48 protein-coding genes, 3 tRNA genes and 4 pseudogenes are annotated in these 57,671 nt (G+C 67.5%); 34 read left to right on the top strand and 21 right to left on the bottom strand.

Features of this window, described 5'->3' with window-relative positions; all coding sequences use genetic code 11:
• Positions 1-271: 271 nt before the first annotated feature.
• The 7 genes and pseudogenes from dcm to AB0M45_RS12045 all read left to right on the top strand — a co-directional run bounded on the left by dcm (position 272) and on the right by AB0M45_RS12045 (position 6,585).
• The gene (gene dcm, locus AB0M45_RS12075) at positions 272-1,405 is read left to right on the top strand and encodes a DNA (cytosine-5-)-methyltransferase (RefSeq protein WP_364326789.1); all 1,134 of its coding nucleotides are present in this window, start codon (positions 272-274) and stop codon (positions 1,403-1,405) included.
• Positions 1,402-1,833 (top strand): very short patch repair endonuclease, encoded by a 432-nt coding sequence (locus tag AB0M45_RS12070; protein ID WP_364326410.1) that lies wholly within the window; start codon positions 1,402-1,404, stop codon positions 1,831-1,833. Before dcm ends, AB0M45_RS12070 begins: the two co-directional genes overlap by 4 nt.
• A 46-nt stretch (positions 1,834-1,879) precedes the next feature.
• Positions 1,880-2,689, top strand: a pseudogene (locus AB0M45_RS12065) (DUF998 domain-containing protein); the annotation flags it as partial.
• A 93-nt stretch (positions 2,690-2,782) separates the two neighbouring features.
• Positions 2,783-3,175 (top strand): RidA family protein, encoded by a 393-nt coding sequence (locus AB0M45_RS12060; RefSeq protein WP_364326786.1) that lies wholly within the window; start codon positions 2,783-2,785, stop codon positions 3,173-3,175.
• Positions 3,176-3,357: 182 nt separating this feature from the next.
• Positions 3,358-4,083 carry a maleylpyruvate isomerase family mycothiol-dependent enzyme gene (locus AB0M45_RS12055; protein ID WP_364326407.1) on the top strand — a complete coding sequence of 242 codons (726 nt, stop codon included), beginning with the start codon at positions 3,358-3,360 and terminating at the stop codon, positions 4,081-4,083.
• Between the two features lie 279 nt (positions 4,084-4,362).
• Entirely contained in the window at positions 4,363-5,649 is a 1,287-nt protein-coding gene (locus tag AB0M45_RS12050) for a cytochrome P450 (RefSeq protein ID WP_364326404.1), read from the top strand.
• Between the two features lie 225 nt (positions 5,650-5,874).
• On the top strand, positions 5,875-6,585 hold the full coding sequence (locus AB0M45_RS12045; protein WP_364326401.1) for a hypothetical protein: 711 nt from the start codon (positions 5,875-5,877) through the stop codon (positions 6,583-6,585).
• A 317-nt stretch (positions 6,586-6,902) separates the two neighbouring features.
• Here AB0M45_RS12045 and AB0M45_RS12040 read toward each other — a convergent pair whose 3' ends face one another.
• Positions 6,903-7,442 carry a hypothetical protein gene (locus tag AB0M45_RS12040; protein WP_364326398.1) on the bottom strand — a complete coding sequence of 180 codons (540 nt, stop codon included), beginning with the start codon at positions 7,440-7,442 and terminating at the stop codon, positions 6,903-6,905.
• A 1,189-nt stretch (positions 7,443-8,631) separates the two neighbouring features.
• On the opposite strand from AB0M45_RS12040, the gene AB0M45_RS12035 reads away from it, so the two are divergent.
• Positions 8,632-9,849, top strand: coding sequence for a helix-turn-helix transcriptional regulator (locus tag AB0M45_RS12035; RefSeq protein WP_364326395.1), 1,218 nt, complete (start codon positions 8,632-8,634; stop codon positions 9,847-9,849).
• 7 nt (positions 9,850-9,856) lie between these two features.
• On the opposite strand, the gene AB0M45_RS12030 is transcribed toward AB0M45_RS12035, so the two are convergent.
• From AB0M45_RS12030 to AB0M45_RS12015, 4 genes are all read right to left on the bottom strand, one after another.
• Positions 9,857-10,171 (bottom strand): antibiotic biosynthesis monooxygenase, encoded by a 315-nt coding sequence (locus tag AB0M45_RS12030; protein ID WP_364326392.1) that lies wholly within the window; start codon positions 10,169-10,171, stop codon positions 9,857-9,859.
• A 121-nt stretch (positions 10,172-10,292) separates the two neighbouring features.
• Positions 10,293-10,365, bottom strand: a tRNA-Arg gene (locus AB0M45_RS12025).
• A 33-nt stretch (positions 10,366-10,398) separates the two neighbouring features.
• Positions 10,399-10,488 (bottom strand) — tRNA-Ser (locus AB0M45_RS12020).
• An 88-nt stretch (positions 10,489-10,576) separates the two neighbouring features.
• Positions 10,577-11,275, bottom strand: coding sequence for a dienelactone hydrolase family protein (locus AB0M45_RS12015; protein WP_364326390.1), 699 nt, complete (start codon positions 11,273-11,275; stop codon positions 10,577-10,579).
• 118 nt (positions 11,276-11,393) lie between these two features.
• Here AB0M45_RS12015 and hisC point away from each other — a divergent pair, with 118 nt between their 5' ends.
• On the top strand, positions 11,394-12,467 hold the full coding sequence (gene hisC, locus AB0M45_RS12010) for a histidinol-phosphate transaminase (protein WP_364326387.1): 1,074 nt from the start codon (positions 11,394-11,396) through the stop codon (positions 12,465-12,467).
• Here hisC and AB0M45_RS12005 read toward each other — a convergent pair.
• The 5 genes from AB0M45_RS12005 to AB0M45_RS11985 all read right to left on the bottom strand — a co-directional run bounded on the left by AB0M45_RS12005 (position 12,464) and on the right by AB0M45_RS11985 (position 16,589).
• The gene (locus AB0M45_RS12005; protein WP_364326384.1) at positions 12,464-13,537 is read right to left on the bottom strand and encodes an alpha/beta hydrolase family protein; all 1,074 of its coding nucleotides are present in this window, start codon (positions 13,535-13,537) and stop codon (positions 12,464-12,466) included. The genes hisC and AB0M45_RS12005 overlap by 4 nt on opposite strands.
• Positions 13,538-13,608: 71 nt before the next feature.
• Positions 13,609-14,640, bottom strand: a complete 1,032-nt coding sequence (locus AB0M45_RS12000) for a HoxN/HupN/NixA family nickel/cobalt transporter (RefSeq protein WP_364326381.1) — start codon at positions 14,638-14,640, stop codon at positions 13,609-13,611.
• Positions 14,641-14,759: 119 nt separating this feature from the next.
• A tRNA-Ser gene (locus AB0M45_RS11995) sits at positions 14,760-14,844 on the bottom strand.
• Between the two features lie 24 nt (positions 14,845-14,868).
• Complete coding sequence (locus tag AB0M45_RS11990; RefSeq protein WP_364326378.1) at positions 14,869-15,369, bottom strand: MarR family transcriptional regulator; 501 nt, start codon at positions 15,367-15,369, stop codon at positions 14,869-14,871.
• Between the two features lie 41 nt (positions 15,370-15,410).
• The gene (locus AB0M45_RS11985; RefSeq protein WP_364326376.1) at positions 15,411-16,589 is read right to left on the bottom strand and encodes a lactate 2-monooxygenase; all 1,179 of its coding nucleotides are present in this window, start codon (positions 16,587-16,589) and stop codon (positions 15,411-15,413) included.
• Positions 16,590-16,721: 132 nt separating this feature from the next.
• Here AB0M45_RS11985 and AB0M45_RS11980 point away from each other — a divergent pair, with 132 nt between their 5' ends.
• Positions 16,722-17,726, top strand: a complete 1,005-nt coding sequence (locus AB0M45_RS11980) for an NAD(P)H-quinone oxidoreductase (protein ID WP_364326373.1) — start codon at positions 16,722-16,724, stop codon at positions 17,724-17,726.
• A gap of 23 nt (positions 17,727-17,749) precedes the next feature.
• Here AB0M45_RS11980 and AB0M45_RS11975 read toward each other — a convergent pair whose 3' ends face one another.
• Positions 17,750-18,952, bottom strand: a complete 1,203-nt coding sequence (locus tag AB0M45_RS11975) for a cysteine desulfurase-like protein (RefSeq protein WP_364326371.1) — start codon at positions 18,950-18,952, stop codon at positions 17,750-17,752.
• Positions 18,953-19,205: 253 nt separating this feature from the next.
• On the opposite strand from AB0M45_RS11975, the gene AB0M45_RS11970 reads away from it, so the two are divergent.
• From AB0M45_RS11970 to AB0M45_RS11940, 7 genes are all read left to right on the top strand, one after another.
• Complete coding sequence (locus AB0M45_RS11970) at positions 19,206-19,811, top strand: bacterial proteasome activator family protein (RefSeq protein WP_364326368.1); 606 nt, start codon at positions 19,206-19,208, stop codon at positions 19,809-19,811.
• Positions 19,812-20,036: 225 nt separating this feature from the next.
• A complete protein-coding gene (locus AB0M45_RS11965; protein WP_364326365.1) occupies positions 20,037-20,918 on the top strand; it encodes an ABC transporter permease in 882 nt (293 codons plus the stop codon).
• A gap of 17 nt (positions 20,919-20,935) precedes the next feature.
• Positions 20,936-21,763 (top strand): ABC transporter ATP-binding protein, encoded by an 828-nt coding sequence (locus tag AB0M45_RS11960; protein ID WP_364326782.1) that lies wholly within the window; start codon positions 20,936-20,938, stop codon positions 21,761-21,763.
• Positions 21,760-22,770: a glycosyltransferase family 2 protein gene (locus tag AB0M45_RS11955; protein ID WP_364326363.1), complete on the top strand. Its 1,011-nt coding sequence runs from the start codon at positions 21,760-21,762 to the stop codon at positions 22,768-22,770. The genes AB0M45_RS11960 and AB0M45_RS11955 overlap by 4 nt, the downstream gene beginning before the upstream one ends.
• Before the next feature lie 220 nt (positions 22,771-22,990).
• Positions 22,991-24,037: a ribosome small subunit-dependent GTPase A gene (gene rsgA, locus AB0M45_RS11950; RefSeq protein WP_364326360.1), complete on the top strand. Its 1,047-nt coding sequence runs from the start codon at positions 22,991-22,993 to the stop codon at positions 24,035-24,037.
• Positions 24,038-24,093: 56 nt separating this feature from the next.
• Entirely contained in the window at positions 24,094-24,795 is a 702-nt protein-coding gene (locus AB0M45_RS11945) for a hypothetical protein (protein WP_364326357.1), read from the top strand.
• A 143-nt stretch (positions 24,796-24,938) separates the two neighbouring features.
• The gene (locus AB0M45_RS11940) at positions 24,939-25,790 is read left to right on the top strand and encodes an NAD(P)-dependent oxidoreductase (RefSeq protein WP_364326354.1); all 852 of its coding nucleotides are present in this window, start codon (positions 24,939-24,941) and stop codon (positions 25,788-25,790) included.
• Positions 25,791-25,852: 62 nt separating this feature from the next.
• On the opposite strand, the gene AB0M45_RS11935 is transcribed toward AB0M45_RS11940, so the two are convergent.
• Both AB0M45_RS11935 and AB0M45_RS11930 read right to left on the bottom strand, forming a co-directional pair.
• Complete coding sequence (locus AB0M45_RS11935; protein WP_364326351.1) at positions 25,853-27,766, bottom strand: glycosyltransferase; 1,914 nt, start codon at positions 27,764-27,766, stop codon at positions 25,853-25,855.
• A 128-nt stretch (positions 27,767-27,894) separates the two neighbouring features.
• The gene (locus tag AB0M45_RS11930; RefSeq protein ID WP_364326348.1) at positions 27,895-28,437 is read right to left on the bottom strand and encodes a GtrA family protein; all 543 of its coding nucleotides are present in this window, start codon (positions 28,435-28,437) and stop codon (positions 27,895-27,897) included.
• A gap of 147 nt (positions 28,438-28,584) precedes the next feature.
• On the opposite strand from AB0M45_RS11930, the gene AB0M45_RS11925 reads away from it, so the two are divergent.
• Together AB0M45_RS11925 and AB0M45_RS11920 are read left to right on the top strand one after the other, a co-directional pair.
• Entirely contained in the window at positions 28,585-29,577 is a 993-nt protein-coding gene (locus tag AB0M45_RS11925) for a glycosyltransferase (RefSeq protein WP_364326344.1), read from the top strand.
• Positions 29,574-31,157 (top strand): DUF2142 domain-containing protein, encoded by a 1,584-nt coding sequence (locus AB0M45_RS11920; protein ID WP_364326341.1) that lies wholly within the window; start codon positions 29,574-29,576, stop codon positions 31,155-31,157. The genes AB0M45_RS11925 and AB0M45_RS11920 overlap by 4 nt, the downstream gene beginning before the upstream one ends.
• Before the next feature lie 9 nt (positions 31,158-31,166).
• Here the strand turns inward: AB0M45_RS11920 and AB0M45_RS11915 are convergent.
• Positions 31,167-31,412, bottom strand: a pseudogene (locus tag AB0M45_RS11915) (dTDP-glucose 4,6-dehydratase); the annotation flags it as partial.
• Positions 31,413-31,785: 373 nt separating this feature from the next.
• Here AB0M45_RS11915 and AB0M45_RS11910 point away from each other — a divergent pair.
• Complete coding sequence (locus AB0M45_RS11910; RefSeq protein WP_364326338.1) at positions 31,786-32,499, top strand: hypothetical protein; 714 nt, start codon at positions 31,786-31,788, stop codon at positions 32,497-32,499.
• Positions 32,500-32,683: 184 nt separating this feature from the next.
• On the opposite strand, the gene rfbB is transcribed toward AB0M45_RS11910, so the two are convergent.
• On the bottom strand, positions 32,684-33,700 hold the full coding sequence (gene rfbB, locus AB0M45_RS11905) for a dTDP-glucose 4,6-dehydratase (protein WP_364326335.1): 1,017 nt from the start codon (positions 33,698-33,700) through the stop codon (positions 32,684-32,686).
• Positions 33,701-34,006: 306 nt separating this feature from the next.
• On the opposite strand from rfbB, the gene AB0M45_RS11900 reads away from it, so the two are divergent.
• Complete coding sequence (locus AB0M45_RS11900) at positions 34,007-34,708, top strand: hypothetical protein (protein ID WP_364326332.1); 702 nt, start codon at positions 34,007-34,009, stop codon at positions 34,706-34,708.
• A gap of 299 nt (positions 34,709-35,007) precedes the next feature.
• On the opposite strand, the gene AB0M45_RS11895 is transcribed toward AB0M45_RS11900, so the two are convergent.
• The gene (locus AB0M45_RS11895; protein ID WP_364326329.1) at positions 35,008-36,042 is read right to left on the bottom strand and encodes an alpha/beta hydrolase; all 1,035 of its coding nucleotides are present in this window, start codon (positions 36,040-36,042) and stop codon (positions 35,008-35,010) included.
• A gap of 225 nt (positions 36,043-36,267) precedes the next feature.
• On the opposite strand from AB0M45_RS11895, the gene rfbA reads away from it, so the two are divergent.
• Positions 36,268-37,140, top strand: a complete 873-nt coding sequence (rfbA, locus tag AB0M45_RS11890; protein ID WP_364326326.1) for a glucose-1-phosphate thymidylyltransferase RfbA — start codon at positions 36,268-36,270, stop codon at positions 37,138-37,140.
• 2 nt (positions 37,141-37,142) lie between these two features.
• Positions 37,143-37,691: a dTDP-4-dehydrorhamnose 3,5-epimerase gene (rfbC, locus tag AB0M45_RS11885; protein WP_364326779.1), complete on the top strand. Its 549-nt coding sequence runs from the start codon at positions 37,143-37,145 to the stop codon at positions 37,689-37,691.
• 192 nt (positions 37,692-37,883) lie between these two features.
• Here rfbC and AB0M45_RS11880 read toward each other — a convergent pair whose 3' ends face one another.
• Positions 37,884-39,347 carry an MFS transporter gene (locus tag AB0M45_RS11880; protein WP_364326323.1) on the bottom strand — a complete coding sequence of 488 codons (1,464 nt, stop codon included), beginning with the start codon at positions 39,345-39,347 and terminating at the stop codon, positions 37,884-37,886.
• Between the two features lie 85 nt (positions 39,348-39,432).
• On the opposite strand from AB0M45_RS11880, the gene AB0M45_RS11875 reads away from it, so the two are divergent.
• The gene (locus AB0M45_RS11875) at positions 39,433-39,852 is read left to right on the top strand and encodes a MarR family transcriptional regulator (protein WP_364326320.1); all 420 of its coding nucleotides are present in this window, start codon (positions 39,433-39,435) and stop codon (positions 39,850-39,852) included.
• A 10-nt stretch (positions 39,853-39,862) separates the two neighbouring features.
• Here the strand turns inward: AB0M45_RS11875 and AB0M45_RS11870 are convergent, their stop codons facing one another.
• Together AB0M45_RS11870 and AB0M45_RS11865 are read right to left on the bottom strand one after the other, a co-directional pair.
• Complete coding sequence (locus AB0M45_RS11870; RefSeq protein WP_364326317.1) at positions 39,863-40,741, bottom strand: helix-turn-helix transcriptional regulator; 879 nt, start codon at positions 40,739-40,741, stop codon at positions 39,863-39,865.
• 214 nt (positions 40,742-40,955) lie between these two features.
• Positions 40,956-41,534 carry a DUF4282 domain-containing protein gene (locus AB0M45_RS11865; protein WP_364326314.1) on the bottom strand — a complete coding sequence of 193 codons (579 nt, stop codon included), beginning with the start codon at positions 41,532-41,534 and terminating at the stop codon, positions 40,956-40,958.
• Between the two features lie 404 nt (positions 41,535-41,938).
• On the opposite strand from AB0M45_RS11865, the gene AB0M45_RS11860 reads away from it, so the two are divergent.
• The 3 genes from AB0M45_RS11860 to AB0M45_RS11850 all read left to right on the top strand — a co-directional run bounded on the left by AB0M45_RS11860 (position 41,939) and on the right by AB0M45_RS11850 (position 46,156).
• Entirely contained in the window at positions 41,939-42,457 is a 519-nt protein-coding gene (locus AB0M45_RS11860) for a hypothetical protein (protein WP_364326311.1), read from the top strand.
• Between the two features lie 189 nt (positions 42,458-42,646).
• Complete coding sequence (locus AB0M45_RS11855) at positions 42,647-44,833, top strand: molybdopterin-dependent oxidoreductase (protein WP_364326308.1); 2,187 nt, start codon at positions 42,647-42,649, stop codon at positions 44,831-44,833.
• 522 nt (positions 44,834-45,355) lie between these two features.
• Positions 45,356-46,156: a pyridoxamine 5'-phosphate oxidase family protein gene (locus tag AB0M45_RS11850; protein ID WP_364326305.1), complete on the top strand. Its 801-nt coding sequence runs from the start codon at positions 45,356-45,358 to the stop codon at positions 46,154-46,156.
• On the opposite strand, the pseudogene AB0M45_RS11845 reads toward AB0M45_RS11850, so the two are convergent.
• Positions 46,075-46,524 (bottom strand): annotated as a pseudogene (locus tag AB0M45_RS11845) (GtrA family protein); the annotation flags it as partial. The gene AB0M45_RS11850 and the pseudogene AB0M45_RS11845 sit on opposite strands and share 82 nt — an antisense overlap.
• Positions 46,525-46,641: 117 nt before the next feature.
• On the opposite strand from AB0M45_RS11845, the gene AB0M45_RS11840 reads away from it, so the two are divergent.
• From AB0M45_RS11840 to AB0M45_RS11820, 5 genes are all read left to right on the top strand, one after another.
• Entirely contained in the window at positions 46,642-48,129 is a 1,488-nt protein-coding gene (locus AB0M45_RS11840) for an FAD-binding oxidoreductase (protein WP_364326302.1), read from the top strand.
• Positions 48,126-48,887 carry a decaprenylphospho-beta-D-erythro-pentofuranosid-2-ulose 2-reductase gene (locus AB0M45_RS11835; RefSeq protein ID WP_364326300.1) on the top strand — a complete coding sequence of 254 codons (762 nt, stop codon included), beginning with the start codon at positions 48,126-48,128 and terminating at the stop codon, positions 48,885-48,887. The genes AB0M45_RS11840 and AB0M45_RS11835 overlap by 4 nt, the downstream gene beginning before the upstream one ends.
• A 215-nt stretch (positions 48,888-49,102) precedes the next feature.
• Positions 49,103-51,067, top strand: coding sequence for a galactan 5-O-arabinofuranosyltransferase (locus AB0M45_RS11830; RefSeq protein ID WP_364326776.1), 1,965 nt, complete (start codon positions 49,103-49,105; stop codon positions 51,065-51,067).
• Positions 51,068-51,208: 141 nt separating this feature from the next.
• Positions 51,209-53,062, top strand: coding sequence for a glycosyl transferase (locus AB0M45_RS11825; RefSeq protein WP_364326297.1), 1,854 nt, complete (start codon positions 51,209-51,211; stop codon positions 53,060-53,062).
• 37 nt (positions 53,063-53,099) lie between these two features.
• Positions 53,100-56,444: an arabinosyltransferase domain-containing protein gene (locus tag AB0M45_RS11820; protein WP_364326294.1), complete on the top strand. Its 3,345-nt coding sequence runs from the start codon at positions 53,100-53,102 to the stop codon at positions 56,442-56,444.
• Positions 56,445-56,525: 81 nt separating this feature from the next.
• Here the strand turns inward: AB0M45_RS11820 and AB0M45_RS11815 are convergent.
• Positions 56,526-56,855 (bottom strand): annotated as a pseudogene (locus tag AB0M45_RS11815) (zinc-binding dehydrogenase); the annotation flags it as partial.
• A 26-nt stretch (positions 56,856-56,881) separates the two neighbouring features.
• On the opposite strand from AB0M45_RS11815, the gene AB0M45_RS11810 reads away from it, so the two are divergent.
• Both AB0M45_RS11810 and AB0M45_RS11805 read left to right on the top strand, forming a co-directional pair.
• Entirely contained in the window at positions 56,882-57,301 is a 420-nt protein-coding gene (locus AB0M45_RS11810; protein ID WP_364326291.1) for a helix-turn-helix domain-containing protein, read from the top strand.
• Positions 57,302-57,369: 68 nt separating this feature from the next.
• Positions 57,370-57,528, top strand: coding sequence for a hypothetical protein (locus tag AB0M45_RS11805; RefSeq protein WP_169333839.1), 159 nt, complete (start codon positions 57,370-57,372; stop codon positions 57,526-57,528).
• Positions 57,529-57,671 lie beyond the last annotated feature (143 nt).

Genomic DNA, 57,671 nt, shown 5'->3' with positions numbered 1-57,671 from the left:
AGCCCACCACCAGGGCGGCCCGCACACATGGAACTGGAGCGCAGGCGGAACGACCGATCATCACGACATCGCGCGACCGGTCCTGTGATTATTGGAAAAAAGCGCACCAATAGCACTGTGTGACACGCGGACCGTACCAGGTGCCCTCGACGTTGGTCGCGTTGTTCGGCGATCGCCTCGGACGACTCGAGTAACCTGCTCCCGGGCACTGGACGCGCGGGCGGCGTCGGGTGTGGACGCGAGAAAGGGAAGGTCGTTGACGGGCGCGCGGATGGTCGGGCTGTTCGCCGGAATCGGCGGACTCGAGCTCGGTCTCGGCAGGCACGGCTGGCACACCGAACTGCTGTGCGAGATCGAGCCCGGCGCCCAGGGCGTGCTCGCGGCCCGCTTCCCCGATGTGCCGCTGCATTCCGACATCACCCGGCTGCGCGCCATTCCGGCGGGAACGGAGCTGGTCGCGGCGGGATTCCCGTGCCAGGACCTCTCCCAGGCCGGACGCACCGCAGGCATCACCGGCACCCGATCGGGTCTGGTCGACGAGGTGTTCCGGCTGGTGCGCCGCAAACGCGGCCCGCGCTGGCTGCTGATCGAGAACGTACCGTTCATGCTGCAACTCGGCCGAGGCGCCGCGATGCGGCACATCACCGGCGCGCTCGACGAGCTCGGTTACACCTGGGCGTACCGGGTGGTGGACGCGCGGGCGTTCGGATTGCCGCAACGGCGGCAACGAGTGCTGATGCTGGCCTCGCGCACCGAAGACCCGCGCCGGGTGCTGTTCGGCGAGGACGCCGGTCCGCGCACGGTCGGCGATCCCGCGCTCGATCCGTGCGGCTTCTACTGGACCGAAGGGGTGCGCGGGCTGGGCTGGGCGGTGAACGCGGTGCCAACGCTGAAGGGTGGCTCGGCGCTGGGCATCGCGAGCCCGCCCGCGGTGCGGCTGCCGTCCGGCGAGATCGTGACGCCCGGCATCGCCGACGCCGAACGCCTGCAAGGTTTCGACCCGGGCTGGACCGCACCCGCGACCGACGTGCCCGGCGTGCGGAAGGGCCATCGCTGGAAGCTGGTCGGCAACGCGGTGAGCGTGCGGATGGCGGCCTGGGTCGGGGCGCGGCTGGCCGCGCCGCTGGACCCCGTCCCCGGCGATCAGCGGCTCGCGCCGGGTGCACCGTGGCCGGTGGCCGCATGGGGGCGCGCCGGCGCGGGCTACCGGGTGCCCGTGTCCACCTGGCCCGTGCACCAGCCCTACGAGGACCTCACCCACTTCCTCACCGACGCGCAATTGCTCTCCGCCCGCGCCACCGCTGGATTCCTCCGGCGAACCAGCATGGGCAGCCTGCGTTTTCCACCCGGCTTCCTCGCCGACGTGGAAAGCCATCTCGACCGGATGGGCGGCTGGGCGGCATGACGCGGCGACCCGGCACGGACGCGGCCACCAGCGCGCGGATGGCGCGCCAGCGGCGCACCGGGACCGATCCGGAAGTCGCGCTTCGCCGGGAGCTGCACCGGCGCGGGCTGCGCTATTTCGTCGACCGAGCACCGATCCGCGGGCAGCGCCGCCGAGCCGATCTGGTCTTCCCGCGCCGACGGGTCGCGGTCTACGTGGACGGCTGCTTCTGGCACCGCTGCCCACAACACGCCACCGACCCGAAGAACAACGCCGAATGGTGGGCCGCGAAGCTGGCCGGAAACGTGGCAAGGGACCGCGCCACCGACGCGGCGTTGATCGCGGAGGGCTGGCAGGTCATCCGAGTGTGGGAGCACGAGGACGCGGTGAGCGCGGCCGACCGCGTCCAGCAGGCGCTGGCGTCAGCGGCGCCGCACCCGCACGAGTGAGCGTGGAGCGTGTGCGGCCAGATAGCCGGACACCACCATCACCGTCATGACCGCGATTCCGGCGGCGGCAGTCGCGAAGCCGAGCATGAGGACCTCCTCGAATTGCACTTGCGGTCCAGCCTGCCCCGCGAAGCTGACAAGAGGCTGTGTACGGGGTGGTATAGGCCCGTGCCTACCTCATGGTTCGGGCGGTAGGCAGCACAATGATGTCGTGACGCGTCGCCAGAAGACCGCCGACCAGCGCGTGCGACCGGTGTCGATGGTGATCGCGCTGGCGATCGCGCTCGCGGGACTCTGCTATTCGTCCTGGGTGCTCCAGTTCGTGCTGGAGATCGAACTCGACCCGGTCAATTCCTTCCTCAGCGAACTGGAGGCGGAGGGCAAGCCGTACCGGCTGGTGTTCGCGGCCGCCGACATGATCACCGGGGCGGCGCTGATGCCCGCCGCGATCGCAGGGCTGCTGCTGTTCCCGCGCCGCAGGCTCACGACGATCGGCTGGGTGGCGCTGTTCTGCTTCGGCGCGTCGACCATCGCCGACGTCCTGCTGCCGCTGCGTGACTGCACCCCGGGCGAAGCCGGGTGCGGCGGGCCCAGCGAACGGTTCCCGCAGCTGCATCAGCCGCACGCCCTGACGAGCACGCTTGCGGTCACCTCGATCGCGGTCGCGGCATTCGCATTCAGTGTCGCCGCGTTCCGTTATCGGCGCTGGCGGATATTGCGCGAATTCGGACTGGTCGCGCTGGGCATCGGCTCGGTCGCGACGGCCTGGATGCTGATCGCCGACAATTTGCCTGGGAATTACGCGCTCGGGATCGCGCAGCGCATCCAGGTCGGCGCGATGTCGCTGTGGTTGCTCGCGCTGGCCGCCGCGGTGATCGTGGAGGCCAGGGAGTGGACCGAGCCGAGCTGGCTTGCGGCCACGACGGCGGCCCGTGCGATGCTGTCGCGCATGAGTGATCGCGTGAACATCTCCTCGGGTTCGGAGTTCGAAGACATCGTCGGCTACTCGCGGGCGGTCCGCCTCGGCAATGTCATCGCGGTCAGCGGGACCACTGCATCGGCGCCCGGCGGCACCGCCGTCGGCGGCGACGACATCGGCGAGCAGACCAGAGAAACGCTGCGCCGCATCGGGTCGGCGTTGACGGAGGCGGGCGCGAGCCTGGCCGACGTCGTGCGCACCCGCATCTTCGTCACCGACATCGCGCGCTGGCCCGAGGTCGCCGAGGCGCACGCCGAAGTGTTCGGCGATATCCGGCCCGCGACGGCCATGTACGAGATCAAGGCCCTGATCACCCCGGCGCTGCTGGTGGAGATCGAGGCCGACGCGATCGTCGCCGAGTAGGGCGTTCGTCGCCGGGCTCCGATCCAGCGGACGCCGTCACCGGCACAAGTCGCGTGGCACACGGCCCGGACTCGGTTGGCCGGACGCCGCTGGTTCCGGTGGCCGATGGCCCGGCCCGCTTGCTATCTGAACCACGCTCGTCTTCGGGGCGGGCCGGGTTTTCTGCCGCTAGGGTCGAAGCCGTGACCGCCGCCGCTTCGCAGACCCCCGTGCAGCTCGACACCGTCGCCGAGGCGACCGCACGCCTGCTCGACACCATCCGCGGACTCGACGAAGGCGCAGTGGCAGAACCGTCCCTGCTGCCAGGGTGGACCCGCGGCCACGTTCTCGCCCATCTGGCCCGCAACGCCGACAGCCTGGTCAACCTGCTGCTGTGGGCGCACACGGGCATCGAAATACCGCAGTACGCCAGCGCTTTCCTGCGCGACAGCGACATCGAGGCGGGAGCGCCTCGTCCGCTCGCCGAGCAGCTGGCCGACAACGAGGCCGCCGCGACCCGGTGGCTCGGTTTGGCGCGCTCACTGACCGACGCCGCCTGGCAGGCACAGGTTCGCACCCGCCAAGGCCGCCCCATCCCCGCGACGGAGATCCCCTGGATGCGCCTGCAAGAGGTGGAAATTCACCACGTCGACCTGAACGCGGGCTACCACCCGTCCGACTGGCCCGCCCCCTTCGTCGCCCGGATCCTCCCCCAAGCCACCACCGACTTGACCCGCCTCACCGCCGACAACCCCCTCGAACCCTTCACGCTCCACGCCACCGACACCGACTTCACCGCCACCATCGGCCTCACCGCCGCCACCAATACCATCACCGGCTCCGCATCCTCCCTGGCCGCCTGGCTTCTCGGCCGCAGCCCCGGCTCCGACCTGACCGGCAACCTCCCCGTCCTTCCGGCGTGGAAGTAGGCATCGCGCCCGGCGATGGCGTACCAGCGGCAAATCTATGTCGCTTTCAGTACCGAATATGTCGCTTCCGACGGTAGGTTCGGCCGGATGGGCCATCTAGCGTGATGTTTGCCCCAGCGGCAAACCGTTTCGGAGACAGATGATCTGGTCAACCGCACCCGCGACGTTCGCCTGACGGTGACCGGCGTCGAGCCCAGCGGACGCGCGTGATCCAGGCACGTGCCTGCGCTCAGCGATCATCCTCGCCGAATTCCTGTCCCCTCGTCCGGAGTCACGCCTATGACCACAGCGCAGTCGCCATCGTCCGCTCCCCAAACCTGCCCCGTCCAGGGTTCACCTATCAGTACCGATACCCCGCAAGTCTGTCTGCGTAGCCGGAAGTTCGCCGCTGATCCGCACAGCGGCTACCGGCAGATGCGCCAGCAGCACGGTTCGCTGGTTCCGATGGAGTTGGCGCCGAATGTGCCCGCCACCTTGGTCATCGGTTACCGCACCGCGTTGCGGATCCTCAACGACCCGGACCATTTTCCGGCCGACCCGCGCACCTGGCAGAAGAGCATTCCCGACGACTCGCCCATCAAGCCGATGCTGGAGTGGCATCCGAACGCATTGCGCAACACCGGAGATGCGCATGCTCGCTATCGGGAGACGTACACCGCGGCCATCGACGGGATCGACCTGCACGCCCTGCATTCGACGGTCGAGAAGATCGCGATACCGCTGATCAACAGCTTCTGCCAGGATGGTTCGGCCGACTTGGTATCTCAGTATGCGTTTCCGCTTGTCTTCGAGGCCCTGAACCAGATGGTCGGCTGCTCAGCGGAACTGGGCCGGCGGGTCGCCACCGGCATGGCCGCCCTCTTCGATACCGTCGAGGCCGCCCGCGGCATGCAGATGCTCAGCGAGGCGCTGATGGAGTTGATTCAGCTGCGACGCGCGGAGCCCGCGGACGATGTCACCTCGCGGCTCGCACATCATCCGGCCAACCTCGATGACACGGAGATGCTTTCCCAGCTGATCAGCTTCTACGGTGCGGGGATCGAACCGCAGCAGAACCTGATCACCAACACCTTGTTGCTGATGCTGACCGACCACCGGTTCGGCGGCGACGTACTCGGCGGCAGCCTGTCCACGCGCGACGCCCTCGACGAGGTGCTGTTCAACGACCCGCCGTTGGCCAACTTCTGCGCCACCTACCCCCGACAGCCGATCCTGATCGACAACACCTGGCTGCCCGCCCACCAGCCGGTTCTGATCAGCCTGGCCGGATGCAACAACGACCCCGAGATCCGTGGTGGAGACCGCACCGGCAATCGCTCCCACCTGGCGTGGAGCACCGGCCCGCACGCCTGCCCGGCCAAGTCCGTGGCCTACCTCATCGTGCAGGAGGCGATCGACCAACTCCTCGACGCCCTCCCCGAGCTGCGCTTGGCCGTGCCACCTGATCAGCTGGTTTGGCGACCTGGCCCGTTCCATCGGGCCATGACGGAGTTGCCGGTCGTCTTCCCCGAGTCCCCTCCGTTGCACATCATCGAGGGAGCCGCCGGGCGAAGCACGCACCGATAGAACACAACTGGCCGCCGTCCAAGTCGTCGTCAGATCTGGGAGAGGGGCCCTCTCCGCCCAGGGCATATCGAGGGCCCTCGACCCGCGCAGGTCGATGTGGCACAGGTAGTTTCACCGGTCTCGGGTGACTCCCCGACTGCGTTCTTGCTCGTAGCCAGTGCCGCCGCGCTGTATCTGCGGAGCCTGCGCCGGTGGCTCCCGCACCGCCGCTGACGGTGGTTGCGCTTGACCGAGCCCGAGAAGCTTCACCACTTCCGGGGGCACTCCCCGGGCTTGCAGGCGTGCCAGTTCTTCGGCGCGTTCCTTTTCCGCCGCCTCACGTGCTTCGCGCGCTTTGTCCTCCGCCGTGCGGGCGTCGGCTGCTTGCCGTTCCAGGCTGGCAGCGTCGGCCGCCTCTCGGGCCGCCTGTTCCCCCGTGTCGGCGGCTTCCCGTTCCTGGAACTGGTTGGGCACCGGAAATTCCAGCGCTACCCGTTCGGCGGCCGCCCGTTCAACCCGTGCACGCTCATCAGCTCCGCGTGCTTGCCTGGCTCGCTCGGCTTCTTCTCGCGCTTGCCGATCACGTTCGATCTTCTGCGGGACATCCGCCCGGCCGCGTGTGGCCCCTTCCCGGAACCGAAACATCTTCCGGAACCTGTCGGCTCCCCCGCGTGCCTTCTTCACCAGCTCCGCGGCTTTCGCTCGCTGCTCGCGCTGCTGCGCCTTTTGCTGCCGCGCTTTCTCGCCGACACCGGGCAATTCTTGCTGTTGACCTGCTTCCCTTTGCAGTCCTATCGCCCAAATCTCGCGGGCAACATGTCGGGGGATGATCCGATGCGTGAACTGGTTCGGGAAGTCTCGGATCAGTCCGGCGATAAGCTCCTGCGCTGGTTTCGATATTGTCTCGCCCTCGACAGATCGCAACACATGCTGGTGATTCTCATTCTTATCGAGTAGAACTCGCAACGCTTCCAGTTGCTTTTGGTCTTTTGCCCCCTCGATCTTCCCCGACTTTTCCTCGATACTGAAGATTTTGCCCCGGTCGTCTTTGAATTTATCGAATTGTATTCAACCTTTTACGGTGGTGGATTTTCGCGACTGCTGGACATAGCCGTTCTCGCGGTCGCGGAAATACCGGTATGCACCGTTCTCGAATATCCTGCCACGCGTATTGTTGTCGACATTGTGGCGGCCTCTGTCGTATCCATCCGGCATAACTGGACACACCCCCGGCGTGTGGAACATCAAGGTGATGGATATCGGATGGCGAATCGTTACGTGACAGGCGGGGCCTGCTCGCGGCGTTTCTCCTCGTGGTCTGCTGCGTACTCGCGCAGCGCTGCCGCTACATACGAAAACATGCCGTCGTATCCTTCGGGATGATAGCCGATCATGTCATCTATCAACCCCCATACCGTGAATTCGTCTTCGTCCTCCGTTTCGCAACGCAAAGCCGGGTTCACGTGGTCGTAGAAAGAATTCTCACGGCCAAACCATTCGAAGTCGACCCATTCAGCACCCGCGAATCTGATGAAGCATTCGCCGATGAAGCAAATGAATGCGTCGGCCATGTCGGCGTTCTCGGGAGCCATCGCGGTAGCCAAATCCGGAAACAATTCCGCGACAATGGGATCGAGCCGTTTCACCTCCGCTGAATCTTCCGGCCATGGTTCCGAAGGAATCTCACGTATGCCCGCATAGTCCAAGAACTTCCGGGCTTGCGCCTTGCGGCGGGCCGGGTCAACCCATTTACCCCATTCGGTTTGCTCGACGGGTACGCCGAGATCCATGATCAACTGCTCGTCGTTCCCCACGCCTGGCTCCTTCTCGTCATGGTCTGAACAGGTCAGTGTCGCGCGCGCACAGGTCACCGGGCAAGGAACCATCATCGCTCGACATACAGCCGTTCACACGGCAACCTGGGCCAGCCCTCAGCACTATCAGGGAGCACGTTCACCGCGTCGACGTAGTGCCGTTCCCGATGCTCTTGAACGAACACCAGAGCGGCAGTGAGGCACGCAGCGAAGTCGAACCGTGCGCCGTGCAAGAAGACTGACAGATGTACATCCGGATCATTCGGGAGCGGAGAAGTCATCGCGCTTTCCTCCGGTCATCAACCACCCGGACACCGATCCATGGGCAGACACCGCCGATGTTGCGTTCGTGCTCGCTGATCGTGCCGTCGATCAGCGGGACCAGGCGTAGGCAATGTGTGTGGTCGGGACACCTGACGTGCGTGAGGAAACCGTTCCCGTTCGGGGCTCCGTGTGCGGTCTTCCACCATCGGCACCGCGACAGCGGAACCGTGCGGTCAGACATGAGCGACCACCCGACACCTACCCGGACCACCACAGGCACGAATGGACTCGACCACAACGAGCCCGGACGGGCGGAACCTATCCCGCGGTGTCTCTATCCAATGCCTGATAGACCCGGACTCCGCCATAGGAGATGGCAACGTGACTGTCCCGCCCTCTCGAACAATCGACACGTCGATCCGGAACAACTCCGCGAAAAGCTTTGTATTGTCAGGTAGATCGGGCCGCACCAGAAAGGTCCACCTGATGCGACGTTCGCATGACGATCCGCCCCAGCTCCGGCGGGTCGATCACCGCGGGCAGATCACACACTCGCCGGTAGTAGTGGCATCGAGACAACGGCGTGTCCCCGAAAGAGATCGGTTCGTCCATCAGATAGACCTCGAGTCGCATCGACGGGTTGAGGGTGCGCCCGGCGCAGGCGGGTGTTGTGGGCGGCGGGCGTCAATGACTGTCCCCGCAATCACGACTAGGCAGAACGCAACAGGAATCGCCAATGCCCACCACTGCTGAAACCACGTCATCGTCTGTCCCCTAGGTTCTGTTGACCACCATCCGGGCGCTGGTAAGAAGCGCCGCTCGCCACGCTGTGCGTGCGTTGACGGATACACGGCCGGGAAGCAAACGAGCGAAGTACCAAGCTATTTGGCACTCGTAACACCACAGATGAGCGTTGAATGGAACCGTGACCGAGACGAACCAGCAGACAGGCGGCGTAGGACAGCGAGTCGCTCAGGCCCGGAAACTGGCGGGGCTCACGCAGCGCCAACTCGCGGACAGGGCAGCTGTTTCTCTCAGCCTCGTGCGCTCGGTCGAACAGGGCCGCGTGCCAGCAACCGGAGGGTTCCTCGGTGCGGTCTCGAAAGCCTTGCGCGTCAGCGTAGCCGATCTGACCGGGCAGCCCTTCCCGCCCGCTCCCGGACAAGACAGCGAGGTCCATGCCGCCATCGCGGTGATCCGCACGGAACTGGCTGCCTATGACCTCGACAATGTCGAAGTCTCCTCGCCGCGGCCGTTCGCCCAGCTTGCGGCCGACGTACAGCAGGTCTGTCAGTACCGGCGTAACGCCTCTACGTACAAACTCGGCGACGCACTGCCGCCTCTCCTCGCAGAAGTCCGCGCCGCGGTGCACAGAAGCAGCGGACATGATCGCGACCAGGCCCTGATTCTGCTGTGCGAGCTGTACTACTCGGCCCATAGCCTTGCTCACAAGCTCGGCTACGTCGATTTGGCGGCTCGCGCCATCGACCGACTGGCTTGGGCAGCAACAGAAAGCGGATCGCCGCTATGGACTGCGACCAGCCAATTCCATCGCGCCGCGATCCTCACCTCGGGAGGAGACTGGTCAGCAGCACTCCAATTCTTGGAGCACTGCCGGTCCAGCATCGAGTCCCGCCTGAGTGCGGGGCAGCGGCAGGACTTCATCGCGTGGGGTGGCCTGCACCTGCAATCGGGACTCGCTGCGGCTCGTTCTGGTAAACGCCACCTCGCCGACGCTCATTTGGCCGAAGCAGCGCAGATCGCTTTGCAACTCGGCGACGACAGCGACCCGATCCTGTCGTTCGGTCCAACCAATGTGGGCATCTGGCGCGTGGCACTAGCGGTCGAGGGTATGGACGGCACGGAGGCTCCCAACCGGGCTAGCACACTCGTCATACCAACCGGGACACCTAAAGAACGCGCTGGCCACCATTACATCGACCTGGCCCGCGCCTACCTCCTGCACGGCAACCGTGCCGGGGCCTTCGATGCATTGCAGACCGCAAAGACCATTGCGCCGTCACAGACGCGCTACAGCCCAAACGTTCACGAAACAGTCCGAGTATTGGCGCGGGCGGAGACACGCAGCACCACAAGCGTGCACAACTTCGCGTTGTGGTGCGGAATCACCAATATCCTGTAAAGCTCCATCAGCCTGCGGCGATGATTCCCTTCGCCGCGGCCGGTGTCAGGAATTCGACCCGAACGGAGGCTGTGAAGTTGTCCCGCTCGGCGAGGAAACGCTTCGTGTGGGGCTGCCGCTCATGCTCCTCGAACGCTTCGCGGTCGCGGTACACCTCGTAAAAGATCCGAGACAGCGGCGCGCCCTCGACCGTGTGCGTGGCATACATCAGCGTTCCGGGTTCGGATTCGGTGATGTCTTTGACGGTCTCCTCGACCAACTGATCGAACGCGGCAGCTTTCTCGGCGTCCTGCAGGTCGAACCTCACAACAAGCGCAAACATCGACCTCCTCGACAGCACCTCAGTCATGGATATCGACAGCGCTGGCGATCGCTGTTGGGCCAGCCGTCGATCCTCATCTACGCACTGAGGCTCCCAGCGAATGCCGGAAGCCTCAGTCCAGTGCGCCCGGAGAGACTCGAACTCCCAACCTTCTGATCCGTAGTCAGATGCTCTATCCGTTGAGCTACGGGCGCAGTGTTATTCAGTTGTACCCGGTTTCCCGGGTGTGGCGGAGGCGAGAGGATTTGAACCTCCGGTCCCCGTGAAGGGACAACTCATTAGCAGTGAGTCCCATTCGGCCGCTCTGGCACGCCTCCTGGAGCCTTCTCTTCGAGGGCACCGGTCCTTTCGAACCGCCGAGCAGCAAGGTTACAGGAGCTACCGTCCAGATCACAAAACGGCTGGTCAGCGTAGGTTACTGTCGAACCAGTCGAAGATTCTGGTCTGCGAATCGACGGCGTCGTCGTCGGCGGGCGCGGTGTCCGCGCGGTGATGCAGGCCGGGGTAGGTGACGACCAGGCTGGCGACGTCCGCGCGGGCGGTCGCGTCGCGCAAACGTTCGACCTGGTCGGGTGGGGTGGCCGGGTCGTCGGCGCCGAACAGGCCCAGCCAGGGCGCTTGCAACTGAGGGGCAGCCCGCACCAGCGGATCGACCTGCTCGGCGAGCGGCTCCACAATGCCGCGTGCCGCGACGCTCACCGCGGTCCCGATCGGACGGTTGGTCGCGACGAGGAACGCCGCCGTTCCCGCGGAGTCGAAACCGAGCACGCCGATGGTGTCGGGGAACACCCCGCGCCGGGTGAGCCAGTCGAAGCAGGCGTCGAAGTCGTCGAACAGCTCGTCGCCGAAGACTCCGCCCGGTTCGCCCGTCACCCGGTGGAAGAGATCGGGCGCGACTACCGTCCAGCCCTCTCCGGCCAGCGCGCTCATCAGGTCGCGCAGGGAGGCGGTCAACTGCCGGGACTCGTGCAGCACCACGATCCCGCCGCGGGCATTGCCCTCGGGCTCCACCACGGTTATGGGCACCTGCCCACGGGCAGTCGGTTGCTCGTCTTCCTGGTCGCTTCCCCGTAGCGGGGCGATATCGTCGTAGGTGCCCGACATGAAACCAGCGTAGGGCGAGTTGCGGTTCTTCGGTAGAAAATCGCACGTGAGGGCCTATAGCCCAGAGAATTTCCGGTACGCTGACCGGGTCATCTGTGCCGCGGATTAGGGTTGGAGTGTGACAGCGCAGATCCGGCCGGACCTCGATTCGATCCCGGCGTACACCCCCGGCCGCAGCCATCCCGGCGCGGTCAAGTTGGCCAGCAACGAAACGACCTTCGGTCCGCTGCCCGCCGCCGCCAAGGCCATCGCCGAGGCGGCGGAGTCGGCCAACCGGTATCCGGACAACCAGGTGGCCGAGTTGCGCGCTGCGCTCGCCGACTTCCTCGGGGTGGGATTCGACAATGTCGCGGTCGGCTGCGGCAGCGTGGCCCTGTGCCAGGAGCTGGTGCAGATCACGTGCGCGTCCGCGTCCGACGAGGTGCTGTTCGCGTGGCGCTCGTTCGAGGCGTACCCGATCGTGACGAAGGTCGGCAACGCCACCGCCGTCCAGGTCCCGCTCACCGCAGGCCAGGTGCACGATCTGGACGCTTTGGCCGCGGCGGTCACCGAACGAACCAAGCTGATCTTCGTCTGCAACCCGAACAACCCCACCGGCACCGCCGTCGGCAAGGCGGAACTGGTCCGGTTCCTGGACGCCGTGCCGCCGCACGTGCTGGTCGTGCTGGACGAGGCCTACTACGAATACCTGCGGCTGGCCGATCATCCGGACGGCGTGGAGCTCGGCCGGACCCGGCCCAATGTGGTTGTGCTGCGTACTTTCTCCAAGGCCTACGGGCTGGCCGGACTGCGGGTCGGCTACGCGGTGGGCGATCCCGCCGTGATCACGGCACTACTGAAGGTGCACATCCCGTTCAGCGTCAACCGGCTCGCGCAGGCGGCGGCGATCGCGTCGCTGGAGGCACGGCACGAATTGCTGGATCGCACCGACGTTCTGGTCGCGGAGCGCGGACGGGTGCGCGACGCGCTGGTGGCGGCCGGGTACCGGGTGCCATCGAGTCAGGCGAACTTCGTCTGGTTGCCGCTGGGCGAGCGCAGCGCCGAGTTCGGCGAAGCGAGCGCGGCGGCGGGAGTACTGGTACGGCCTTACGGCACCGACGGGGTCCGCGTCACGGTGGGCGACCCGCACGAGAACGATTTGTTCCTCGGCTTCGCTACCGATCCCGCGGTACTGACGCGGTTCCGCGCCTAGCGGACGCCGATCGCGCCCGCGATAGTCGGCCAGGACAACGCCAGCTCGTCCTCCCAGTACGGCCAGGAGTGCGTGCCGGTGCCGCGGAAGTGCGCGGTGACCGGGATACCGAGCGACCGAAGCCGGTCGGTGAGTCGCCGGGTGCAGGCATTGGTCGCGGCCTCCAGCGGGCCGCCGAACCCGATGGCGCTGGCGACGTCGATATTCGGGTTGCCGGGCACGTCGTGCACGCCGGGCAGGCCGCTGCCCACCGACAGATAGATCGTCTTGCCCCGCAACGCGTCGGCGTGCAACGTGACGTCGTGAGCCAGCCAGGCCGGATCGTCCTGTTTACCGAACATGTTGTCCGGCTCACCCATGTAGGTGGCCACCACCGCGCGGGCCTGCGCCTGGCCGATATCGGTGCCCATCGAGAAACATCCGCTGTGCGCGGCGATCGCGGTGTAGAGCTTCGGCTGACGGAACGCGAGCATCATCGCGGCTTCGGCGCCCATCGAGACGCCCATGACCGCGTTGGTGCCGTTGCCGTCGAACTTCGCATCGATCAGCGGGGGTAGCTCCTTGGTGAGGAACGTCTCCCACATGTTGGTGCCGAGCACCGGATCGGGCTGCTGCCAGTCGGTGTAGAAGCTGGCCGGCCCCCCGACGGTGAGCACCACGTTGACGTCCTTGTCCGCGTAGAAGCGGTCCGCGTGCCCCATCTCGGTCCAGTTGTTGCTGTCGGGGCTCGCGCTGCGGCCGTCGAGCATGTAGACGGTCGGGCGCGGGCGGGACTGGTCGCGCGGCAGCAGTACCTGCACCTCGACCACTCGGCTCATCGACGGCGACGCGACGAAGACCCGCAGCCACCGGTCGTTGATCGGTTCGATGCGGTCGATCTTGGGCGTCGAGGGCTGTTTACTGGTCGGCTCGGCCGGGCCAGGGCCGTCCGATGAGCCGGTGTTCACCGGCGGAGCAGCGCCGGGGGCCGCCGTTGCCTGGGGAGCGCCGAATGCCACCACACCAGAAACCAGTGCGGCGCTGACCAGGACGCTGGAAACCCAACGCCGCACCCCGCGGCGAGACAGCATGCCGACCATCCTGCCAGAGCCGCTATGGGTGAGGCGTAGGTCATAGCCGTGTCGAATTCCATTCGGCGCGCTCATCGAGCGGCCACAGCTTCCTGCCAGCGCCGTTCCACTCCGGCGAACCGCCACACGGCGATCGCGACCACCCAGGTGAGAACGAACAGGCCCACGATGATGTAACCGAGATCACCCAGATCGAGGTTCCCGACCCAGGCGATGACGCCCGATTCGACCTCGAGCTTCTCGGCGAAGATCGAAACGATCTCCTGCCCGCCGATCAGCAGTGCGACCGCGACCGACAGACCGGTGACCACCAGGTTGTAGTAGATCTTGCGCACCGGCTCGGCGAAGGCCCAGTCGTAGGCGAAGCTCATGAACGATCCGTCCAGCGCGTCGAACAGCGCCATGCCCGCCGAGAACAGCACGGGCAGAACGAGGATCGAGTACCAGGGCAGCCCGGTCGCCGCCGCGCCGCCCGCGATGACCAGCAGCCCGACCTCCGTGACGGTGTCGAACCCGAGACCGAACAGCACTCCGACCGGATACATGTGCCTCGGCTTGCGGACCAGCCCGATCACCGGACGCAGTACTCGGTTCAGCAGGCCACGGCTGTCCAGCTGCCGCTCCAGTTGCGCTTCGTCGACCTCGCCGCGGCGCATCCGCCGGAATACCCGCCAGATCCCCACCAGCGAGGCAAGATTCAGCAGGCCGATCAGGATCAGGAAGGTACCCGAGACGCTGGTACCCCATAGGCCGGTCCAGCGTTGCAGCGCCGAATCCTCGTTCTCCAGATCGGCCGCGAGCGCACGCACACCGAAGGCGAGCAGCGCGACGAGAACGAACACCACGGTGGAATGGCCGAGCGCGAACCAGAGACCCACGGTTTGCGTCTTCTGTTTCCCGTACTCCGCCACCAGTTTTCGCGTGGTGTTGTCGATCGCGGCGATATGGTCGGCGTCGAAGGCGTGCCGCATGCCGAGGGTGTATGCGGTCACCCCGAGCCCGACGCCGAATACCGATCCCTGGATCAGATAATGACCGGGCGCCACGAACAGCAGGAGCGTTCCCCAGCCGAGGACGTGCAGCGCGACTACGGTGACCGCCATCCCGATGACGCTCCGCACGAGCGACCCCCTCGAACCCTCGGCTTACTTTTCAAGCGCATGCCGCACAGACGACCGACCCGGCGGTGTTCTCCGGACGATGCGACGGTCGGAAACTGAAGCGGAGACGGAGGGATTTGAACCCCCGGTCGCTCTCGCGACGCTCGCTTTCAAGGCGAGTGCATTCGGCCGCTCTGCCACGTCTCCAGGGACCTGATCGTAGCGGACCGCTCAGCCGGGGTGCTTGCCGATTTCCTCGTCGACACGTCCGAACACCTCGCCGATCACCTCGAGCTGGGCCGGAGCGAGCAGATCGATGAAGTGGCGGCGGACGGCTTCGACATGGCCGGGGGCGGCGGCCTCCAGGCGGCGCATGCCCTCGTCGGTGAGTTCGGCCAGCACGCCGCGGCCGTCCTCCAGGCAGGTGTTGCGGCGCACCATCTGCTGTGCCTCCAGCCGCCGGATCTGATGGGTCAGCTTGCTGCGCGAGGACAGCACGCCATCGGCCAGCTCGCTCATCCGCAGCGCGCGGTCGGGGGCCTCCGAGAGCAGGACCAGGATCCGGTATTCGGCGATGGTCAGGTCGCTGTCGCGCTGTAGCTGGCGGTTCAGTTCCGTCATCAGGCGCTGGTGACCGTCCATGTACGCGCGCCAGGCGCGCTGCTGCGGTGGGGTGAGCCACCGCGGTTCGGCCACCGCTCGACCGCTCGGTTCGGGATGCACGATGGTCATTCTATGCGCGGCGAACTGCGCAAATCGGCGAGTGCCGCAGGTCAGCGCACCGTCGACAGCAGCGAGCGGCCCACCGCGGCCACGTCCGCGCACCCGGAGAGTCCGAGCGCCGAGTCGAAGTCGGCGAGCAAAACCCGCAGCGCGTGCCGGACGCCGGCGGCGCCCGCGAGGCCGAGACCGTAGGCCCATGGCCGCCCATAGAGCACCGCCTTGGCGCCCAGCGCCAGCGCGATCAGCACGTCGGAGCCGGTGCGCACGCCCGAGTCGAACAGCACGTCGGCACGGTCGCCGATGGTGGCCACCACCGCGGGCAAGGCGTCCAGTGCGGCGATCGAGCCGTCGACCTGGCGTCCGCCGTGGTTACTCACCACCACCGCGTCGGCGCCGGCATCGACGACCTGCCGCGCGTCTTCCGGATGCAGGATGCCCTTCACCGCGATCGGCAGGTCGGTCCATTCCCGCAGGTGCGCGAGATCGGCGGGCCGCAGTGTGTGGTTGCCGAACAACCCGACCCAGGTGAGGATGGCCGTCCGCATCGCCTCCTCGCTCTCTTCTGGCACGGCCGAGAGCTTGGCGCGGAACACCGGATCGGAGAGGTAGTTGGCGATGCCCTTGCCGTGTAGGAACGGCAGGTGCGCCAGCTCCAGGTCACGTGGACGCCAACCGAGCGTCGGGGTATCCACGGTCACCACGATCGCCGAGGCCCCTGCTCGCTCGGCACGCTGGACGAAAGAACGGGCCAGCTCGTCGTCCGCGGGCCAGTACAGCTGATACCACCACGCACCGGCCGCCGCGCCGACCTCTTCGATGGTCGACGAGGCCGCGGTGGACAGCACCGTGCCGATGCCCAGTTCCTTGGTCACCTCGGCCGCGATCACCTCACCGCACTCGTGCAGCAGCTCGAGGACACCGATCGGGGCGGTGAGCACGGGAGCGGCCAGCCGGGTGCCGAGCACCTCGACCGAGAGGTCCCGGGCGCCGGGCCCGGTCGCGCCGCGCAGCATCCGCGGCAGGATGCGGTATCGATCGAAGGCCGACCGGTTGGCGGCGGCGGTGCGCTCCGCCGAGGCGCTGCCCGCCACGTAGGCGAAGGCCGCCGGGTCCAGCCGCTGCTGCGCGAGCGACTCCAAACCCGCGGCGGTCATGGGCAATTCGGGCACCGCGCCACCAAGGCCGCCCAGGTAGATCTCGTTCTGAAAATTGATGAAGCCGCCGCTCATCCACGGAACGGTAGTCTGCGACGCCGATCATCGCAGGCCGCTTGCCGGATTGCGTTTGCGACCGCCCCGGTTCAGCGCCGCTCGACAGGGGTCAGCGCGCGGTGGTCCGCACCGGCGGAGCACTATGGCACGGTGCGTGCTATCGACCTGAACGGATTCGGTGGACCCGAGACGATGTCCTGGGCCGAGGCGCCCGATCCGACGCCCGGCCACGGCGAGGTCCTGATCGAGGTGGCCGCGGCCGGCGTCAACCGGGCCGACCTGCTACAGCGCCGAGGCCACTACCCTCCCCCGCCGGGCGCGAGCCCGATCATCGGCCTGGAATGTTCCGGTGTCATCGCGGAACTCGGCGACGGGGTACGTGACTGGGCGGTCGGCGATCGGGTGTGCGCGCTGTTGTCCGGCGGCGGGTACGCCGAACGAGTCGCGGTGCCCGCGACACAGGTGCTTCCGGTCCCGGCCGGCCTCGACCTGGGCGCGGCGGCCGGACTGCCCGAAGTGGCGGCCACCGTGTGGTCGAACCTCGTGATGACGGCGGGCCTGCGCGCGGATCACCTGGTGTTGATCCACGGCGGCGGAGGCGGTGTCGGCACCCACGCCATCCAGGTCGCCAACGCGCTCGGCGCCCGCGTCGCGGTGACCGCCGGGTCGGCCGAGAAGCTGGCGCGCTGCGCGGAGCTGGGGGCGAGCGTGCTGATCAACTACCGCGAGGACGATTTCGTCACCGCGGTGCGCGCCGAGGAATCGGGCGCGGGCGGGCCCGGCGCCGACATCATCCTCGACAACATGGGTGCGGCCTATCTGCGGGGCAATGTCGACGCGCTGGCCGACCACGGCAAGCTCGTGGTGATCGGTATGCAGGGCGGTGTGAGCGCGGAGCTGAATCTGGCCGACCTACTGGGTAAGTGGGGCACCATCCACGCCACCAACGTGCGGGCGCGGCCCGCGACCGGCGTCGGCGGCAAAGCCGAGATCATCGCCGAGGTCCGCAGGCACCTGTGGCCGTTGGTCGCCGACGGCACCGTCGTCCCGGTCATCGCCGCGGAGCTGCCGATCGAAGAGGCGGCCGAAGCGCACCGGCTGCTGGACTCCGGCGAGGTGTTCGGCAAGGTGGTGCTGCGGGTGAAAGAACTCTGAGCGGTCGCCTTCGCTCGGTCCGTTCACTCCAGCGCCAGCAGCGTCCTGCCGAGCTGATCGATCTCGAACTTGGTGGTGTAGGGCGCGAGGCCGATGGTCACGGCGCCGCCCTCGTCGTTGACGCCGAGCGCGTCGAGCAGCCTGCTGCCGCCGTGCACGCCGCTGACCGTTCCGATCCGGTTGTCGGCCAGCTTGGCGGCGACCTTCTCCGCCTGCATGCCTGCGAGCGTGAAACTGACGGTGGGAATGCGGGTGGACGCGCGGCCGATCACGGTGAGGTTCGGGATCGCGTTCAGCACGGCCATCAAGTGCTCGAACAGCTCGTCGTGGTAGTCCTGCAGCGAGGTGATCGACATCTCCAAGCGCTCGCGCCGGGTTCCGCGCGCCCGTTCGTCGAGCCCGGCGAGGAAGTCGATCGAGGTGGTCAGGCCGGCCAGCAGCGCGTACTGATGCCCGCCGACCTCGAGTCGTTCGGCGCCCTTCGCATACGGGTTCAGCGACATCGACGGGATCCGGTCCAGGAACGCGGGGTCGCGGAAGACCAGCGCGCCGATCTGCGGGCCACCCCATGCCGGTGCGCTCAGCGCGACAACGTCGGCGTTCAATTCATCGATATCGATCAGCGCGTAGGGGGCGGCGCCGAACGCGTCGGCCACCAGCAGCCCGCCCACCTCGTGCACCCGGTCCGCGGCCACCCGCACCGCCGGCGCCGAACCGACGATGGGTGAGGCGGCGGTGAGCGCCACCAGTCGCGCCGTGGGGCCGATCAGTTCCTCGAACTGCCAGGACGGCATCTCGCAGGTCTCGATCTCCACCTCGGCCCAGCGCACGTGCGCGCCGTATCGGTTGGCGATGCGCAGCCAGGGCGCGACGTTCGCCTCGTCGTCCAGCCGGGACAGCACGATGCCGGTGCCGAGCCCGAGCCGGGAACTCAGCGATTCGGCGAGCCAGGCCAGCAGGACCGCGCGGTCGGGGCCGAGTACGACACCCGCCGGATCACCGCCGACCAGATCGGCCACCGCCTCGCGCGCGGCGTCCAGAATCGCCGCGCTGCGCACCGCGGCGCTGGTGCGGCCGACATGCGAAAACGAAGAAGTTCGGAAACCGGTTGATACGGCACGGGATACCGCATCCGGAACCAGCATGCCCGCTTGCGGGTCGAGATGGATCCAGCCGTCGCCCAGGGACGGTATCAGGCCCCGAACCCTCGCGACGTCGTAAGTCATGTTGGCCACTCTAAGGGCAGCGGGCGAGCCTGTGTAACCGCGTTCCCCTCCGCGACCTGGTGGGAGCACAGCGACCTGGGACTCAGCATGGCGACCGACTTTCGACAAATCCGAACCACACGACCCGAACAGAATAGAACGCCGAGGCCACGCGGCGGCGTCGACCGGGAAACCCCTGGCGAGCCCTCCGCGCCGCCGGGGCCAGGGAGCACCGGCTTAGCGCGTTCGCGGCGGACGCGACATGATAGGGACCATGACGCACTCGGATGAGGCACCGGACCACATCGTCGTCGTCGGCCCCAACGGCAGGCCGTTGGCCATACCGGCGGCTCCAGGCTCGGACACGCCGTACACGGCACAGGTGGTGACCGACGCCAATGAGAAGGACGACTCGGACGACCGCGACGACTCCGGCGAATCGCTCGCCGATATGGTCGAGCAGCCCGCGAAGGTCATGCGGATCGGCACCATGATCAAGCAGCTGCTCGAGGAGGTCCGCGCGGCTCCGCTCGATGAGGCCAGCCGCAATCGGCTCAAGGAGATCCACACGTCCTCGGTGCGCGAGCTGGAGCAGGGGCTCGCGCCCGAGCTGCGCGAGGAACTCGAGCGGCTCACCCTGCCGTTCACCGATGACGCCGTCCCGACCGACGCCGAGTTGCGGATCGCGCAGGCGCAGCTGGTCGGCTGGCTGGAGGGCCTGTTCCACGGCATCCAGACCGCGCTGTTCGCCCAGCAGATGGCCGCACGCGCCCAGCTCGAGCAGATGCGTCAGGGCGCACTGCCGCCCGGCCTCCACGCCACCGACCCGCGCGGCGGCCAGGCCAGTCAGGTCACCGGCGGTTCCGGCCAGTACTTGTGAGACCGGCGACGCGCGTGTGCCACGCGGTGGCGGCAAGCCGCAGGGGTAGTCTCGTGCACCGTGCCCGCCGCTGCCGCTCGCCCCGACTCCGTATCCGACCAGAGTGCGGTGCGTCCTGAAGAGAGCTCAGTTGGTTCCGATGACCAAGCGCGTACAGACGACAGCTCACCGGCCTCCCCGAACGACGACGTGCGCTCCGGCGACGACTCGGCGCAGGAGAACCCGGTGAGCGCTACCACGCCGGAGACCGAGGCCGCGCGCGCCGGGGCAACCGTGGCGAAGATCGTGCCGGACTCGCAGACGTTCCGGCGTGCGTTCCAGGACTTCACCGGCGGATTCGCCCAGCGTGAGCTGTGGCTGTCGCTCGGCTGGCAGGATATCAAGCAGCGCTACCGCCGCTCGGTGCTCGGCCCGTTCTGGATCACCATCGCCACCGGTCTGCAGGCCATAGCGATGGGCGTGCTCTATGCGGCGCTGCTGGGCCAGCCGCTGCGGGAGTACCTGCCCTACGTGACGGTCGGGCTGATCATCTGGAACGTGATCAGCGCGAGCATCCTGGAAGGCTCGGAAGTCTTCATCGCCAACGAAGGCCTGATCAAACAGCTGCCTTCCGCGCTGAGTGTGCACGTCTACCGGCTGGTGTGGCGACAGCTGCTGTTCTTCGCCCACAACATGGTCATCTACCTGGTGATGCTCGCCGCATTCGGCGTCTGGCGCAATCTCGGGCCGACGAGTCTGCTGGCGATTCCGGCGATCGTGCTGATCTTCCTGAATTGCGCGTGGGTGTCGATCGTGTTCGGCATCTTCAGCACCCGCTACCGCGATATCGCGCCGATTCTCAGCAGCACCACGCTGATGCTGTTCGTGCTCACGCCGGTAATGTGGACCACCAAGACCCTGGAATCGCAGGTCGGCACCGGCGACCGCGCCAAGCTCGCCGAGCTCGTGCCGACATTCCACTATCTCGAAATCGTCCGGGCACCCCTGCTCGGCGAACCGCAGGAACTGCGGCACTGGCTGGTCGTCGGCACGATCACCCTGCTGGGCTGGATCGCGGCGATCTTCGCCATGAAGCAGTACCGTTCGCGCGTACCGTACTGGGTATAGGAGCGCCCGTGAGCCGTGTGAGTATCGAAACCCAGGAGGCGTGGGTCGAATTCCCGATCTTCGACGCGAAATCGCGGTCGTTGAAGAAGGCGTTCCTCGGCAAGGCCGGCGGTGCGATCGGACGCAACCAGTCCGACGTCGTCGTGGTCGAGGCGTTGCGGGACATCACGCTCTCCCTGCAAGAGGGCGACCGGATCGGCCTGGTCGGACACAACGGCGCGGGCAAATCGACGCTGCTGCGGCTGCTCTCGGGCATCTACGAACCCTCCCGCGGCAGTGCGCGTATCCGCGGGCGGGTCGCGCCGGTCTTCGATCTCGGCGTCGGCATGGATCCGGAGATCTCCGGTTATGAGAACATCATCATCCGCGGCCTGTTCCTCGGGCAGACCCGCAAGCAGATGCTCTCGAAAATCGATGAGATCGCCGATTTCACCGAGCTGGGCGAGTATCTGTCCATGCCGCTGCGCACCTATTCCACCGGTATGCGCGTCCGGCTCGCGATGGGCGTGGTGACCTCGATCGACCCGGAGATCCTGCTCCTCGACGAGGGCATCGGCGCGGTGGACGCGGAATTCATGAAGAAGGCCCGGCTCCGGTTGCAGTCGCTGGTGGCGCGTTCCGGCATCCTGGTTTTCGCGAGCCATTCCAACGAATTCCTTGCGCAACTGTGCGATACGGCGATGTGGATCGACCACGGCCAGATCCGCTTGCGTGGCGGTATCGAAGAAGTGGTGCGAGCCTATGAGGGGCCGGAGGCGGGGAATCACGTGGCGACCGTGCTGCGCGAAATGGAGGCCGAACGGGCCTCGGGAACCGAGCGAGAATTGGAGCGGAATCAGGCATGAGCGAGCCGACCGGGCAGGACACCCCGATCGACGAAGGGGCGCAGGCCAGGGTCGGCTCCGTGCCTGAGGAAAGCGCCGACGACCTCGGCGGCGCCCAGGACTCCGCGACGCCAGGCTCGGGCGCGCGCATCGTGGCCGTCGTCGTTACGCACAAGCGCCGCGAACTGCTCACCGAGTCGCTGAAAGTCGTTGCCTCCCAATCCCGGCCGGTGGACCACTTGATCGTGGTCGACAACGGCAACGAACCGGAGGTCGCCGCGCTGGTCCGCGACCAGCCGGTGGAATCCACCTATCTGGGCTCGGCGCACAATCTCGGCGGCGCGGGCGGGTTCGCGCTCGGCACACTGCACGCCCTGAGCATCGGCGCGGACTGGGTGTGGCTCGCCGACGACGACGGCAGGCCAGAAGGTCCCGATGTGCTGTCCATTCTGCTCGATTGCGCGGACCGGCACGGGCTGGTCGAGGTGTCGCCCGTGGTCTGCGACATCGATGAACCCGACCGCCTCGCCTTCCCGCTGCGCCGGGGCGTGGTGTGGCGGCGGCTGCGCTCGGAACTCGGCGACGAGGACTTCCTGCCCGGGATCGCCTCGCTGTTCAACGGCGCGCTGATCTCCGCGAAGGCGGTCGACGTGATCGGCGTGCCGGACCTACGCCTGTTCGTCCGCGGCGACGAGGTCGAGGTGCATCGCCGCCTGGTCCGCTCCGGACTGCCGTTCGGCACCTGCCTGCAGACGGCATACCTGCACCCCAACGGTGCGGCCGAGTTCAAGCCCATCCTCGGCGGCCGGATGCACACGCAGTACCCCGATGACCCGGTGAAGCGCTACTTCACCTACCGCAACCGCGGCTATCTGATGTCCCAGCCCGGCATGCGGAAGCTGCTGCCCCAGGAGTGGGTCCGTTTCTCCTGGTTCTTCCTTGTCACTCGACGCGACCCCGCGGGTCTGCGCGAGTGGTTCCACCTGCGCTCCCTCGGCCGCCACGAACAGTTCGGCAAACCCGACTAGTCGCCGATTCGTGCGATCGGAAATTCGGTTGCGCGGGTGCGGGGTTGAGTGCGAAGGTAGGGCAACTGCGAGAGAAGCAAGGAGGTGTGGACCGTGACGAGGAACGTTCGGGTTGTCGTGTCCGGGCGCGCTACGCATGCGGCCACACAAAACTCCTGCTCATTCTCCCTTCGCTGAACCCCTGGTCGGGTTCGGCGCCCGACGAAGGATTCCTTCCACCATGGTCGACTACGACCTTCTCGTCCCTTACGGCTGGACCGAAGCCGTTTCCACCCGTTACGCCTCGATGATCGAGGAAGGCCGCGTGCCCGCGCGGATCATCCGGATGGACCGCAGCGAATGCGACGTGGCCACGCCGAACGGGCTCGCCCGCGCCCGCTGCCCCCGCGCGGATTCCGACGTCAGCGGGCTGTGCACCGGCGACTGGGTGAGCATCGATACCGATTCCACCGTGCGGCGACTGCTTCCGCGCCGCTCGGCGATCGTGCGGTCCTCGGTGTCCGGCCGATCGCAGGGCCAAGTGCTGGCCGCCAATGTCGACACCGTGCTGATCTGCACCGCTGCCGACGGCGACGTGGACCTCGGCCGCCTGGAGCGCATGCTCACGCTGGCCTGGGAAAGCGACGCCCAGCCGATCGTGCTGCTCACCAAGTCCGATGCGGCGGCCTACCTTCCGCTGGACGAGGTGCGTGCGGTCGCGCCGGGCGCGGCGGTGCTCGCGGTGAGCGCGGATACCGGCGCCGGGCTCGATGTGCTCGTCGCGATGCTGGAGGGCACCGTCGCGTTGATCGGACCCTCCGGTGCTGGGAAATCGACCCTCGCCAACGCGTTGCTCGGCGCGGAGATATTCGCCACGAACGCGGTCCGCGATGCGGACAAGAAGGGCAGGCACACCACGGTGCACCGGGAGCTGCGGCCGCTGCCCGGCGGTGGCACGCTGATCGATACGCCCGGGCTGCGTGGCGTCGGGCTGTGGGATGCCACCGAAGGCATCGAGAAGACGTTCAGCGACATCGAATCTCTTGCCGACCAGTGTCGTTTCGCCGATTGCGCACACCGCGGCGAACCGGGATGTGCGGTGCGGGACGCGATCGAGAACGGCGAACTCACCCAGCGCAGGCTGGACAGTTACCGCAAGCTGGCGCGGGAGAACGAGCGGATCCGAGCGCGCACCGACAAGCGGCTACAGGCCGAACGAGAGCGAGCCTGGCGGGACATCACCAAGCAGCATCGCAAGATGTTCCGGGAGAAGAACTCGCGGCGCTGATTCCCCTGAGGCAGGGTAGGGTCGCCCTCGCACTGTTCGCTATCTGGGAGGGATAGATGAGTCACCCCGGCGGGTACCCGCCTCATGGCCAGCAACCCGGGCAATGGCCTGGGCAGCCGGCGTTCGGTCAGCAGCCGCCGGTCGGCCAGTACCCGTCCCCGCAGGCGCCGGCGCAGTACGCGCCGCCGCCCGCGGGGCAGCATCCGAGCCAACCGCACCTCGCGCAACCGCAGGCCGGGCAGCCCTCGTACGGGCAGCCCGCACCCCAATTCGGCCAGCCGGCATCGCAATACGGCCAGCCGCAGCCCTATGGCCAACCCGCGCCGTTCGGTCAGCCGCAGCAGTTCGGGCAGCCGCAGGGTTACGGCCAGCCCGCCGATCCGCCCGGCATCACCATCGATGCCTCGTACTCGGTCTGGGCGTTCCTGCTCGCGTTGACCAAGCCGAAAATCCTGATCAACGGCCAGCGGGTGCCCAACACCCGCTGGGGCGCGAACCACATTCCGGTCGGCCCCGGCCAGTACCACGTCCGGGTCACCACCCCATGGTTGTTCGACATGGGCCCGGCCAATGTGACGGTGCCGATCGCCGAGGGTCAGGCCACGCGCTTCTACTACAAGGCGCCCGTGGTGATCTTCCTCAACGGTGCGATCGGCCCGGTTCCGCAGAAGGCGCCGGGCATGGTGTTCCTGTACATCGTCTGGGCGCTCACCGGGCTGATGATCCTGCTGAACATCCTGGCGCTCGCGTCGCTCTGAACAAGAGAGGGCACCGGCATACCGGTGCCCTTTCTTCGCAGGCCCTATGCAACTGATTGCATATGACCGGGGTTTACGCTTAGTGTGCAAGCGCGCGACGCCGCGGGCGTCCTGTCCGCGGCACACACGAAGGAGCAGGTCACATGACGGAACCGGGATCCAAGCCGCTAGCGGGGCGGACGATGATCATGTCCGGCGGCAGCCGCGGCATCGGTCTGGAGATCGCCAAGCGGGCCGCGGCCGACGGCGCCAACATCACCCTGATCGCGAAGACCGATCAGCCGCACCCCAAGCTCCCCGGCACCATCCACACCGCCGCCGCGGAACTCGAGCACGCGGGCGGGCAGGTGCTGCCGTTCGTCGGCGATGTCCGCGTCGACGAGTCGGTGGCCGAGGCCGTGCGGCAGACGGTCGAGCGGTTCGGTGGCATCGACATCGTGGTGAACAACGCCTCGGCGATCGATCTGTCGCCCACCGATGCGCTGTCGATGAAGAAGTACGACTTGATGCAGGACATCAACTGCCGAGGTAGCTTCCTGTTGTCCAAGCTGAGCATTCCGCACCTGCGCGAATCGGCGAAGGCCGGACGCAACCCGCACATCCTCACCCTGTCCCCGCCGCTGAACCTGGACCCGAAGTGGGCGGGCATGGCGCTGGGCTACACCATCGCGAAGTACGGAATGTCGCTGACCACGCTGGGCCTGGCCGAGGAGTTGAAGGGAGACGGCATCGGCGTCAACTCGCTGTGGCCACGCACCACCATCGCGACCGCCGCGGTGAAGAACCTGCTCGGCGGCGAGGAGATGGTCGCCACCTCGCGCACCCCCGACATCTACGCCGACGCCGCCTACCTGGTGCTCACCTCGCCGGGCAAGGAGACCACCGGCAACTTCTTCATCGACGACGACGTCCTCGCCGCCCACGGCATCACCGACCTGGACAAGTACCGCGTCACCCCCGGCGACGCCGAGCTGACCACCGACCTCTTCTTGTGAGCAGCGGTGGCCGCACACCTCCCCCCGAGGTGCGCGGCCGCCAATTCTCCGACTAGTACGGCCTAAGTACGCGGAGAGGCGGGGGAGCTACCGTACAGACGTTCCCAATTGGTGCGGCTGGTGAGTTCCGGCATGGCGGCGCGGTACTGCGCCTGCACGGCGGGCAGTTCCCGGCGCAGACGGCGCAGCACGCGCAGGGTGCGGCGCAGCAGCTTACGGGCGCGGGCCTTGTCCCGCTTACGCACCCGTACGCCGGACTGCGAGGCGTCGGTGACCACCACGTGATCGAACAGCGAGACATGCCACCAGTAGGCGTCCTCCCTGGTTACGCCGATGATGCCGGGCTGGGTGCGGCCCAGCCACTGGTTGATCGCGCGCTTGAGCAGCACCAGCGTCACGCGGCTGGGTTCCCCACCCGCCCGGCGCAATTGGATGTCCGCCGAGCGGACCGGCGGGGTCGCCGCTGGGTGCTTGATCGTCTCGGGGTAGTCGCCCCGGCTGGTGCGCGCGGCGGCGAGAGCCTCGATACCGCCGTCTTGCAAGACCTTCGGACCCTTCAGGAAGTCCTCGATGCCCTGCAATGTGGTGTGCACCAGGCCGTACTGCATCGCGACCAACTGCTCGGACAGTTCGCGGAACAGCTTGCGGGTGATCTCCTTCGCGTCCAGCTCCGCGTGCAGCGAGCCGACGATCAGCGAGTTGCGGGTGCTGAAGTAGCGCGCCCAGTCGTCGTAGTCCTTCCAATAGAAGTCCGCGTGCCATACAGCGGCGTTGGGCAGCGTGACGGTGACGAACCCGTGCTCGCGCGCCCGGATGCCGTACTCCACGTCGTCCCATTGGAAGAAGATCGGGATCGGCAGCCCGATCTTCGCGACCACCTCGGCCGGAATCAGGCAGGTCCACCAGGCGTTGTAGCCCGCGTCGACGCGGCGCTCCTGGTTCTTCTTCAGCATGCTGGTGTTGCGCAGCGCCTTGGGTACCCGCTGGCCGTGCCGCAGCCGGTGCAGGTGCACTTCCTCGGCGCCGACGTTGAGGTAGTCGGGGTTGAGCAGGAACAGCATCTGCGCGCCGACCAACATCGGCTCCACCGTCAGGTTGGCGAAGGCGTTGAGCCGCAGCACCGTCTCCGGCTCGCACAGGATGTCGTCGTCCATCAGGATGACGTCGGCGTGCTCGTTGACGGCGGACACCTCGTATAGACCGCGGGTGAAACCACCCGCGCCACCCAGGTTGGGCTGACGGATGTAGCGCAGCTTGTCTCCGAAGACCGGAGCAACCTCCTGATAGCGCGACCGGTCCTGGACCAGATCGGTGCCCTGATCGACCACGTACACCGCATCGATCGCCGCGAGCACGGTGGGGTCGGACGACAACGCGGCGACGGTCTCGGCGCAGTCCTCGGCTCGGTTGAAGGTGCAGATGGCGATCGCGACCGGTCGCACGTGCTCCGGTGCGACAGCGGTCCAGGTGAGTTCCGCGATGCCGAGTGCGCCGCCGATGGCGTCGAATTCCAGCCACAGCGCGCCACCGTCGACGTACTGGTCGAGCAGGGCGGTCAGCGTCACCGAGCCACTCGCGTCGGCCTGCGTGGTGTCGATGATCCTGCGGTGGCCCGCGATGTCGGAGGCGACCAGCCGGATCTTCGCCTTCGCGGCGACGTCGAGCACCATGGTGGCCCGCACTTCGGTGACCGTGGTCCAGCGCTGCCAGTAGCTGGCGGCGAACCGGCCGAAGTAGGTGTTGGTGTGCGCGGTCGCGCCCTTGTCCAGTCGTAACGTCAGACGTTCCCGATGCGAGCCGCCCTTGACGACGACATACAGCTCGTCGCTCACTCTGGCCGACGGGCCGGTGAAGATGCCGCGCTGTAACACGAGACGGTCCGGCGCCCGATGGTCGGCGCGCAGTGCGGCAGGCGCGTCAGCGGCCGTCGAGCGATCGTTTGTTTCGGTAACGGCCTGGGTAGCCGACTGATCCATGAAATCCTCGAAATTCTCATTGTGCCGGACGGGACAGACACGCCCCTGGATGCCTTCACGGCGGGGGTGAGGATATCAACCGGCCTGTCGCCGTGCCCGCCGTGCAGCCGCGCCGCCGCTTACCCGAACTATTGCTGAAGGTTCGCCGATTCGTTGTCCGCGGTGTTGCCCGTATCCTCGCGAGCCCCGGTGAAGACGAATTTGTCGTAGGCCCAATAGCGGAACACTACCGCCACGATCTGCCCGATCAGGGTGCCGGAGATGTTGTCCGACAGCGGAGTGGACAGGTCGAGCACATAGCGGGAGAAGCCGAGACAGCCCAGTTGCAGGCCGATCGCGACGACGTTGAACACCGCGTACAGCAGATACTCGCGCCCGGGGTTGCCGGTCTGCTTGTGGGCGAAGGTCCACCACTTGTTGCCGAAGTAGGTCACCACCGTGGCCACCGCGATCGCGATGATTTTGGCCGGCAGTGGGTAGTGATAGAGCAGGCCCTCGCCGCCCCAGAACACCAGGAGGTTGTACGTGCCAGCGTCCACCAGGAACCCGATCGCGCCGACGACGAGGAAGGCGCCGCCTCGCCGCAGCGCGGTGAGCACCGTGCGAACGAGCGATCCGGTCTCCTGGGTCGCGGGGTCGGCTACGGGCGCGGTGGACTCACGGGATGGCACGGCCCGACGGTACCGCAGCCAGGCCGAACCGGACGTGAGGGGAAAATCCGCCCCCACACCCGGTGAGGTCGGCCACGCATCGGCAGTGGGTTCCCTGTACCCTCCCCGTGTTCCCACATTCAGCACCGATCGCGAGGATTGACCGGGGTGGACTCCACCGAGCTTCGTATTGCCGCAGTGGTTCCGTGTCACAACGAAGAGGCTTCGGTCGCCAAGGTCGTTGCCGACCTGCAAGCCGCTGTGCCGGGCATCGTCGTCTACGTCTACGACAATCTGAGCACGGACGCCACCGCCGAGCGGGCCCGCGAGGCCGGAGCGATCGTGCGGTACGAGCACACCAAGGGCAAGGGCAACGTGGTGCGCCGCGCCTTCGCCGACATCGAGGCCGACGTCTACTTGATGATCGACGGCGACGACACCTATGAGGCGTCGGCCGCGCCGCTGATGATCAAAACCCTGCTGGACGGCCCCTACGACCACGTACTCGGCGTCCGCAAGCAGGACGAGGGCGCCTCGGCCTACCGCGCGGGACACGAGACCGGCAACAGAGTGCTCAACGGCGTGGTCGGGAAGGTGTTCGGCGAGAACGTCGAGGACATGCTCTCCGGCTTCCGGGTGTTCTCCCGCCGTTTCGTGAAGAGCTTCCCCGCGGTCTCCCGCGAGTTCGAGATCGAAACCGAGCTCACCGTGCATTCACTGCACCTGCGGGTGCCGCGGACCGCGGTGCCGGTGGGCTTCCGGGACCGTCCCGCGGGCAGCGAGAGCAAGCTGCGCACCTACCACGACGGGTTCAGGATTCTGGCCCTGATCATCGGGCTGGCCAGGCATGAGCGGCCGGTCGCGTTCTACGGCTTGTTCGGCACGCTGAGCTGGCTGGTCTCGATCATCCTGACCATCCCGATCGTCGTGGAGTTCTACAACACCCATGAGGTGCCGCGGTTCCCGACGCTGTTCCTCGGCTTCACCCTGCTGCTGCTGGGCAGCCTGGCCTGGACCGCGGGCCTGATCCTGGACGGCATCCGGCGTTCCAGGCACGAAGCCGCGCGCCTGGTCTACCTGCGGTACACGGCGGTTGGCGCGGACGACCAGCGCCGGAACGGCAACGACGATGCCGCGCGCGACGGCGGAGCCGGGCGTTGACGACATCGGCGGGTCGAACCGCGACGCCGGACAACGATTTGGCCCCTCCCGCGGACACCGCGCCGCTACCCGTGACCGACACCGCACCACTACCGGCGACCGATCCGGCGACCCCTGGGGGCCGGTCCGTGCCGAGCTTCGCGCGCCGAGCCGTGGCGCGTCTCGGCGGCGCCACGATCGCCTTCACCGTGCTCGCGGCGATCTTCGGTACCCTGTTCACCGTTCTCACCCCGCCGTTCTGGGGTCATGACGAGATCACCCAGTTCGGCCGCGCCTACCAGGTCGCGCACGGCGGATTCCTGCCGCAGCGGATCCACGACGACCGCGGCATCGCCTACGGCGGCGATGTTCCGTCCAGTATCACCGGGCTGATGGGCTACGCCCTGAAGGACTACACCACCAACCCGGACGAGCCGGACCCTATGGTGGAGAGCCCCGCCCGCTACGACCAGTTGACGAGCGCCGCGGTCTCCGACGCCACCGATCCGGTGTGGTTCACCAACACCGCCGCCTACTCGCCGGTGCCTTATATCCCGGCCGCGAGCGGCATCCGGCTCGGCGAACTGCTCGGGCTCGACGTCGGCGGCATGCTCCTGCTCACCCGGCTCGCCGGGCTGGCCGCCTACCTCGCGGTGGTCGGATTCGGCCTGTACGCGCTGCGCGCGCACCGGATGCAGTGGCTGGCGTTCACCGTCGCGGTGCTGCCGATCGCGGTATTCCAGGCGGGCACGGTCACCGCCGACACCATGACCAATGCGTTGGCGATCCTGGTTTCCGCGCTGCTGGTGAAGGCGCTGTTCCTCGGCGAGCGGCTGGGCCGGGCGGAGACCGGCGCGCTGCTTGCCGCGACGATCCTGCTGCCGGTGAGCAAGCCCACGTACGTGCTACTCGCGTTGCTCGTCGTGCTGGTGCCCGCCGACCGTTTCGGATTCCGCGGCTGGCAGCGCTGGATCCCATGGGTCTTCGCCGCGACGGGCGCGCTCGCTTTCGCGGTGTGGATGAAGATCGCGGCGCCGACCGGCGACGGCATGGGACTGATGCGGCCACAACACCAGTGGCACTCTGTGCGTCCCGGTGACCAGCTCAGCGGCATCCTCCGTGACCCGCCGGAGTTCGTGCACGTGTTCGGGGAGAGCATCGCGCTGCGCGACCAGCGCTGGTTCAGCCAGTTCTTCGGTGAGCTCGGTTTCGCCTACGTCGACGTTCCCGCCCTCTCGATGCTGGCCTGCCTGTTCGCGTTCGCGGTGAGCCTCGGCGTCGCCGAGCGGATGGACGCCCCCGCCTTCCGCCGGACGCTGATCGTCGCGCTAACCGTGGCGGCGAGCGTGGCGATGATCTACGTGACGCTCTACATGTCGTTCACGCCGGTCGGCTACTACATCGTCGACGGTGTGCAGGGCCGCTACTTCGTGCCGCTGGCGATCGTCGCGTTCGCGGTTCTACTGCGCTGGATGCCGTTGCGGCTCACCGATTCCGCGGGGAAGACGCCGACGGTGGGTCCGGCCGTCACCGTGCTCGTTACGACGAGCGCGGCGCTCATCGCGGCGGCGGCGAAGTACTACACCATCGTGTGGGGCTGAGCGGCAACGTCATTCGGCCGCGGCGCATGGGATTCGTTCCCGGGCACCGCGGCCGTTTCCGTCTCCGGCCGTGCTGAACGTCCGCTCTTCTGGCACGCTGGATTCCGGACTCGACCGGACGCCACCATCGAAGCCGACCGGCCGCCACCAGGATTCGTTGTCCCGATACCACTGGATGGTCGCCGCAAGTCCGACGCGGAAGGCTGTGTAACGCGGCCGCCAACCGCGTTGGGTGCGCAGCCGGGTCGAGCGCATATCGCCGATCACTCAGCAGCTCCGCCGACGACTTCTAGGTGCCGGGGGAAGGCGGGCGCCGCGCTCCCATCGCGAGGAAGGAGTTGCCGTGGTCCGAATCGGCCGCGAGACGGACACCACCGAGATGCCGCTGACCTGCTCATTTGCAGATCGAGGTTGACGATTCCGCCGATCTACTGTGATGTTCATCACATAATTTGCGTGAACAGCATGTTGCGTAGCACGGAACCCCAAGTGGCCGTAGGAATTCGGCACCACGTCAATCACAAGATCAAGTAATAGTCAATCACGGACACGTCACGATCTGGCCACTCTTCGACTAGGTTCTTGCTCGTCTAGTCCCCCGAACGCTTCAGATCGAGGTTCCGAACAAATGCTGATGAGGAAATTCGCCGCGACGTCGGCACTGCTGATCGCCGCCCTCGGCGTCACCGCCGGCACCGTCAACGCGGCCCCGGCCGGTGAAGCCGCCAGCGGCGCGGTGAACTTCACCGCGCACACCACCGATACCAAGTCCATCATCAAGACCGACGCCGGTTCCCTGGTCGTAGAGGACGGCGTCTTCAAGGTCAAGGCGCCCAACGGCAGCGTGGTCGCCGGCACGCCGCTGACCTTCCGCGTGGACGACTTCGAGTTCCCGATCGCCGCCGACATCTCCGACCGGACCGCCACCCTCACCCCGCAGCTCGACAAGACCCACGCGGTCTACAAGCCGGTCGCCCTTCCCTTCGAGGACAAGGCGCCGTGGAAGTCCGAGTACGACCGTGAGCAGGCCGCCTGGTCCCGCCTCACCAGCACCATCTCGACCGGCGCCACCATCGGCACCCTGGTCGGCGGCCTCGGCGGCGCCGCGGTCGGCTGCGTGCTCGGCGGCATCGCCGGTGCCACCGTCGCCGCCGCCACGATCGTCGGCCTGTTCGGCCCGTTCATCCCGGCCGCGGCCATCGGTTGCCTCGGCGGCATCATCGCGGTCGGCGCGCTCGGCACCGTCGCGGGCCAGCTGCTGGTCACCGCCCCGGTCGCGATCGGCGCCGCGATTCAGTACTTCACGACGATCAACCAACCGTTCACCCCGCCGGCGAAGTAACCCGCCACTCGACGCGCACAATTGACAACGAACCGGAGCCCCGCCCGCGCACCCGCACGGGCGGGGTTCTTTCACGTCCGACCGATCGGATCCCGACCGCCACAGTGATCACGTGCTGGTCGAGGACCACGGCGGCGAACCACACCGTCGTCCGGGGCTCACCCGCAAGGGCATTCGAGCCGCTTCAGTCTCCGGCCGCGCTGAGCGTCCGCTCTCCCGCCTCGCGGTAGGCGCGCTCGGTGTCGGCCTTGATCGGCCGCCACCAGGATTCGTTGTCCCGATACCACTGGATGGTCGCCGCCAATCCGGCGCGGAAGTCCGCGTAGCGCGGCTGCCAGCCGAGTTCGGTGCGCAGCAGGGTCGCGTCGATCGCATACCGCTGGTCGTGACCGGGCCGGTCGGTGACGTGGTCGAAGTCGCCGGGATCCCGCCCGAACTCCTCCAGCAGCAGGCGCACTACGGACTTGTTGTCCAATTCCCCATCGGCGCCGATCAGATAGGTCTGGCCGATCCGGCCACGGCGCAGGATCTCCCACACCGCGCGATTGTGGTCATCGACATGGATCCAATCGCGCACCTGGTCCCCCGCGCCATAGAGGCGGGGACGCACCCCGTCGATCAGGTTGGTGATCTGACGTGGGATGAACTTCTCTACGTGCTGGTAGGGCCCGTAGTTGTTGCTGCAGTTGGAGATCGTAGCCCGGACACCGAACGAGCGGGTCCACGCGCGCACCAGCAGATCGCTCGATGCCTTGGTGGCCGAGTACGGGCTCGACGGGTTGTACGGCGTGGTCTCGGTGAACGCCGGAGCGTCCGGCGCCAGGTCGCCGTACACCTCGTCGGTCGACACGTGGTGGTAGCGCACATCGTGGCGGCGCACGGCCTGCAGCAGCGAATAGGTGCCCACGATATTGGTCTGCACGAAGGGCCATGGCTCGGCGAGGGAGTTGTCGTTGTGCGACTCGGCCGCGAAGTGCACCACCGCGTCGACGCCGCTGACCAGCTCGTCGACCAGATCGAGGTCGGCGATGTCGCCGTGCACGAAGTCGATGCGGGCGGCCACCGGATCGAGCGAGGCCCGGTTCCCGGCGTAGGTCAAGGCGTCCAGGACGGTGACGGTCGTATCGGGATGGTCGGACACGGTCTGCTGGACGAAGTTCGCGCCGATGAATCCGGCTCCGCCGGTGACGAGCAATCGCACCCCATGACTCTACGTGGGGTACGGTCCCGCCGACGACGGACTCGAAATCCCATGACGCCGAGGGCTATCCAGGATTTCGATCTGTGACCTTCATCTCACTTGATTCCCATCGATGAGAACCGCGGGTTTGGTTTGTTGCGGAAAACCCCGGTCAGCGCCCACATTTCCGGAACCCCACCGAGCCGCGAGTCCGCATGGTGAACAAAATTTGAATAAACAGTCACAACGGGTTCACCACTCGTTAGCTGGTCTAGATTTTGCTCGTCTAGTCCCCTCCGAACGCTTCAGATCGAGGTTCGAAACAAAATGCTGATGAGGAAATTCGCCGCGACGTCGGCACTGCTGATCGCCGCTCTCGGCGTCACCGCCGGCACCGTCAACGCGGCTCCGGACACCGAAGCCGACAGCGGCGTGGTGAACTGGAGCGCAGGCGCCACCCCGACGTCGACCATCATCAAGACCGACGCCGGCTCGCTGGTCAACGAGGATGGCGTGTTCAAGATCAAGGCCGCCAACGGAGCCACCCTGGCCGGCACCGAGCTGAAGTTCCGCGTCGACGACTTCGAGTTCCCGATCGCCGCCGAGATCTCCGACCGCACCGCCATCCTGACCCCGCAGTTCGACATGGAGCACGCGGTCTACAAGCCCGTCGCCCTTCCGTACGAGGACAAGGCGCCGTGGAAGTCCGAGTACGACCGTGAGGTCGCCGCGTTCAACCGCCTGAAAGACACCATCGGCATGGGCGCCACCTTCGGCACCCTGGTCGGTGGTCTCGGCGGCGCGGCCCTCGGCTGTGTCGCGGGCGCCGGCGCGGGCCTGGTCCTGACCGGGCCGCTGCTCGGCCTGTTCGGCGCTGGCCCGCTCGCCGGCTGCATCGCCGGTGCGGCCGCTGTCGGCTTCCTGGGCACCCTGGCCGGTCAGCTGTTCGTGACCGCTCCGGTCGCGATTCTCGCCGCGATCCAGTACTTCTCGACGGTCAACCAGCCGTTCAACGCGCCGGCCAAGTAATCAACGGCTGAACGCACACAACTGAAGACCAACGTCAAGCCCTGCCGCGCAACCGCGCGGTGGGGCTCGGCGCTATTCATGGCCGCTATAGCGCAGATGAATAAATGCTGAACAAATACGGAATGAAAACTATTTGCAAGGCTCTGACGTGCCCTGACGAAGTTGGATAACTTCGATTTGGAAATTTAATCTTGATTGCGCAGCCAAGTCGGACCTGCCCCGGTCGAACGAGTCCAGACGGACGCGAGCCCCGTCCCGTCCGGATACGGGGCGGGGCTCGCCTCGGAGAGGCCGGGCGGTCAGGCCGTCCGAGCCTGCTGTTCGTCCTCGATCCGGGCCCGCACGAACCGCGAAACCCGCGCCAGCGCCGCCCTGCTCTCCGGCAGGTTCGGCGCCATGCTCATAAAGGCGTGCACCTGGCCACGCCACAGCTCCAGCGCGTTCGGCACGCCCGCCGCGGTGAGCCGCTGCGTCATCAACTCGCAGTCGAACCGCAGCACCTCGTCCTCGGCGGCGATCAGCAGCACCGGAGGAAGCGCGGACAGCGCCGCGTTCACCGGTGACAGGGCCGGATCCAGCACACCGTCGACCTCGGCGCCGATGCGTACCACCGCCTCCAACGCCGAAAGCGGGATATACGGATCGCGCGCGACGTTCACGTAGTCCCGCTTCGCGCCGTAGTCCAGGTCCAGCAGTGGGCTCAATCCGACCAGCCCGGCGGGCGCGGGCAGTCCCGCCGCCAACGCGCGCAGTGCCGTCGCGAAAGCGAGGTATCCGCCCGCCGAATCGCCCGCGAAGATGATCCGGGCGGGATTCGCACCGTGGCGCAGCAGCCATCGGTATGCGGTCAGGCAGTCCCGCACCGACTGCTCGATGCGCCGACCGGGCAACTGGCGATACTCGACGTTGACCACCGGAAGTCCGGTGCGGCGGGCCAGGCTCGCCGCGATCGGCCGGTGGCTGCGGGTGTTGCAGATCGCGAAGCCGCCGCCGTGCGTGTAGAGCAGCGCGCCGTGCCGCAGCGCACGCGCGGCGCCTGCCGGACGGATGATCTCCAAGTGGAAGCCATTGAGTGATACCTGCTCGCGGTCGATGCCGCGCGGCTCGGGCCGCAGCCATGCCAGCCCGTTCACCGTGGCGGCGCCGATCGGAATTGTCGCCTTGGTGACCGGGAACGTCCGCAACACGGGCCGCACCACACCCATGCACGCCGCCAACAACAAGCGCGATTGCGCGCTGGGGCCCTCCGGATTCATCACCACGCCGGGCTCGCCGTCTGCGGCCGCGGCTCGCACACCATGCCGGCGTCCGAACTGGGCGTCAAGGTCGGACATCGCGCACCTACCTCACACTGGCGCGCCGAGTCACGACCGGACCGAGGTCGCCCAGGCGAGCTGTCGGCGCTGACATCTCACACGATGTTTGTCAGAACATCGTGCACAAGTGACCTACGCAACAGAATCGCCTGAAGCAGGGGGAAGTGAAACGCCCGTAATCGAATTGACGACTACTCGGAACCTCATCGAATCCCGGCGCCGCGAAACTGGCAGACTCCAAGCATGCGCGGAATCATCTTGGCGGGCGGCACCGGCTCCCGGCTGCACCCGATCACGCGCGGGGTGAGCAAGCAGCTGGTCCCGGTCTACGACAAACCCATGGTCTACTACCCCCTTTCCACGCTGATGCTCGCGGGGATCAGGGACATTCTGGTGATCACCACACCGGAGGACGCCGACGCGTTCATGCGGCTGCTCGGTGACGGCGGCCAGTTCGGCCTCGACTTGAGTTATGTGGTCCAGCCCGAGCCGGACGGCCTGGCCAGGGCCTTCGTCCTCGGCGCCGACCACATCGGCACCCAGTGCGCCGCACTGGTGCTCGGCGACAACATCTTTCACGGCCCCGGGCTCGGCACCAGCCTCAGCCGCTTCCACGGGATCGACGGCGGCGCGGTTTTCGCCTACTGGGTATCGGATCCGACGGCCTATGGCGTCGTGGAGTTCACCGAAGGACGCGCGGTGTCCATCGAGGAGAAGCCGAAGGTGCCCCGCTCGAACTACGCGATTCCCGGGCTGTACTTCTACGACAACGACGTCGTCGAGATCGCCCGATCGCTGCGTCCGTCGGCGCGGGGCGAGTACGAGATCACCGACATCAACCGCGCCTACCTGGAGCAGGGTCGGCTGCGCGTGGACGTGCTGGCCCGCGGCACCGCGTGGCTGGACACCGGCACCTTCGACTCACTGCTGGACGCGGCCAACTACGTGCGCACCATCGAAGAGCGGCAGGGCCTGAAGATCGGCGTCCCGGAGGAAGTGGCCTGGCGGATGGGCTTCATCGACGACGAGCAGCTGCGCACGCTCGCCGAACCGCTGGTCCGCTCCGGCTACGGTCGCTACCTGCTCGATTTGCTCGAACGCGGACGGGACTGGTGAGCATGGAGTTCCGAGAACTCGCGGTGCCGGGTGCGTGGGTGGTCACCCCGCGCCAGCACGGCGACGATCGCGGCATGTTCCTCGAAGGATTCAAGGCCTCGGAGTTCGAAAAGGCGACCGGACGGGCGTTCGACCTGCGGCAGGTGAACTGCTCGGTCTCGGCGGCCGGGGTGCTGCGCGGCATCCACTACACCGAGGATCCGCCGGGTCAGGCGAAATACGTGACCTGTGTGCGCGGCGCGTTCCTCGACGTGGTCGTGGACCTGCGCCGTGGCTCGCCGACCTACGGGCGCTGGGACAGCGTGCTGCTCGACGACGTCGACCGGCGGTCGGTGTTCCTGTCCGAGGGTCTAGGGCACGCGATCCTCTCGCTGGCGGACGGGTCGACGGTCACCTACCTGTGCTCGCTGGAGTACCAGCCCGAGTTCGACCGGGACCTCGATGCGTTCGACTCCACACTTGGCATCGAGTGGCCGCGGGTCGGTCGCGACGGCAAGCAGCTGACCTTCGTCCGTTCCGCGAAAGACACTGTGGCCCCGCCGTTCTCCTGAGCGCATAAGACGCTGCCGGACGCAGTCCGTCCGAAGCCCGCGCCGGGCCGAGCGCAGGCCGAGGCAGCCGCATAAAAGACGCTGCCGGACGTAGTCCGTCCGAAGCCCGCGCCGGGCCGAGCGCAGGCGAGGCAGCCGCATACGCCGAAGCGCCGCCACCCGGTGCGATGACGGCGCTTCGGCGTCCGGCGGTCAGCCGACGAGTTCCAGTTCCTTCGTTCGCGCCGCCTGCTCCTGCCTGCGGAATCTCGGTGCGAAGGCCAGCAGGGCGACGAGCGCGCCGACAATGGACACGCCCGCGGCGAACTCCAGACCGGGGCGGTAGGTGTCGAGCATCCCGGCCGCCGAGATGTCGGCGTGCGCGCCGGAGGCGATGATCGCCGTGGTCACCGCGAGCACGATGGCCGCGCCGACCTGCATGGACGTCTGCAGCACACCGGCCGCCAGGCCTTGCTCGTCGTCATCGATGCCGGTGGTGGCCTGGATGTTGATGGCCGGGAAGCCGACCCAGCCGATGCCGATGAGCAGCACCGCGGGCAACAGCATCGTCAGGTAGGACGGCGTGGTGTCCAGCCGCAGGAACAGCAGGTAGCCGACGGCCATGACGACCAAGGTGATCGCGATCACCGGCCCGGTGCCGAACCGATCGACCAGCTTGTCCGAGAAGAACGCCGAAAGCACAACCAGCAGACCGACCGGCAGCAGTGCCATCGCCAGCTTCAGCGGCGACCAGCCCAAGGTGTCCTGCAGGTACAGGGTCACGATGAACTGCCAGCTGAAGTAGGAGCCCGCCACCGCGACGATCGCGAGACTGGCCCGCACCAGCGAGGCCTTGCGCAGGATGCCCAAGCGCACCAGCGGGTACCGCACTCGCTTCTCGGCCGCGATGAAGCCGCCGAACAGCACCGCGACCGCGACGAATGAGCCGACAGTGCGCGCCGACGCCCAGCCCGCTTCCGGCGCGGCAACCACGGTGTAGACCAGCAGCAGCATCGCCGTGGTCGACAGCAACGCGCCGAGCAGGTCGTGGCCGCCTTCTTCGGCGGGCTTGTCCTTCGGAACCAGCACGTAGGCGGCGGCCAGCGCGGCCAGCGCGATCGGCACCGGAAGCAAGAACGTCCAGCGCCAGCCCACACCGGTCATCAGGCCGCCGAACAGCAGGCCCATAGAATAGCCACCCGCGCCGAACACGGTGTAGATGGACAGCGCCTTGTTCCTGGCCGGTCCCTCGGCGAAGTTCGTGGTGATGATGGACAGGCCGGTCGGCGCGGTGAATGCGGCGGCCAGGCCCTTGACGAACCGGGTGAGGATCAGCAGCGGACCGGAGCTGACCAGGCCACCGGCCAGCGAGGCGATGGCGAAGACCGCGAGAGCGATCAGGAAGACCTTGCGCCGCCCGAGCAGGTCGGCGGTGCGTCCGCCGAGCAGCAGCAGACCGCCGTAACCGAGCACGTAACCGCTGACCAGCCACTGCAAGGTGGAGGTGGACAGATCGAGTTCCGCGCCGATGGACGGCAGCGCGACACCGATCATCGAAACGTCGAGACCGTCGAGGAACAGCACGATGCACAGCGTGATCAGCATGCCCCAAAGCCGGATGGACCATCTGGTCGGATCGGTCGCCGAGGCGGCCGAGAGCGTTGCTGGTGAAGTCATGCGGAGGACATTACATGCGCATGCATTAAATGCCAACACATCTAATGCAGTTGCATACGATGGCCTGGGCCACTAAGATAGGGCCATGTCGAAGCCGTCCACTGTGCACGCGGGCCGGCGCACCGGCGCGCTGGTCGAAGAGTGGCGTGCGCTACTCGATCGGCACGCGGCGGTGAGTTGTGCGCTGGAGAAAGCGCTCCAGGCCCGGCATCGCATCGGACTCAGCGAATTCGAGACGTTGGACCGGCTGGTCGACGCCAACTGCGGCGATTACCGCATGAGCGATCTGGCCGGCGACATCTACCTGAGCCAGAGCGCGCTGTCGCGCGCCGTGGCCCGGTTGGAGCGCGACGGCCTGGTACGGCGCACCATGTGCGCCGAAGACCGCCGCGTCGTGTTCGTCTGCCTGACCGACAAGGGTCGCGAAGTCCACGAGCAGGCGCGGCCCACCCATCGGGCCGTCCTGAACGAAACGTGGGAGTTGCCGGGCCCGCCGAAGTGCTGACCCCGCGGCGCTATCCGAGCGACGCGCGCACGTTCTCGATGCTCGCGCGCGCGTCGACCGTCACTTCCTCGATGCTCGCGAAAGCCGCGCGGAAGCGCGTGATCTCGTGCTCTTTGTCCAGGTAGATCGATCCGGTGAACGCCTCCACGTATACCACGGGGGGTTCGGGTAGCTCACCGGAACCAGCCTCGGGGAACTCCAGCAGCACGAACCGGCCCGAGCTCATGCCCTCGTGATACCCGCAATCCCTGGGTACCAGGCGAATTCGGACGTTCGGCAGATCACACATGCGGCGCAGGTGATCGAGCTGCTCGGCGGTCACCGCCGGGCCACCGATGCGCCGCCGCAGCACCGCCTCGTCGATCAGCACGTCCAAACGCAGCGACGCGTCGGCGCGGGTGACCAGCGCCTGCCTGGCCTGACGCAGCCGCACCCGGCGGTCGACAGCGTCGGCGGACAGTTCCGGATGCGACGCCGCGAGCACCGCGCGGGTGTACCCCTCGGTCTGCAGCAGGCCTGGCACGAGGTCGTTCTCGTAGGTGGACAGCCGGGCGGCCGCCTCCTCCAGCCCGATATAGACCTCGAAGCCCTCCGGGATGACGTCGCCGTAGGCGGTCCACCACCCCCTTGCTTTGGTGTCGCGCGCCAATGCCGTCAACGGTTCGAGCAGTTCGGGCGGCGCGCCGTAGATCTTGCACATCGCCTCGACGTCGAGACCGCGCAGCGAGGTCTGCCCGGTCTCGATCCGCCAGATCTTCGCCTCCGACCACTCCAGTTGCTGCGCGGCCACCCGCGTGGTCATCCCGGCCCGATTGCGCAGATCGCGTAGCTTGCGGCCGAGTTGCCGCCGCGGCATGGTCGAACCAGTGGTCCCCTGCGGTAGACCCATACTTCCCCCCTTTTAGCCGTACACCGACCGCGCTACGACCGATCACGTCCCGGTCGGCGGCGCGGCCCACCTTCTCGGACACTCGCGGTGGATGTTCGAGGGTGTCCGACCAGCATTGTTCACAGCGAAACTGACACCGGTCACTGTGCGTGTCTCAGCCAGGTCGGTGTCACTTCGGCGCCAAACGCCCTCCATGCAACGCGTTTCGCGCTGCCTACCTGCGCGGGGTGCGTTTGCGGAAACGCCAGAACTGCACCGCCCGAACGTCTTCGGAGAGTTGGTTGACCGGCTCCGCCACGTCGGCAAGAGCTTGGAACAGATTGTCGGCCAGCTCGCTGATGTGCTCCACCCTGGTCGCCAGACGCGAGGCGTTCACCAGGAATTCGAGCATCAGGCGCACGGCGGCCGCGATGGTCAGACCGAGCGGAACCCCGAGCAGCGCGGCGAGCACGCCGAACACCGCCGATACCCGCCACATCGAGATGATCAGCGCGATCGGCACGGCGAAAGCGAAGACCAGCCCGAGGATGTAGGCCAGCGGCAGCAGCGTGCGGGTGGCCGGGCGATGGAACTGTACGTCGAGCAGGGCGCGTGCGGCGGCCTCACTCCACTGCATGAACGCCCGCGGGCTGCCGAACGGCTCGGCGAGTTCCTCGTCGGACTCGTCGCGGGAGGACCGCTCGGCCGCCTTCCACGTGATCCACCGCGACTCGGCCTCGAACTCCTCCGCCTGCCCGCCGCCGGCGGGCACCCCAGTGTCGTTCGATTCATCGCCTCCCGGCCTGACGCTCATGCCTGCGCCTCGCCGACGCTCGGCTCCAGCACGAGCGAGTACTCGGCTGTGTCCACTGTTCGCTCGCTGCGCTCGGCTGTGTCCACTGTTCGCTCGCTGCGCTCGCTCATGCCGAGAATCCTCCTCGTTCGCGGCGGCGCGATCCAGCCCGGAAACGCGAAGGACCGGGAAGTTTTCGCGCATGCAACATCAATCACACAGTCCCCAGCAGTTTCACTGCTTCGACCCAGCGAGTGTTCAGGTCGGCGGCCGAAAGTGGCTGCGTAGCAACAACTGCGAGCCACGGCGGGACGCTCGGCGGCACACGGTCGGACCTCTCGGAAATGAGACCTAGGCGACACTCCGGAAATTTGTTCCGAAGATCGCGTAACGCTCCAAGCGGCCACCGGCGATACGACCCATGAATGCAGGACCCAGAGATCTACCGGGGAATGGAGAAGACAGTGCGCACCACGTTTCCGACTTCCGTCTCGGCGGCCGAGATGACCGCCGCTGCGCAGGACTACAACCAGCGCGGATGGACGGTCGCCGAAACGGCCAACGGTCTCAGCCTGATTACCGACGACGACTTGTCCGGCATCGAGGTCACCGGCGAACTGGTCGGCGAGGTCCGCCGCTTCCTGCGCGCCAACAACCTGTCCGGTCCGGTGATCGAGATCCCCGGCGCGGAGCGTCGCGAGATTCACCTGGTCACCGGTGTCCGCAAGGCCGCAATGGCGCTGCAGGCGCTGCGCGAGGCCGGTGCCACCGTGTACAGCGACGGCGCGGGCATCCCGCTGCCGCCCACCCAGCTCTCGGCCGGCTCGGCCCACTGGGGTATCGCGCCCGCCGAGGCTCGCTGGGTGCCGCCGGTCGTCGCGATCGCCGCCGCCGTCCGCGCCGCGCGCGCGTCGCGCCGCGCGAAGCTGACCATCGCCTGCTGAAGAACACGTCCGAGATCCAATTCACCTGCTGATCGCGGGCCGGGACCGCGCTGACCGGCCTGTTTGCGACCGGTATCCGTCTCGGCGCTCTGGTTCCCCAACCCAGAGCGCCGCCGGGTGCCGGTCGTTCGGCGTTGCGGATATCGAGCGTTCTCTTTTCAGTTCCACCGCCGGACGCCAAGATGGGGTATGGCCCCGATCACGCAATCGCGCACCCTGCTGCGGACCTGCCCGCTCTGCGAAGCGGTCTGCGGACTCGAACTCACCCTCGACGCCGACGACCATGTAACCGCGGTTCGCGGCGACCGGAACGATCCCTTCAGCAAGGGTTTCATCTGCCCGAAGGGGGCCAGCTTCGGCCATCTCGACGAGGACCAGGACCGGGTGACAGAACCGCTGATCCGCGACCGCGCCAGCGACACCTGGCGCACCGTGTCCTGGGACGAAGCCTTCGATTACATCGCCGAGCGATTTCCCGCCATCGTGGCCGAGCACGGAAACCAGTCAGCGGCGGCCTACTTGGGCAACCCCAATGCGCACACCGTCGCGGGCACGCTGTACGTACCGATGCTGCTGCGCGCGTTGAGCACCAGGAACATCTACTCCGCGAGCACGGCCGATCAGATGCCCAAACAGGTGGCCAGTGGGCTGATGTTCGGCGACCCGCTGACCGTGCCGGTACCCGACCTGGACCGCACCGACTATCTGCTGATGCTCGGGGCGAACCCGCTGGAATCCAATGGCTCGCTGTGCACCGCACCGAACTTCCCCGGCAGGCTGAAGACGTTGCGGGGCAGGGGCGGCCGCTTCGTCGTGGTCGATCCCCGGGTGACACGCACCGCGAAACTGGCCGACGAGCACCTGTTCATCCGTCCGGGCAGTGACGCGTACCTGCTGTTCGGCATCGTGCACACGCTGTTCGCCGAGCAGCTGACCAAGGTCCGCCTCGAGGTCACCGGACTGGACGAATTGCGCGCGGCCGCGGCGGTATTCGACCCGGAGGCGGTGGCGGTCCGCACGGGGGTGCCCGCGTCGACGATCGTGCGCCTCGCCCGCGAGCTCGCCGCGGCGCCGACCGCGGCGGTCTATGCCCGGATCGGCACCTGCACCGCCGAGTTCGGCACGATCACACAGTGGCTGGTCGACGCGGTCAACACGCTGACCGGCAACCTCGATTCTCCCGGCGGCGCCATGTTCGCCACGGCGGCCGCGGGCGGCATCCCCCGCACCAGGCCGTTTCGCACCGGGCGCTGGACCAGCCGGGTTCGCGAGCTGCCCGAGGCCATGGGCGAATTGCCCGTCGCGACGCTCGCCGACGAGATCACCACGCCGGGCGAGGGACGGATCCGCGCGCTGGTGACGGTCGCAGGGAACCCGGTGCTGTCCGCGCCGAGCGGCGCCCGCTTGGACGCCGCGTTCGCCCAGCTGGACTTCATGGTGAGCGTGGATCGGTACGTGAACGAAACAACCAGGCACGCAGACGTGATCCTGCCGCCGCCACGGCCGACGCAATCGCCGCACTACGATTTCGCCTTGCTGCAGTTCGCGGTTCGCAACTACACCCGTTATTCGCGTCCGCTGGTGCCCTTGGGCGACCGGCCTTCGGAGCCCGCCGTCCTGGCCCGCCTGGCCGCGGCGCTGACCGGACGGCCACACGACGGATCCGACGGCGTCGACCCGCTCACCGCCGTGGACGAACTGGTTATCGCGGGTCTGCTGCACAAAGCCGGGCTCGCGGACCGGCGTGGCGAGCTGATCGGCGAGAACAGCACCGAGCAGCGCATCGACCTGATGCTGCGCCTTGGCCCGTACGGGGAATGGAACGGCGGCACGCTCAACCTGCGAGTATTGCTGGACAACCCGCACGGCATCGACCTCGGCGCCCTGCGGCCGCGGCTGCCAGGCGTATTGCGGACGGCTACCAAGCAGGTCGATCTGGCGCCGCAGCCGCTGCTCGACGACGTGGCGCGGATGCGCGAGCGGCTCGGCGACGCGGCACCGGAGATCGTGCTGATCGGGCGACGCCAGCTGCGGTCCAACAACAGCTGGATGCACAACATCGCGCCGCTGGTCAGCGGATCGAATCGCTGCACGCTGCATATCAATCCCGCCGATGTGGAGCGGCTCGGACTCGGCGACCAGGCCGTGGTGAAGTCCGCCGCCGGGACGCTGACGGTTCCGCTGGAGCCGACCGACGCCATCATGCCCGGGGTGGTGAGTCTGCCGCATGGTTGGGGCCACGTCGACAGCGCGCAAACTGTCGCCCGTGCACACGCCGGGGTCAACGCCAATGTGCTCACCGATGATTCGGTAGTCGACGTGCCGTCTGGCAACGCCGTCTTCAACGGGGTCCCGGTCACCTTGAGCTGTGTTTGATTGCAGCGCCTGCGGCGCCGCGAACGGAGCATGCTCGGTCTCGCTCCGCTCCAAAAACGGAGCAGGGCCGATGCGTTGCGTGCCGCGGTATCCGCGGTTCTGGGTTGCACCGGCCGCGGGCGCGCTCCGCTGGCTGGCCGCCGCTCGCGAACGTCATAGCGGACGCAACGGACACACGGATATGAGCCCGGGCCGCTGGGCAATGCTCGACCTCGCTGCGCGCGAAAACGGGTGCGGCGACGACGGTGCGACTGTGGAGCCTCGATCATGAGGCCCTGGATCTTCCGGAGATCCCAGATCTTCGCGGCCTCCGGCCAATTGAGCACGCCCGGACAATCCCGGCCGGTCGGATTGTAGCTAATTTTCGGAAACCCTTGCGCCACGGGTCGATTCAGTGCATTCTCAACGTTGATTTCGAAGTTTTGCCGTGCGGTTCTCATCTAAAATGAACGGGATTTCGGTGCGCCGCGGTTCAACGTCGAGCCTCGTGGATCCTGATTCCGACGACCCAGAGGGGCGGAGATGCGAGGTACACAGATCGGCAGCGTCGGCGAGCGCGAACTGCAGGAAAGGTACGGCACACAGGACCGAGCCCAGCGGTTCTACGACGATCAGGTGCTGGACCGGCTCAATGCCGCGATGATCGAATTCATCGGCCGCATGGATATGGCCTTCATCGCCACCGCGGACAAACGGGGCGAATGCGACGCTAGTTTCCGTGCCGGGCTTCCCGGTTTTCTGCACGTCATCGACGAACGCACGATCGCCTACCCGGAATACCGTGGCAACGGCGTGATGGCCAGTCTCGGCAACATCCTGGAGAACCCGCACGTCGGCATTCTGCTGATCGATTTCGTGCAGGATCTCATCGGACTGCACATCAACGGTTCGGCACGCATCGTCGCCGACCCCGCGCTGCGCGGCGCCGTGACCGACTTACCCCCCAACCACCATGGCCGCGTCGCGCAGCACTGGGTAGTGATCGACATCGAAGAGGCATACATCCACTGCCGCAAGCACATCCCGCACCTGGTCCCCGCCACACGGGAGCAACGCGAATGGGGCACCGACAACATGCGCGCCAAGGGCGGGGACTACTTCGGCGCCAAAGCGCAGAACCGTGACGCCGGCCCTGTTCCGGCTCACCCGCTGACCGCTTCGGCCCCCGTTCCGCGCCCGCTGGACGTTCCGCGCCCGCTGGACGTCCCGCGCCCGCTGGACGCGTCCGATCGATCGGTCCCGATCTTGAAGATGACCAGGCGCTGGACGACGAAGTTGATGACCGTCGCGGTGCCCTGGGCCACGACGAAGGCCAGCGGCTGACGCCACCACACCTCGTCCAAGGCGTGGTAGAGCACGGCGTTGATACCGACCTGCACCGCGAAGGTGACCGCATAGAGCGCGACCACCGCGAGGAAGCGGAGGCGGCTGGGCGGGGCCTGGAAGGTCCAGCGCCGATTGATCAGGTAGGCGGTCGTGGTGCCCGCCACGAAGCCGATCGACTTGGCGACGCTGACCGGTAGGCCGACCAGGTTGAGCAGCAGGCTGTAGAGCCCGTAGTCGACGACGGCCGAGAACCCGCCGGTGAGGGTGAACCGGATGATCTGCGTCTTGAGGTCGACATCGGTGCCGCCCGGCTCGTCGACCAGCGGCAACTCGGCCGGGAGCGGCAGGTGGGGTTCGGCTTGCACGCCGACGAGCGTAGCGCCGAGGAGCCCGCTGGATGGATTCGGTTCTAAACGACGTGTTCGTCACTACCCGTGGGTACCGCGACCCCGACCGGATCCGGCGTCATACCTGTAGCCTCTATGCCGATGTCCACGAAAGCTCCGACCGCCACCACGACAACCGGGAACGACAAAGGCGCCGGCGTCACGAACGACGGCCCGGCCGCGGGGAACGCGTTCACTCTTCCGACGCGCACCCGCACGTTGACCGGGTGGGGTCGCACCGCACCCACCTCTTCCGAAGTGCTCTCGACCAGCGATCCCGAACTGATCGCCAAGGCAGTCGCCATGGTCGCCGAGGACAACGACGGCAAGCCCGCCCATCTACGGCGCGGTGTGATCGCCCGCGGCCTCGGCCGCTCCTACGGCGACCACGCGCAGAACGCAGGCGGACTGGTCGTCGATATGACCGCCCTGAACAACATCCACCGGATCGACCGCGATACGCGGATCGTGGACGTGGACGGTGGCGTCAGCCTGGACCAGCTCATGAAGGCCGCGCTGCCGTTCGGGCTCTGGGTTCCGGTGCTGCCCGGCACCCGCCAGGTGACCATCGGCGGGGCGATCGCCTCCGATATCCACGGCAAGAACCACCACAGCGAGGGCAGCTTCGGCAACCACGTGCGCTCGATCGATCTGCTCACCGCCGACGGGCAGGTGCAGCACATCACACCGAAGCGCAACGCCAAACTGTTCTGGGCCACCGTCGGCGGCAACGGGCTCACCGGCATCATCCTGCGCGCGACCATCGAGATGGCGCCGACGGAAACCGCCTACTTCCTCAACGACGGCGTGAAGACCACGACGCTCGACGAGACCATCGCCGCGCACAGCGACGGCAGCGAGGCGAACTACACCTACTCGAGCGCCTGGTTCGACGTGATCAGCCCGCTGCCCAAGCTGGGCCGGGCCACCATCACCCGCGGCAGGCTGGCGAAGCTGGACGAGTTGCCGAAGCGGCTGCGCAGCAAGCCGCTGAAGTTCGACGCGCCGCAGCTGATGACCGTCCCGGACATCTTCCCGAACTGGACGATGAACAAGCTCACGCTGATGTCCATCGGCGAGGCGTACTACCGGATGGGCGGCAACTACACCGGCAAGGTGCAGAATCTGACGCAGTTCTACCACCCGCTGGACATGATCGCGGAGTGGAACCGTGGCTACGGCTCGAACGGCTTCCTGCAGTACCAGTTCGTGGTGCCGACCGAGGCGGTCGAGGAGTTCAAGCGGATCATCATCGATATCCAGGCGTCCGGGCACTACTCGGCGCTGAACGTGTTCAAGCTGTTCGGGCCGGGCAACCAGGCCCCGCTGAGCTTCCCGATGCCGGGCTGGAACATCTGCGTCGACTTCCCGATCAAGCGGGGCCTGAACGAGCTGGTCAGCGAGCTGGACCGCCGGGTGCTCGAGTTCGGTGGGCGGCTGTACACCGCGAAGGACTCGCGGACCACCGCGGAGACGTTCCACCAGATGTACCCGCGGATCGACGAGTGGATCAAGGTCCGCCGCAGCGTCGATCCCACAGGCGTTTTCATGTCCGATATGGCAAGAAGGCTGGAGCTGCAGTGATCAATGCCGTTGGCAACCCGCAGTCGATTCTGCTGCTGGGTGGCACCTCGGAGATCGGCTTGGCAATCTGCGCGCAGTACCTGAGGAAAGGCACCGCGCGCATCATCCTCGCGACGCTGCCCGGCGATCCGCTGCGCGAGGACGCGGTCGCCCAGATGAAGGCCGCGGGCGCCAGCCAGGTCGATGTCATCGATTTCGACGCGCTGGACACCGACAGTCACCCGAAGGTGATCGACGCCGCGTGGGACGCGGGCGACGTGGACGTCGCCATCGTGGCCTTCGCCCTCGACGGCGATCCCGAACAACTGTGGCAGAACCAGCGCAAGGCCGTGCAGGTCGCGCAGATCAACTACACCGCGGCGGTGTCCGTCGGCGTGCTGGTCGGCGAGAAGATGAAGGCGCAGGGCTTCGGGCGGATCATCGCCATGTCCTCGGTCGCCGGTGAACGGGTACGGCGCTCGAACTTCGTCTACGGGTCGACCAAGGCCGGCCTGGACGGCTTCTACCTCGGGCTCGGCGAGGCGCTGCGCCCGCACGGCCCGCGCGTGCTGGTGATCCGGCCCGGCATGGTGCGGACCAAGTTCTCCGCGCACGTCAAAGAGGCCCCGTTCACCGTCGACAAGGAAGACGTCGCGGTGCTGGCGGTTTCGGCCTCGCAGAAGGGCAAGGAACTGGTCTGGGCGCCGGGCGCCTTCCGCTACGTGATGATGATCCTGCGGCACGTCCCGCGCGCGATCTTCCGCAGACTGCCCATCTGATCCGGCGATCGGGCTAGGACCCAATGCCCGCGTGATCCGCGATCACGCGGGCACCTATCGTCTGACGGAGTCGACCCCAGTGCATCCGGAGGCGCCATGCGAGTAATCGAGTGCGACGAACGCGGAGCGGTCCGTTGAGCACGGTCACCGCGACAGGCGAGGCGCCATCGCAGCCCGCCGATCCCGCCCCGGCGCCGGGACGGGCAGCGCTGCTGGTGCGACAGATCGCCTCCGGTGCGGGGGAGGCCACGCTCGCGGCGGTCGTGGCCGCCGTGGTCGCCGCCGTCGGGCTCGTCGCGTTTTCCATGGTGCAGTGGCCCGCCTTCAACTCCTCGAACGTCACGCGAGCGCTGACCACGGTCGGGCAGGTCGTCGCGGCGGTCATGCTCGCGGTCGCGATCGCGCTGCTGCGGCTGCGCACATGGCCCTGGGTCGCAAAACTGCTTTCCTGGGTGGGGCTCTCGACGTTCGTCACGGTCACGCTCGGCATGCCGCTGGCGGCGACCAAGCTGTATCTGTTCGGCGTCTCGGTGGATCAGGAGTTCCGCACCGAGTTCCTCACCCGGCTCACCGACTCCGCCGCGCTGCGCGACATGACGTACGCGGATCTGCCGTCGTTCTACCCGGCGGGCTGGTTCTGGATCGGCGGGCGGGTGGCGAACCTGCTCGGGATGGACGGCTGGGAGGTATTCAAGCCGTACGCGATCGGCTTCCTCGCGGTGGCCGCGGTCGTCGCGCTGGTGCTGTGGTCGCAGCTGATCCGCGCGGATTGGGCCGTGGGCGTCGCGGCGGCGAGCACCGCGGTCACGGTGGCGTACGCCGCGCCGGAGGCCTACAGCGCCGTCATCGTGCTGCTGCTTCCGCCCGCGCTCGTGCTCGCCTGGGGCGCGCTCTACCGGCCGCTGGAGGACGTCCGGTCGGGCACGACGCCCGCGGATGCCGGGCAGCGGACCGCTGGTGGCTGGGGCGCGGTCATCGGCACCGGGCTGCTTCTCGGCTGGGCGGCCACCTTCTACACCCTCTACTTCCTTGTGGCCGCTTTCGCGGTCGGCCTGATGGGCCTGCTGGCGGTCGTGCTGGCGGTGCGTGAGCAGCGCGCCGTCAACCAGCCGCGCCGCACCCGCGGCGCGACGGGCGCCGGTCGTGCCTGGCGCGCGGGAGTGCCGCCGCTGCTGCGTCTGGTGGTGATAGGGGCGATCGCCGGAGTGATCGCACTCATCGTGTGGGCGCCGTACCTCGCGAAGGCACTGCGCAGCGCGACCGCGAGTTCCGGCACCGCGTTGCACTACCTGCCGGAAGCGGGTTCGGAGCTGCCGCTGCCGATGTTCGAATTCTCCCTGCTCGGTGCACTGTGCCTGGTCGGCACCGTGTGGCTGGTACTGCGCGCCGCGTCGTCGCGGCGGGCGCAGGCGTTGGGAATCGGGGTGGCCGCGATCTATCTGTGGGCGCTGCTGTCCATGGCGGCCACGGCGGCGGGCACCACGCTGCTGTCGTTCCGGCTGGAGCCGGTCTTGCTGGTGCTGCTCGCGGGCGCGGGCGCGTTCGGGTTCGTGGAGGGCGCTCGGGCGATCTACCAGGCGTTGAACGAGCCCGCCCGGTTCCGGCTCGTGGTGATCGTCGTCGCGACGGTCGGTGCGCTGGCGTTCACCCAGGACATTCCGCACATCCTGGCAGCGGAGATCACCACCGCCTACACCGACACCGATGGCGACGGACGGCGTGCCGACGAGCGGGCTCCGTCGGCCGTTTCGTTCTACCGTGACGTGGACGCGGCCCTCACCACACAGACCGGACGCCCGCGCTCGGACACCGTGGTGCTCACGGCCGACACCAGTTTCCTGTCCTTCTATCCCTACTTCGCCTTCCAGGCGCTCACATCGCACTACGCCAACCCGCTCGCCGATTTCGCGGGCCGCGCGGCGACGATCGAGCACTGGAGCAAGCTGAAGACGCCGCAGGAGCTGCACGACGCACTGGCGACGAGCCCGTGGCGCGCGCCGGACGCCTTCGTATTCCGGCGCAGCGGCGACGCTTACACGCTGCGGCTTGCGAAGGACGTCTACCCGAACGACCCGAACGTGGCGCGCTACACGGTGAGCTTCCCCAAAGAGCTGTTCGCCGACCCGCGCTTCACCACAACCGATATCGGCCCGTTCACGCTCGTCACCGTCCGCCGCTGACCGGTTCCACACCGCGAGCCGATCCGACGCGCGGAGGTTGAACCCGCCGCGCAGTGGATAACCCCTCCGTTTGTGAGTCCACGCGCGGCGTGGTCCGTTACAGAGGGCAGCTGCTTCAGCGTCGGCGAGGAGAATGCGCAGGTGAAACAGGCACAAGACGTCGAACCCGCCGAATGGGTGGACTCGGCGGTCGCGGTCGTCACAGCAGAAAAGGTGCTCACCAGACCCGCGCGCCCGCGGCTGCTGCCTCGCATGCGGTTCGGCGGCGCCGATCTGCTCGTCGGCGTGGGCTATCTGGCGCTCGCGGCCACCGTGCTGTCGGGTCAGTGGCGCAACACCGACAGCGGGTACCTGATCAAAAGCGGTCAGGACCAGACGATGTGGGAATGGTTCTTCGCGGTCACCGCGCACGCGGTAGCCAACTTGCAGAACCCGCTCGGCACCGACCTGCAGAACTTCCCGGCCGGAGTGAACATGATGGCCAACACCGCCATGTTCGGTGTCGGCGTGCCGCTCACACCGGTCACCCTGCTCTTCGGGCCGACCGTCACGTTCGTGCTCGTGCTCACCGCCGGCCTGGCCGGGACGGCGTTCGCCTGGTATCGGCTGTTCTGCCGTGAACTCGTCGACGCGCGGGTCGCGGCGGTGATCGGCGGACTCTTCTGCGGCTTCGCCCCCGGGATGATCTCGCACGCGAACGCGCACCCGAATTTCGTGGTCCTGCTGCTGCTTCCGGTCATCGCGGGACGGGTGATCCGGATGGCGCGGCAGGCGGGCGGAATCGGACCGGATCGGCCGCGCGGACGGATTCGTGACGCGGTGGCGCTGGGACTGCTGGTCGCGCTGCAGATCGCGCTCGGCGAAGAACCGCTGCTGATCTTCGCCCTCGCCTTCGGATTGTTCGCCGTTGTCTACTACCTGCACACACCGCGCGCGGCGCTGCGCGTGGTGCGCGCGATCGCGCCCACTCTCGCGCTGGCCGCGGTGATCACGCTCGCGCTCACCGAGATCCCGCTCTGGTGGCAGTTCTTCGGCCCGCAGAGCTACCGCTCGATCGACCACGGTCCGATGGGCAACGACCTCGAGGCGCTGGTGCAGTTCCCGTCCGAATCACTGGGCGGCGTCTTCGCTCCCGGCGAGAACGTGGCGATCAATCCCACCGAGCAGAACGCGTACTTCGGGTGGCCGCTGCTGCTCTTGGTCGTCATCACGGTGGGGCTGCTGTGGCGTGACCGGGTAGTGCGGGCGGCGAGCGTGGTGATCGCGGCCTTCGGCGTGCTGTCGCTGGGCGGGGTCGTCACCATCGGCAAACAGCCCACCGGCATTGATCTGCCGTGGCGATGGGCCGAACAGGTGCCGCTGCTGAACACGGTGCTGGAGAGCAGGCTGAGCATGGCCGCGATCCCGGCGATCGCGGCGGTGCTCGCGCTGGCCACCGAGCGAGCGGTGACGACCTGGCGGCAGTCCGAGGCGGACTGGCAGCCGCTGGCCTGGTTCGCCGCGGTCACCTGCGCGCTGCTGCCGCTGACTCCGACCATCCTCCCGGTGATCGATCGGGCGCCGACACCGGACTTCTTCGCCGACGGCACGGTCCGGCGCTACGTCTGGGGCGGCTCGGTGGTCATGGTGCCGCCCCCGCGACCCCCGGACGCGCGGGCGCTGCGCTGGCAGGCCGACGCCGAGTTCACCTTCCCGCTGGCCGGCGGCTACTTCGTCGGCCCGACCGGCACCACCAAGACAGGGATCTACGGCCCGGAGGCCCGCCCGACCACCGCGCTGCTGGTGCAGGCGCAGGACACCGGGGCAGTGCCGCGGATCGACGCGGACACCCGCGCCCGCGCGCTGACCGACCTGCGGTTCTGGCAGGCCGACGTCCTGGTGCTGCCGCCGACCAAGAACGGCGACGTGCTCCGCGAAACGGTCACCCAACTGTTCGGATTCGCACCGACCCGGGTCGAGGACGTCTGGCTGTGGGACGTTCACATGCTGCGGTAGTCCGGGTCACACCGGACGGTAGCTAGCATCAAGCACCGTGCGACCGGACCGAGCTTCTCGAACGTTCACCCGTAGCCGACTGATCGCCCTCGTCTCGGGGCTCCTCGGCTTCCTTCTGGCCTTGCTGACCCCGCTGCTGCCCGTGCGGCAGGATCGGGCGAGCCTGGACTGGCCCCAGTCCGGCAGTACGAGCGTCACGGCGCCGTTGGTGTCCTACGAGCCCCTGCGGTTCGACGCGACGCTGCCCTGCTCACTCACCGGATCGGTCACCGCGGGCACCGTGCTGTCCACCGTTCCGGCGGCGTCCGGCCAGGCGGCGACCAAGGGCTTGGTCGTCTCGGTGGCCGACGGCGTGCTCTCGGTGGTGCTGCGGGACGTCCCGCTGCTGTCTGCGCCGCTGTCCGAGATCGGGTCGTGCACGGCGCTCACCGTCGCGTCCACCGCTGCCGCCACGACCGCGGAACTCACCGGAGTGTCCAGGCAGGACGGCACGCCATTCCGGTCCACGGTCGGCCGGGACATCCGGCCGCAACTGGTGGGCGTGTTCACCGATCTGGACGCCGGTCGCCTCGACGGCGCGCGGGTGCACGCGGACATCGACTCGCGATTCTCCTCGACGCCGTCGCCGCTGAAGCTGGCCGCGATGATCGCCGCCGCGGTGTTCACGCTGATCGCACTGGTCGCGCTGCATCTGCTGGACACCAGCGACGGCCGCAGGCCGCGGCGGTTCCTGCCTGCGTACTGGTGGCGGGTCACGCCCGCGGACGGTGTGGTGCTGGGCACGCTGGCGCTGTGGCACGTCATCGGGGCCAACACCTCTGACGACGGTTACATCCTGAACATGGCGCGCGCGTCCGATCACGCGGGCTACATGGCGAACTATTACCGGTGGTTCGCGGTGCCCGAAGCTCCGTTCGGCTGGTCCTACGAGGTGCTGGCGTGGATGGCCGGGATCTCCGACGCCAGCCTGTGGATGCGCCTGCCCACCTTGGCGGCCGGAATCATCTGCTGGCTGGTGATCAGCCGGGAAGTGCTGCCGCGTCTCGGCGCGCGGGTGCGGCGCAACAAGGTGGCGCTGTGGACGGCGGGCTTGGTGTTTCTCGCGTTCTGGTTGCCCTACGACAACGGTCTGCGTCCCGAGCCGCTGATCGCGGCGGGCGCGCTGCTCACGTGGTGCTCGATCGAACGCGCCATCGCGACCGGGCGATTGCTGCCCGCCGCGGTGGCCGTCCTGATCGCCGCGTTCTCGCTCGCGGCCGGCCCGACCGGCCTGATCTGCATCGCTGCGCTGATCGCCGGCTCCCGTCCGGTGCTGCTGATCCTGATCAGGCGTGCGCGCGGGGCCGTCCCGACCCGGACCGGACCGGACGCGGATGCGGCCGCCGCTGGTTCCGCGGACGCCGCGGCCTCGGTGAACGCCCCCGCGGAGGTGCGAAACCCCTCCCGGGCGGGCATGGTGTTCCGATTGGCGGCGCTGCTCGCGCCCGGCCTGGCCGCGGGCACGCTGGTGCTGGTGGTGATCTTCGCCGACCAGACGCTGGCGACGGTGCTGGAAGCGACCAGGGTGCGCACGATCGTCGGCCCGAACGTGGCGTGGTTCGACGAGCGCACCCGCTGGGACTCGCTGCTGATGCTGTCGCCGGACGGTTCGCTGGCGCGGCGCTTCGGCGTGCTGGTGATGCTGCTGTGCCTGCTGGTGTGCGTACTGCAGGTGCTGCGCAAGGGACGGATTCCGGGCACCTCGCGCGGCCCGTCGGTACGCATTCTCGGCATCGTCTTCGCGTCGCTGTTCCTGATGATGTTCACCCCCACCAAGTGGACGCATCACTTCGGCGTGTACGCCGGACTGGCCGGGTCGCTGGCCGCGCTCGCGGCGGTCGCAGTGGGCACCACCGGCATTCGCTCGCCGCGCAACCGCTCGCTGTTCGCCGCCGCGGTACTGTTCCTGCTCGCGGTGACCTTCACCGGGTCGAACGGGTGGTGGTACGTGTCCAGCTACGGCGTTCCGTGGTGGGACAAGGCGCCGCTGATCGCGGGTAAGGGGCTTTCCACGCTGTTCCTGGGGCTCAGCGGCGTCGCGTTGCTGGTAGCGATCTGGCAGCACTATCGCGAGCCGTATCGGCGGGAGAGCACCGCGGCGCCACGGCGTTTCGACCGGTGGGCCTCGGCCCCGTTGACCATCGCCGCCGCCCTGCTCGTGATCTTCGAGGTCGCCTCGCTGGCCAAGGCCGCGGCGGGCCAGTATCCCGCGTACTCGATCACCAAGTCGAATGTGGAAACACTGCAAGGCGATTCGTGCGCGCTGGCCAACGAGGTCTTGGTGGAAACCGACACCGCGGACTCGCTGTTGCAGCCCTACACCGGCGCATCCGCGGACGGGTTGGCAGCGCAGAACAACGGTTTCACGCCGAACGGGGTCGCCCGCGACCTCACCGCCGACGCCGAGGAGACGGTCAGCGGCGGCGCGAACTCGGTGGAGAAGGACTCCGAGAACAAGACCACCAAGACCACCGGCGCGGGTACGGGCGGCGGCACCACCGAGCAGGCGGGCGTCAACGGCAGCACCGTCGCGCTGCCGTTCGGCCTCGACCCGGCCAAGACCCCCGTGCTCGGCAGCTACCAGGAGGGCGACCAGCAGCAGGCGAAGCTGACCACACAGTGGTACCGGCTCGACCTGACCGACAGCATGCGCCACGACCCCGCCTACCAGGTGCTCGCGATCACCGCGGCGGGACGCATTCGGTCGATCGACGCCGATGGTGTGCTCACCTACGGTCAAGAACTGCATCTGGAATACGGCGTTCGCGACCAGAACGGAGACGTCCGCACACTCGGCTCCATCGATCCGCTCGACATCGGACCCGCGCCGTCTTGGCGCAATGTGCGCGTGCCGCTGGACCAACTGCCCATCGAGGTGAACGCGGTGCGACTGGTCGCGGTCGACAACGACATCACGCCCAAGCAGTGGCTGGCCGTCACCCCACCCCGGCTGCCCAAACTGGCCACGCTGAATTCGGTCGTCGGATCACAGGACCCGGTGCTGCTCGACTGGCACGTCGGCCTGGCCTTCCCATGCCAGCGGCCGTTCGACCACAAGGACGGCGTCGCCGAGATCCCGAACTGGCGAATCCTGCCCGACCGCGTCGGCTCCGACGCCTCCAACGCCTGGCAGGACGACATCGGCGGCGGTCCCCTCGGCTGGACCGGCCTGCTGCTGAAGTCGCAAACCATCCCCAGCTACCTCTACCGCGACTGGGCACGCGACTGGGGCTCCCTCGAAAAATTCACCCCCCACGCCCCCAACGCCCACCCCGCCACCATCGACATCACCCTCCAAACCCGCAACGGCCTCTCCACCGACGACCCGATCCGAATCCGCTGACGCTGGTCCACGAGTGGCACATGGTGGAGAGGTCCTCTCGGACTTCTCCGCAGCCATGTGCCACTCGTCGGATCGGTCTGGTTAGGGGACCAGTACCAGGCGGCCGCGTATGCCGCCGGCTGCCAGGCGTTTGTGGGCGGTGTCGACGGAGGTCAGTGGGAAGGTTTCGGCTACGCGCAGGGTGAGCCGGCCGGCGTCGGCCTGCGCGACGAGGTCATCGAGTTGCCCGCGGTCGGCGCGCACGAGGACCGTCCGGACATCGATGCCGCGCAAGGGGGCAGGCGTGGCCGGGATGAGTATTGAAACGAAACGGCCGCCGCCGCGGACCGCCGCGAGTGCCGTGGGGCCGAGTGTGGCCGCGTCCAGCGCAGCGTCGACGCCACCGGGGATCAGGGCGCGCACGGCATCGGGAAGCGACGCGTCATAGAGGTACTTCGATGGCGACCATGACTGCGGCGCAGCGCCGCGACCTGGCCAAACAGCACTACGATGCGTACGTCGCCGAGTGCCCTACCCGGCAGTTGCTGGACCGGATCAGCGACAAATGGGTCAGCCTGGTGCTGGCCGCGCTCGCCGACGGCCCGCGGCGCTACGCCGAATTGAACCGGGTCATCGCGGGCGTGAGCCCGAAGATGCTCACCCAGACGCTGCGCGCCCTGGAACGCGACGGCTTGGTGGAGCGGCGGGTCACCGCCGAGGTTCCGGTCCGCGTCGACTACGAACTCACCCCGCTCGGGCACAGCCTGCAGCCGGTCATGAGCGCCGTCAAAGCCTGGGCGGAGACCCGGATGGATGACGTGCTCGCCGCGCGGGCGCGCTACGACAGCAGCGTGGAAAAAACCGGTTGTACGGTCTGAAAAATATGCTCCCACCTGTGGCGATGCATCGCAGCACGAATCACGCCCCTGGCCTTAATCTGAGATCCATGACAACGGCATTCGATGATATGGATCTGCGCGATCTTGTCGGACTGCTCAGCGAAGAGGAACAACGGGAGCTGCGGCCTGCGGTGCTGCGTGTGCTCAACCGCCTCCCCTCGCAAGAGGTGCTCCGGCGCGAGCTCGGTCTTCGTCTGAAGGTCTGAGCCCCCGGTATCGCACCGGAAACAAACGGCAGGGCCGCCGCGCAGAATTTCTGCGCGGCGGCCCGGTGGGTGGGATGGCCCGCGCTGGGGCAGAACAAACGCCGCGGGCCCGGCGTCCACAGGCCCGACCAGGTCGCCCGCCC

Origin of the sequence: Nocardia sp. NPDC051787 (genome assembly GCF_040681325.1) — a bacterium.
Classification (GTDB): domain Bacteria; phylum Actinomycetota; class Actinomycetes; order Mycobacteriales; family Mycobacteriaceae; genus Nocardia.
The sequence above is the reverse complement of the archived record's forward strand: the minus strand, read 5'-3'. Positions and strand labels throughout refer to the sequence as shown.

Coding starts and splice junctions, on each gene's coding strand:
- dcm (WP_364326789.1), top strand. CDS start 272: ATGGTCGGGCTGTTCGCCGGAATCGGCGGACTCGAGCTCGGTCTCGGC.
- AB0M45_RS12070 (WP_364326410.1), top strand. CDS start 1,402: ATGACGCGGCGACCCGGCACGGACGCGGCCACCAGCGCGCGGATGGCG.
- AB0M45_RS12060 (WP_364326786.1), top strand. CDS start 2,783: ATGAGTGATCGCGTGAACATCTCCTCGGGTTCGGAGTTCGAAGACATC.
- AB0M45_RS12050 (WP_364326404.1), top strand. CDS start 4,363: ATGACCACAGCGCAGTCGCCATCGTCCGCTCCCCAAACCTGCCCCGTC.
- AB0M45_RS12030 (WP_364326392.1), bottom strand. CDS start 10,171: ATGTTTGCGCTTGTTGTGAGGTTCGACCTGCAGGACGCCGAGAAAGCT.
- AB0M45_RS12015 (WP_364326390.1), bottom strand. CDS start 11,275: ATGTCGGGCACCTACGACGATATCGCCCCGCTACGGGGAAGCGACCAG.
- AB0M45_RS12005 (WP_364326384.1), bottom strand. CDS start 13,537: ATGCTGTCTCGCCGCGGGGTGCGGCGTTGGGTTTCCAGCGTCCTGGTC.
- AB0M45_RS12000 (WP_364326381.1), bottom strand. CDS start 14,640: ATGGCGGTCACCGTAGTCGCGCTGCACGTCCTCGGCTGGGGAACGCTC.
- AB0M45_RS11990 (WP_364326378.1), bottom strand. CDS start 15,369: ATGACCATCGTGCATCCCGAACCGAGCGGTCGAGCGGTGGCCGAACCG.
- AB0M45_RS11985 (WP_364326376.1), bottom strand. CDS start 16,589: ATGAGCGGCGGCTTCATCAATTTTCAGAACGAGATCTACCTGGGCGGC.
- AB0M45_RS11975 (WP_364326371.1), bottom strand. CDS start 18,952: ATGACTTACGACGTCGCGAGGGTTCGGGGCCTGATACCGTCCCTGGGC.
- AB0M45_RS11970 (WP_364326368.1), top strand. CDS start 19,206: ATGACGCACTCGGATGAGGCACCGGACCACATCGTCGTCGTCGGCCCC.
- AB0M45_RS11955 (WP_364326363.1), top strand. CDS start 21,760: ATGAGCGAGCCGACCGGGCAGGACACCCCGATCGACGAAGGGGCGCAG.
- rsgA (WP_364326360.1), top strand. CDS start 22,991: ATGGTCGACTACGACCTTCTCGTCCCTTACGGCTGGACCGAAGCCGTT.
- AB0M45_RS11945 (WP_364326357.1), top strand. CDS start 24,094: ATGAGTCACCCCGGCGGGTACCCGCCTCATGGCCAGCAACCCGGGCAA.
- AB0M45_RS11940 (WP_364326354.1), top strand. CDS start 24,939: ATGACGGAACCGGGATCCAAGCCGCTAGCGGGGCGGACGATGATCATG.
- AB0M45_RS11935 (WP_364326351.1), bottom strand. CDS start 27,766: ATGGATCAGTCGGCTACCCAGGCCGTTACCGAAACAAACGATCGCTCG.
- AB0M45_RS11910 (WP_364326338.1), top strand. CDS start 31,786: ATGCTGATGAGGAAATTCGCCGCGACGTCGGCACTGCTGATCGCCGCC.
- AB0M45_RS11900 (WP_364326332.1), top strand. CDS start 34,007: ATGCTGATGAGGAAATTCGCCGCGACGTCGGCACTGCTGATCGCCGCT.
- AB0M45_RS11895 (WP_364326329.1), bottom strand. CDS start 36,042: ATGTCCGACCTTGACGCCCAGTTCGGACGCCGGCATGGTGTGCGAGCC.
- rfbA (WP_364326326.1), top strand. CDS start 36,268: ATGCGCGGAATCATCTTGGCGGGCGGCACCGGCTCCCGGCTGCACCCG.
- rfbC (WP_364326779.1), top strand. CDS start 37,143: ATGGAGTTCCGAGAACTCGCGGTGCCGGGTGCGTGGGTGGTCACCCCG.
- AB0M45_RS11880 (WP_364326323.1), bottom strand. CDS start 39,347: ATGACTTCACCAGCAACGCTCTCGGCCGCCTCGGCGACCGATCCGACC.
- AB0M45_RS11875 (WP_364326320.1), top strand. CDS start 39,433: ATGTCGAAGCCGTCCACTGTGCACGCGGGCCGGCGCACCGGCGCGCTG.
- AB0M45_RS11870 (WP_364326317.1), bottom strand. CDS start 40,741: ATGGGTCTACCGCAGGGGACCACTGGTTCGACCATGCCGCGGCGGCAA.
- AB0M45_RS11865 (WP_364326314.1), bottom strand. CDS start 41,534: ATGAGCGTCAGGCCGGGAGGCGATGAATCGAACGACACTGGGGTGCCC.
- AB0M45_RS11860 (WP_364326311.1), top strand. CDS start 41,939: ATGCAGGACCCAGAGATCTACCGGGGAATGGAGAAGACAGTGCGCACC.
- AB0M45_RS11855 (WP_364326308.1), top strand. CDS start 42,647: ATGGCCCCGATCACGCAATCGCGCACCCTGCTGCGGACCTGCCCGCTC.
- AB0M45_RS11850 (WP_364326305.1), top strand. CDS start 45,356: ATGCGAGGTACACAGATCGGCAGCGTCGGCGAGCGCGAACTGCAGGAA.
- AB0M45_RS11840 (WP_364326302.1), top strand. CDS start 46,642: ATGCCGATGTCCACGAAAGCTCCGACCGCCACCACGACAACCGGGAAC.
- AB0M45_RS11810 (WP_364326291.1), top strand. CDS start 56,882: ATGGCGACCATGACTGCGGCGCAGCGCCGCGACCTGGCCAAACAGCAC.
- AB0M45_RS11805 (WP_169333839.1), top strand. CDS start 57,370: ATGACAACGGCATTCGATGATATGGATCTGCGCGATCTTGTCGGACTG.